The 57,671-nt window shown below is 36.2% G+C and carries 51 protein-coding genes, 4 pseudogenes, 1 riboswitch and 1 other annotated feature (1 of these 57 running past the window's edge); of the genes and pseudogenes, 37 read left to right on the top strand and 18 right to left on the bottom strand.

What is annotated here, in order from left to right; translation table 11 throughout:
* Both ACFCYJ_RS13570 and ACFCYJ_RS13565 read left to right on the top strand, forming a co-directional pair.
* Positions 1-634, top strand: the 3' portion of a protein-coding gene (locus ACFCYJ_RS13570) for a CAP domain-containing protein (RefSeq protein WP_376074460.1). It extends 74 nt beyond the left edge of the window; 634 of the gene's 708 nt are visible here — the last part of the coding sequence; the start codon falls outside the window, past its left edge; its stop codon occupies positions 632-634.
* Positions 635-871: 237 nt separating this feature from the next.
* On the top strand, positions 872-1,054 hold the full coding sequence (locus ACFCYJ_RS13565) for a hypothetical protein (RefSeq protein ID WP_376074459.1): 183 nt from the start codon (positions 872-874) through the stop codon (positions 1,052-1,054).
* Between the two features lie 284 nt (positions 1,055-1,338).
* Here ACFCYJ_RS13565 and ACFCYJ_RS13560 read toward each other — a convergent pair whose 3' ends face one another.
* A complete protein-coding gene (locus ACFCYJ_RS13560) occupies positions 1,339-2,709 on the bottom strand; it encodes an MATE family efflux transporter (protein ID WP_376074458.1) in 1,371 nt (456 codons plus the stop codon).
* A gap of 144 nt (positions 2,710-2,853) precedes the next feature.
* Positions 2,854-2,985: a hypothetical protein gene (locus tag ACFCYJ_RS13555; RefSeq protein ID WP_376074457.1), complete on the bottom strand. Its 132-nt coding sequence runs from the start codon at positions 2,983-2,985 to the stop codon at positions 2,854-2,856.
* A 235-nt stretch (positions 2,986-3,220) separates the two neighbouring features.
* On the opposite strand from ACFCYJ_RS13555, the gene ACFCYJ_RS13550 reads away from it, so the two are divergent.
* Positions 3,221-4,297 carry an undecaprenyldiphospho-muramoylpentapeptide beta-N-acetylglucosaminyltransferase gene (locus ACFCYJ_RS13550; RefSeq protein ID WP_376074456.1) on the top strand — a complete coding sequence of 359 codons (1,077 nt, stop codon included), beginning with the start codon at positions 3,221-3,223 and terminating at the stop codon, positions 4,295-4,297.
* A gap of 121 nt (positions 4,298-4,418) precedes the next feature.
* Here ACFCYJ_RS13550 and ACFCYJ_RS13545 read toward each other — a convergent pair whose 3' ends face one another.
* Positions 4,419-4,967, bottom strand: a complete 549-nt coding sequence (locus ACFCYJ_RS13545; protein ID WP_376074455.1) for a GNAT family N-acetyltransferase — start codon at positions 4,965-4,967, stop codon at positions 4,419-4,421.
* Positions 4,968-5,509: 542 nt separating this feature from the next.
* Here ACFCYJ_RS13545 and ACFCYJ_RS13540 point away from each other — a divergent pair.
* The 10 genes from ACFCYJ_RS13540 (at position 5,510) to ACFCYJ_RS13495 (ending at position 18,450) form a co-directional block, all read left to right on the top strand.
* Positions 5,510-7,537, top strand: a complete 2,028-nt coding sequence (locus tag ACFCYJ_RS13540; protein WP_376074454.1) for a diguanylate cyclase domain-containing protein — start codon at positions 5,510-5,512, stop codon at positions 7,535-7,537.
* A gap of 353 nt (positions 7,538-7,890) precedes the next feature.
* A complete protein-coding gene (locus ACFCYJ_RS13535) occupies positions 7,891-8,565 on the top strand; it encodes a response regulator transcription factor (RefSeq protein ID WP_376074453.1) in 675 nt (224 codons plus the stop codon).
* The gene (locus tag ACFCYJ_RS13530) at positions 8,562-9,947 is read left to right on the top strand and encodes an ATP-binding protein (RefSeq protein WP_376074452.1); all 1,386 of its coding nucleotides are present in this window, start codon (positions 8,562-8,564) and stop codon (positions 9,945-9,947) included. The genes ACFCYJ_RS13535 and ACFCYJ_RS13530 overlap by 4 nt, the downstream gene beginning before the upstream one ends.
* A 232-nt stretch (positions 9,948-10,179) precedes the next feature.
* Complete coding sequence (locus ACFCYJ_RS13525; protein ID WP_376074451.1) at positions 10,180-13,002, top strand: 2-oxoglutarate dehydrogenase E1 component; 2,823 nt, start codon at positions 10,180-10,182, stop codon at positions 13,000-13,002.
* A gap of 91 nt (positions 13,003-13,093) precedes the next feature.
* Positions 13,094-14,314 carry a 2-oxoglutarate dehydrogenase complex dihydrolipoyllysine-residue succinyltransferase gene (gene odhB / locus ACFCYJ_RS13520; protein ID WP_376074450.1) on the top strand — a complete coding sequence of 407 codons (1,221 nt, stop codon included), beginning with the start codon at positions 13,094-13,096 and terminating at the stop codon, positions 14,312-14,314.
* Positions 14,315-14,566: 252 nt separating this feature from the next.
* Entirely contained in the window at positions 14,567-14,719 is a 153-nt protein-coding gene (locus tag ACFCYJ_RS13515; protein ID WP_376074449.1) for a hypothetical protein, read from the top strand.
* A gap of 255 nt (positions 14,720-14,974) precedes the next feature.
* Positions 14,975-15,160: riboswitch (Lysine riboswitch) on the top strand.
* A gap of 115 nt (positions 15,161-15,275) precedes the next feature.
* A complete protein-coding gene (locus tag ACFCYJ_RS13510; RefSeq protein ID WP_376074448.1) occupies positions 15,276-16,142 on the top strand; it encodes a transporter substrate-binding domain-containing protein in 867 nt (288 codons plus the stop codon).
* 185 nt (positions 16,143-16,327) lie between these two features.
* Positions 16,328-17,053 (top strand): amino acid ABC transporter permease, encoded by a 726-nt coding sequence (locus ACFCYJ_RS13505; protein ID WP_376074447.1) that lies wholly within the window; start codon positions 16,328-16,330, stop codon positions 17,051-17,053.
* Positions 17,054-17,065: 12 nt separating this feature from the next.
* Positions 17,066-17,797 (top strand): amino acid ABC transporter ATP-binding protein, encoded by a 732-nt coding sequence (locus tag ACFCYJ_RS13500; protein ID WP_376074446.1) that lies wholly within the window; start codon positions 17,066-17,068, stop codon positions 17,795-17,797.
* A 455-nt stretch (positions 17,798-18,252) separates the two neighbouring features.
* Positions 18,253-18,450 carry a DUF6501 family protein gene (locus ACFCYJ_RS13495; protein WP_376074445.1) on the top strand — a complete coding sequence of 66 codons (198 nt, stop codon included), beginning with the start codon at positions 18,253-18,255 and terminating at the stop codon, positions 18,448-18,450.
* 169 nt (positions 18,451-18,619) lie between these two features.
* On the opposite strand, the gene ACFCYJ_RS13490 is transcribed toward ACFCYJ_RS13495, so the two are convergent.
* The 3 genes from ACFCYJ_RS13490 to ACFCYJ_RS13480 all read right to left on the bottom strand — a co-directional run bounded on the left by ACFCYJ_RS13490 (position 18,620) and on the right by ACFCYJ_RS13480 (position 21,142).
* Complete coding sequence (locus ACFCYJ_RS13490; RefSeq protein ID WP_376074444.1) at positions 18,620-19,684, bottom strand: toxic anion resistance protein; 1,065 nt, start codon at positions 19,682-19,684, stop codon at positions 18,620-18,622.
* Positions 19,681-20,331 carry a 5-bromo-4-chloroindolyl phosphate hydrolysis family protein gene (locus ACFCYJ_RS13485; RefSeq protein ID WP_376074443.1) on the bottom strand — a complete coding sequence of 217 codons (651 nt, stop codon included), beginning with the start codon at positions 20,329-20,331 and terminating at the stop codon, positions 19,681-19,683. The genes ACFCYJ_RS13490 and ACFCYJ_RS13485 overlap by 4 nt, the downstream gene beginning before the upstream one ends.
* Before the next feature lie 463 nt (positions 20,332-20,794).
* The gene (locus tag ACFCYJ_RS13480; RefSeq protein ID WP_376074442.1) at positions 20,795-21,142 is read right to left on the bottom strand and encodes a DUF3139 domain-containing protein; all 348 of its coding nucleotides are present in this window, start codon (positions 21,140-21,142) and stop codon (positions 20,795-20,797) included.
* Positions 21,143-21,364: 222 nt separating this feature from the next.
* Here ACFCYJ_RS13480 and ACFCYJ_RS13475 point away from each other — a divergent pair, with 222 nt between their 5' ends.
* Complete coding sequence (locus ACFCYJ_RS13475; protein WP_376074441.1) at positions 21,365-21,487, top strand: hypothetical protein; 123 nt, start codon at positions 21,365-21,367, stop codon at positions 21,485-21,487.
* 648 nt (positions 21,488-22,135) lie between these two features.
* Entirely contained in the window at positions 22,136-22,387 is a 252-nt protein-coding gene (locus ACFCYJ_RS13470; protein ID WP_376074440.1) for a hypothetical protein, read from the top strand.
* A gap of 594 nt (positions 22,388-22,981) precedes the next feature.
* On the opposite strand, the gene ACFCYJ_RS13465 is transcribed toward ACFCYJ_RS13470, so the two are convergent.
* Positions 22,982-23,518 (bottom strand): methyltransferase family protein, encoded by a 537-nt coding sequence (locus tag ACFCYJ_RS13465; RefSeq protein WP_376074439.1) that lies wholly within the window; start codon positions 23,516-23,518, stop codon positions 22,982-22,984.
* A 535-nt stretch (positions 23,519-24,053) separates the two neighbouring features.
* Entirely contained in the window at positions 24,054-24,170 is a 117-nt protein-coding gene (locus ACFCYJ_RS13460; RefSeq protein ID WP_376074438.1) for a YjcZ family sporulation protein, read from the bottom strand.
* 142 nt (positions 24,171-24,312) lie between these two features.
* On the opposite strand from ACFCYJ_RS13460, the gene ACFCYJ_RS13455 reads away from it, so the two are divergent.
* The 3 genes and pseudogenes from ACFCYJ_RS13455 (at position 24,313) to ACFCYJ_RS13445 (ending at position 26,453) form a co-directional block, all read left to right on the top strand.
* Positions 24,313-24,792, top strand: coding sequence for a hypothetical protein (locus ACFCYJ_RS13455; RefSeq protein ID WP_376074437.1), 480 nt, complete (start codon positions 24,313-24,315; stop codon positions 24,790-24,792).
* A gap of 199 nt (positions 24,793-24,991) precedes the next feature.
* Positions 24,992-25,673, top strand: a pseudogene (locus tag ACFCYJ_RS13450) (MBL fold metallo-hydrolase).
* A gap of 72 nt (positions 25,674-25,745) precedes the next feature.
* Positions 25,746-26,453: a DNA alkylation repair protein gene (locus ACFCYJ_RS13445; RefSeq protein WP_376074436.1), complete on the top strand. Its 708-nt coding sequence runs from the start codon at positions 25,746-25,748 to the stop codon at positions 26,451-26,453.
* 891 nt (positions 26,454-27,344) lie between these two features.
* Here ACFCYJ_RS13445 and ACFCYJ_RS13440 read toward each other — a convergent pair.
* A complete protein-coding gene (locus ACFCYJ_RS13440; RefSeq protein ID WP_376074435.1) occupies positions 27,345-28,058 on the bottom strand; it encodes a hypothetical protein in 714 nt (237 codons plus the stop codon).
* A 231-nt stretch (positions 28,059-28,289) separates the two neighbouring features.
* On the opposite strand from ACFCYJ_RS13440, the gene ACFCYJ_RS13435 reads away from it, so the two are divergent.
* Positions 28,290-28,610, top strand: a complete 321-nt coding sequence (locus ACFCYJ_RS13435; protein ID WP_376074434.1) for a hypothetical protein — start codon at positions 28,290-28,292, stop codon at positions 28,608-28,610.
* A 389-nt stretch (positions 28,611-28,999) separates the two neighbouring features.
* Here the strand turns inward: ACFCYJ_RS13435 and ACFCYJ_RS13430 are convergent, their stop codons facing one another.
* Complete coding sequence (locus ACFCYJ_RS13430) at positions 29,000-29,281, bottom strand: acylphosphatase (RefSeq protein WP_376074433.1); 282 nt, start codon at positions 29,279-29,281, stop codon at positions 29,000-29,002.
* Positions 29,282-29,323: 42 nt separating this feature from the next.
* Positions 29,324-31,051 carry a methyl-accepting chemotaxis protein gene (locus tag ACFCYJ_RS13425; protein WP_376074432.1) on the bottom strand — a complete coding sequence of 576 codons (1,728 nt, stop codon included), beginning with the start codon at positions 31,049-31,051 and terminating at the stop codon, positions 29,324-29,326.
* Between the two features lie 128 nt (positions 31,052-31,179).
* Between ACFCYJ_RS13425 and ACFCYJ_RS13420 the strand changes: the two genes are divergently transcribed.
* Positions 31,180-31,461, top strand: coding sequence for a DUF1033 family protein (locus tag ACFCYJ_RS13420; protein ID WP_376074431.1), 282 nt, complete (start codon positions 31,180-31,182; stop codon positions 31,459-31,461).
* 224 nt (positions 31,462-31,685) lie between these two features.
* Positions 31,686-31,886 (top strand): cold-shock protein, encoded by a 201-nt coding sequence (locus ACFCYJ_RS13415; RefSeq protein WP_049665398.1) that lies wholly within the window; start codon positions 31,686-31,688, stop codon positions 31,884-31,886.
* Positions 31,887-32,329: 443 nt separating this feature from the next.
* On the opposite strand, the gene ACFCYJ_RS13410 is transcribed toward ACFCYJ_RS13415, so the two are convergent.
* Positions 32,330-32,695, bottom strand: a complete 366-nt coding sequence (locus ACFCYJ_RS13410; protein ID WP_376074430.1) for a winged helix-turn-helix transcriptional regulator — start codon at positions 32,693-32,695, stop codon at positions 32,330-32,332.
* Positions 32,696-32,838: 143 nt separating this feature from the next.
* Between ACFCYJ_RS13410 and ACFCYJ_RS13405 the strand changes: the two are divergent.
* Positions 32,839-33,713 (top strand): annotated as a pseudogene (locus ACFCYJ_RS13405) (SDR family oxidoreductase).
* Between the two features lie 120 nt (positions 33,714-33,833).
* On the opposite strand, the gene ACFCYJ_RS13400 reads toward ACFCYJ_RS13405, so the two are convergent.
* Positions 33,834-34,643, bottom strand: coding sequence for a S1C family serine protease (locus ACFCYJ_RS13400; RefSeq protein WP_376074429.1), 810 nt, complete (start codon positions 34,641-34,643; stop codon positions 33,834-33,836).
* 254 nt (positions 34,644-34,897) lie between these two features.
* Positions 34,898-35,894: pseudogene (locus tag ACFCYJ_RS13395) on the bottom strand (S66 family peptidase).
* Between the two features lie 482 nt (positions 35,895-36,376).
* Here ACFCYJ_RS13395 and ACFCYJ_RS13390 point away from each other — a divergent pair.
* Positions 36,377-36,850, top strand: coding sequence for a DinB family protein (locus tag ACFCYJ_RS13390; RefSeq protein WP_376074428.1), 474 nt, complete (start codon positions 36,377-36,379; stop codon positions 36,848-36,850).
* 204 nt (positions 36,851-37,054) lie between these two features.
* On the opposite strand, the gene ACFCYJ_RS13385 is transcribed toward ACFCYJ_RS13390, so the two are convergent.
* A complete protein-coding gene (locus ACFCYJ_RS13385) occupies positions 37,055-37,660 on the bottom strand; it encodes a TetR/AcrR family transcriptional regulator (RefSeq protein ID WP_376074427.1) in 606 nt (201 codons plus the stop codon).
* Positions 37,661-37,828: 168 nt separating this feature from the next.
* Here ACFCYJ_RS13385 and ACFCYJ_RS13380 point away from each other — a divergent pair, with 168 nt between their 5' ends.
* Complete coding sequence (locus ACFCYJ_RS13380) at positions 37,829-39,388, top strand: AMP-binding protein (RefSeq protein WP_376074426.1); 1,560 nt, start codon at positions 37,829-37,831, stop codon at positions 39,386-39,388.
* A 42-nt stretch (positions 39,389-39,430) separates the two neighbouring features.
* Positions 39,431-40,774: an MFS transporter gene (locus tag ACFCYJ_RS13375; protein ID WP_376074425.1), complete on the top strand. Its 1,344-nt coding sequence runs from the start codon at positions 39,431-39,433 to the stop codon at positions 40,772-40,774.
* Between the two features lie 94 nt (positions 40,775-40,868).
* On the opposite strand, the gene ACFCYJ_RS13370 is transcribed toward ACFCYJ_RS13375, so the two are convergent.
* Entirely contained in the window at positions 40,869-42,473 is a 1,605-nt protein-coding gene (locus tag ACFCYJ_RS13370) for an ABC-F family ATP-binding cassette domain-containing protein (RefSeq protein ID WP_376074424.1), read from the bottom strand.
* Positions 42,474-42,734: 261 nt separating this feature from the next.
* Here ACFCYJ_RS13370 and ACFCYJ_RS13365 point away from each other — a divergent pair, with 261 nt between their 5' ends.
* The 12 genes and pseudogenes from ACFCYJ_RS13365 (at position 42,735) to ACFCYJ_RS13310 (ending at position 55,438) form a co-directional block, all read left to right on the top strand.
* Complete coding sequence (locus tag ACFCYJ_RS13365) at positions 42,735-43,148, top strand: phage integrase SAM-like domain-containing protein (protein ID WP_376074423.1); 414 nt, start codon at positions 42,735-42,737, stop codon at positions 43,146-43,148.
* Positions 43,127-43,714 (top strand): tyrosine-type recombinase/integrase, encoded by a 588-nt coding sequence (locus ACFCYJ_RS13360; RefSeq protein ID WP_376074499.1) that lies wholly within the window; start codon positions 43,127-43,129, stop codon positions 43,712-43,714. The genes ACFCYJ_RS13365 and ACFCYJ_RS13360 overlap by 22 nt, the downstream gene beginning before the upstream one ends.
* Positions 43,715-43,793: 79 nt before the next feature.
* On the top strand, positions 43,794-43,988 hold the full coding sequence (locus ACFCYJ_RS13355; RefSeq protein WP_376074422.1) for a hypothetical protein: 195 nt from the start codon (positions 43,794-43,796) through the stop codon (positions 43,986-43,988).
* Positions 43,985-44,334 (top strand): annotated as a pseudogene (gene tnpB, locus ACFCYJ_RS13350) (IS66 family insertion sequence element accessory protein TnpB). Before ACFCYJ_RS13355 ends, tnpB begins: the two are co-directional and overlap by 4 nt.
* A 110-nt stretch (positions 44,335-44,444) precedes the next feature.
* Entirely contained in the window at positions 44,445-45,947 is a 1,503-nt protein-coding gene (tnpC, locus tag ACFCYJ_RS13345; RefSeq protein WP_483869483.1) for an IS66 family transposase, read from the top strand.
* Positions 45,948-46,126: 179 nt separating this feature from the next.
* A complete protein-coding gene (locus ACFCYJ_RS13340) occupies positions 46,127-46,960 on the top strand; it encodes a stalk domain-containing protein (RefSeq protein ID WP_376074420.1) in 834 nt (277 codons plus the stop codon).
* A 1,690-nt stretch (positions 46,961-48,650) separates the two neighbouring features.
* Positions 48,651-50,537: an FAD-dependent oxidoreductase gene (locus ACFCYJ_RS13335; RefSeq protein WP_376074419.1), complete on the top strand. Its 1,887-nt coding sequence runs from the start codon at positions 48,651-48,653 to the stop codon at positions 50,535-50,537.
* 344 nt (positions 50,538-50,881) lie between these two features.
* Positions 50,882-51,102: a binding site (T-box leader), on the top strand.
* 50 nt (positions 51,103-51,152) lie between these two features.
* Positions 51,153-52,826, top strand: coding sequence for an arginine--tRNA ligase (argS, locus tag ACFCYJ_RS13330; RefSeq protein ID WP_376074418.1), 1,674 nt, complete (start codon positions 51,153-51,155; stop codon positions 52,824-52,826).
* A 171-nt stretch (positions 52,827-52,997) separates the two neighbouring features.
* Entirely contained in the window at positions 52,998-54,170 is a 1,173-nt protein-coding gene (locus tag ACFCYJ_RS13325; protein WP_376074417.1) for an MFS transporter, read from the top strand.
* Between the two features lie 117 nt (positions 54,171-54,287).
* A complete protein-coding gene (locus ACFCYJ_RS13320) occupies positions 54,288-54,884 on the top strand; it encodes a DUF6434 domain-containing protein (RefSeq protein ID WP_376074416.1) in 597 nt (198 codons plus the stop codon).
* A gap of 93 nt (positions 54,885-54,977) precedes the next feature.
* On the top strand, positions 54,978-55,112 hold the full coding sequence (locus tag ACFCYJ_RS13315) for a hypothetical protein (protein WP_376074415.1): 135 nt from the start codon (positions 54,978-54,980) through the stop codon (positions 55,110-55,112).
* Complete coding sequence (locus ACFCYJ_RS13310; RefSeq protein WP_376074414.1) at positions 55,109-55,438, top strand: hypothetical protein; 330 nt, start codon at positions 55,109-55,111, stop codon at positions 55,436-55,438. The genes ACFCYJ_RS13315 and ACFCYJ_RS13310 overlap by 4 nt, the downstream gene beginning before the upstream one ends.
* Before the next feature lie 19 nt (positions 55,439-55,457).
* Here ACFCYJ_RS13310 and ACFCYJ_RS13305 read toward each other — a convergent pair whose 3' ends face one another.
* On the bottom strand, positions 55,458-56,387 hold the full coding sequence (locus ACFCYJ_RS13305; RefSeq protein ID WP_376074413.1) for a DMT family transporter: 930 nt from the start codon (positions 56,385-56,387) through the stop codon (positions 55,458-55,460).
* Positions 56,388-56,580: 193 nt separating this feature from the next.
* Entirely contained in the window at positions 56,581-57,315 is a 735-nt protein-coding gene (locus tag ACFCYJ_RS13300) for a helix-turn-helix transcriptional regulator (RefSeq protein WP_376074412.1), read from the bottom strand.
* Positions 57,316-57,671: the final 356 nt, after the last annotated feature.

The following is a 57,671-nucleotide window of genomic DNA, read 5'->3' as shown; positions in this document are numbered from 1 at the left end:
AAATACTACAGAGGGGAACACAACTACAGACTGTAATAAAGTTTATTCTTATAAATGGTCAAACCAGTGGTCAAATCATAAATGGCATGTAAATCTACCACAAACACAAGCACCATCAAAAGAAGTACAAGTACCAGAAAATAATCAAACATCAAATAATACACAAGCAACAACAAATAACAATACACAAACAACTCAAAATGATAATACAGCTACTAAACCAGCTCAATCTACACCATCAACAACTACTTCAGATGTGAATGCTTTCGAACAAGAAGTTGTAAAATTAACGAATGCTGAACGTACAAAAGCTGGTTTAGCACCATTTAAAACAGATGATAAATTGATGGCAGCTGCACGTGAAAAATCACAAGATATGCAATCTAAAAACTATTTTTCACATACTAGCCCAACATTCGGTTCACCATTTGATCGTATGAAAGCTTTAGGTATTACGTATAAGAGTGCGGGTGAAAATATTGCACAAGGTCAACGTACACCTCAAGAAGTAGTACAAGGTTGGATGAATTCACCAGGTCACCGTGCGAATATTTTAAATGAGAAATTTACGCATATTGGTGTTGGCTATGTGAAATCAGGTAACTACTGGACTCAACAATTTATCCAAAAATAATTGTAATAAATTGAATAGCTACATTGAATAATAGGGTGTCCACTAAGTCGTAAAAGGCTCAGTGGACATCTTTTTAAATGCAAAAATTCAAACTAAAAATGTTTATATTTTAAAATTTATGGTGTGAAAAACTATTTTTTTCTGCGAAATTAAGGTGCCATAATAGATAAAGGTTGGCTCTTTGCAAAACTAGTGGTTGATTTCCGTTCCGGCTAGGCGCTTTCCTGGGGGCGTCCGATGAGCCGCTTCGCTTGCGCTGCAGGGTCTCGGGCCAACACGATGTTGGTCACGAAGGCGTTATCACAGGATGTGATGGTTTTAGCCTTCGTTCCTCTATCGCTAATCCCCAAGGAGTCGCCTAGCCTCCACTCCAATCAACTTAATCGCATAACATACGTTTTAACAAAATGTCATCCATAATTTTCAGTGATGGAACAAAATTTATTGGAAATTTCAGCCATCTCCATAACGTGGGGTGATTTCCGTTCCGATTGGGCGCTTTCCTGGGGGAGCTGGGGCAACAAGTGTTTTCTGTGCGAAAGCGTAGTGTTAACGTAGCGGCAGCAACAAGTGTTTTCTGTGCGAAAGCGTAGTGCAATGGATTGAAAGTTAGGAGAAAGAGGATTTTATAATACATAGAATAGGGAATATGGATGGCTCTCATAAGTTTTTTACTTCTATAATAAAAAAAGCAAACTAGAAATCTAGTTTGCTATTGTTGTTTTAGCGATATTTGTAGATTTTTTTTGAACGAGTAATAAACGTATTAATAAAGTAATCGCTCCTGTTGTCAGACCTGCGACTAGTCCAATCCAGTAGCCAAATGGTCCGAAGTCTGTATGAGTTGCCAGTACATATCCTACAGGCAAGCCGATCACCCAATAAGAAATGATGGCCATAATAAAGGTCACTGTAACATCCTTGTACCCTCTTAAAGCTCCTTGTACAGGCGCTTGGATAGCGTCAGATAGCTGGAAAATGGCTGCGAATATTAAAAAATGAACGGCGTATTCTAGCACTTTTCCATCAGTTGTATACATATTTGCAACGGGCTCACGAAGGATAAAAAGGATACAAGCTGAAATAAAGCTAAATAAAATCGCGGTCCCGACACACAAATAGCTATAAAGTCTAGCATCGTGCATACGGCCAGCACCTATTTCAAAACCTACTAATATCGTTACGCCCATCGAAATACTAAGCGGTACCATATATAACAAGCTAGTGAAATTTAAAGCTATTTGATGAGCTGCAATAATTTCTGTACTAAAGCTACTCATCATCATCGTGACAGCAGAAAAAATACTTGTTTCTGCAAATAAGGATATTCCGATTGGCACGCCAATGATTAAAATTTCCTTCCAACGAAGCCATTCAAATGTTGGCCAGTCGTGGAATAGGCGGAAGCGTTCAAAGGGCACACGTTTAGCAATAATCCAAACGGTGATCAAGAAAACAAGCCAGTATGTAATCGCTGTAGCAACACCAGCACCGATTCCGCCAAGCTCAGGTGCACCAAACTTGCCAAAAATAAAAATATAATTCAACACAATATTAATAGGTGTTGTAAGTAATGTAATAATCATTGTAACGCGAGTTTGCCCAAGCGCATCGATAAAACAGCGCATGACAAAAAATAAAAAGAGTGGTATAAGTCCGGCGCACATCGCATGAACATAGGATTTAGCAATAGTATGTACAGACGCTTCTAAATCCATATTGCCAAGAATCCAATCCATACCGACTAATAACGCAATAAAAATAAGTACTGCTAGAACGATGGCTACATAGATGCCTTGCTGAACAGCTTTCTTTGCTGCCATCTCTTTTTTAGCTCCAACAAGTTGTGAGACAATAGGTGTGATCGCAAGGAGAATTCCGGATAACCCTATGTAAATAGGCATCCATATAGAGGAGCCGATTGACACTCCAGCTAGGTCAGCGGTACCGTACCGACTCGACATTAAAATATCGAAGAAAGAAATAAGATAAATAGCTACTTGCGACACTAAAATAGGTACGATAATTTTTAAGATTAATGCATATTTTTCTTTTAACGTAGTTGTTTGATTCATAGTGTATAATCTTCCTTCTTTAACATAATTAATTAGTATAGCATACGAATTAGAGGAAAGTTGAAAAATCAAATATGCCTCGACATAATTAGGTCGGACGATGTTCCTCTATTTCAGCAGATGATTGGACACCTGTACCTGTCGCTACGCTTTCGGTACAAAAGACATCTGTAGCTGACGCTTCGCTTTCGCTACATAAAACACTTGCTGAAAGAAGTTAAAAGCTTCATCTGTATCTTTTTGTTCGCATATAGTAAAATAAAAGACTGTATACAAAAGTAGTGATGGCTACAATGGCTTTTAACTTCTTTCAGCGAAAGTCACCACCTATATAGGTGACGAGATGAATACGAGTTTAAGTTACTTTTTAGTGCGTATCCAAGCATCCGCTGAAATAAGTTAAAGCCTCCGGCGGATGTCACGGAATCGGAAAGGAGTTCTTTGTGTAAACACAAAGCCGGTTCCGGACGCAATTATGCCGGGGCATAATTGATGGAATAGGAGAATTTATGTGAAACAACAAACAATCATTTTAACCGGTGGAGGGACAGCTGGTCATGTATCGCTCAATCAAGCGATACTCCCGTCTTTACAAGAACTAGGTTATGATGTCCATTATATTGGCTCAGACCAAGGCATTGAAAAAGAATTAATAGGTGAGGCATTTCCTAGTGTTCCGTTTTACGGTATTTCAAGCGGGAAATTGCGCCGTTATTTCTCAATGAAAAATTTTACAGACCCATTTAAAGTGCTTGCTGGAATGATGCAGGCTTTTCGTATTATTAAAAAAGTAAAGCCCCAAGTCATTTTTTCAAAGGGTGGCTTTGTTTCTGTACCTGTTGTGATGGCTGCGAAACTTGCTGGTGTTCCAGTAGTCATTCATGAATCAGATGTGACACCTGGCTTGGCCAATAAAATTGCGCTACCATTTGCATCACACATCTTTACGATTTTTGAGGAAACATTACAGCACCTACCGAAAGAAAAGGCAACGTGCACAGGCTCCATTATTCGCCAAGAGTTATTTACGGGAGATCGAGCGAAAGGGTTATCTCTTTGTGGCTTTACCACATTAAAACCGGTTCTTCTTGTGATGGGAGGAAGTCTAGGATCCGTTGTCTTGAATGATGCACTTCGTCAAAATTTACCAGAGCTTGTAAAACAGTTTCAGATCATTCATTTGTGCGGTAAGGGGAATTACGACAAATCATTTGAATCTATGTCTGGGTACAAACAGTTTGAATATGTGACAACAGAATTACCGGATTTGTTACACGCGGCAGACTTTATCGTCTCACGTGCTGGCTCCAATTCGATTTTTGAATTTTTAGCACTTCATAAGCCGATGTTATTAGTGCCGTTATCTGCACAAAAAAGTCGTGGTGACCAAATATTAAATGCTAACTTATTTAAAAGACAAGGCTACGCAGAAGTGTTACAAGAGGAAGAGTTAACAAAGGAATCCTTTAGAAAATCGGTTCATGTGTTAACAGAGCGCAAAACAGAAATGGTTGCAACGATGGAAAAAACGCAAAAACCGAAAACGCCAGAAGAAATGGCGAAATTGATTTTACAATATAAAAAGTAGGCTTTTTATTCGGAATCACTACCTTTTACTAAATCACAATTACAGCAATACTATGTAGCAAAGCTCAAAAAAGCTATGTGTCTGTCATGAAGACAGCGCACATAGCTTTTTTTTATGGAATTTACATCGCTTGTTCTTCGCCTTCTGCCATTTGATTGGCAGTTGTAAGATAGAACAAATCTTTTGGAATTTTATACAAATCAAATTGTGCCTCGCCTCTGTTAACCTGTGCTAATAATGTTGGGTGACTTTCATTTGCGCTCATAACATAGGGTAGCTTTAAGGCTGCACGCTGCGATTTTATATTTTCAACACGAATACGGAGAAATACCGTATGGAAATTATAATCATAAAATAGTTCATTCAAAAAAAGCATTTTAGCTTTTTGGTTATAACCTAACCCTTGATAAGGGAGTCCAATCCACGTTCCTAAAAAGCCTGCACCATCCTCAACATCATGAATGCTAATGGTGCCGATTGGTTGACCCCAATCATCAGTAATTGTCCTTGAAATAGCGAGTCCCTTCGCTTCTTCTTCAATCAGTTGTTTTGTCATAAACCAATATTCATCAGCGGATGTGGCTTTTTGACGGACAAAAGGGAAGACAGAAGGGTGTGATAATAGCTCATAAAGCTCTGTACATTCATGTAGGTCTCGATGTTTAAGCATACGAAACGCCTCCTTTACTAGGGTAGTTAAAACAATTCCTTTAAAACATAAAGAAGAAAACTAAAATTCGTACTGGAATTAAAACCCAAAGAACTAGACGTTAAAACTATGATATCCATAATCTCCCGCAGTCTTACTGATTTTTCGACCATACCGAAAAAAGGCTAGTTTTTTTAATATAATATAACAATCACACTGCTTTATGCAATCATTTTCCTCGCTAAAACAAAAAATAAGTTTCTGCGTCAGTGAATTCTGAAAAGTCGGTCATTACGTACATTGTTATAAATTGTTAATACATAATTTTTAAGAGTATTAAGTCTAAAATATCAATTTTTAAACGAAATAATGTTTCTTTAGGATTATGTTATTTCTTCGAAAGAGGTAAAATATCAAAAAATATCCTAAAAAGGATATAAATTTTCCAATTCGAAAAGAGTGGTTCTTTTAAATTATGTTATAATAGTAGTATTGATTTTTTGGTATGAATAAAAACTATATGAAAATTTTATATTAATATTAACGACTTATGGGGTGACAGCATGGAATATCTTTTAAGTGAAGTCTTATTTAATGAATTATTTATTGGCAAAGACTTTGTCTTTTTAATGAAAAAAGCGGGAGACGATTATCAATATATTCGCTTAAATCAAGCAGCTAGAGCTTTGTTACCACATGAGGCGAATGGGAAAATGCTTTCTACCCTTACCTCGAGTCGCAATTTCACTACAATTCAAGAAAATTACAATCGAGCGATTTCGATGCATAGTCAAGTTGATTATGTGGATTATGCTTATTATAAATCAGAGATTCGTAAATATGAGACATCAGTTCGGCCGTTTAAATACAATAAAGAAGACTATATTTTAGCCATAACAAAAGAGATTCTCAATGATCGTAGCATCGAAGATAAGTTTTTATTTCTGCGTTCAATGTTTGATCATGCCTTCTTTTCGACGGTCATCTTATCAGCTGAAGGGACTATTTTTGAAGTGAATTCCAGCTTCACAGAAGACTTTGAATTAGATACTGAATCGGTTAAACAGCAATTATTCGTTGATCTACCAATTGTTCCTAAAGATGAAGTAGAAAACATACAAAACTATTTACAAAGAGCAGCTACGGGCGAAAACATTGGTGAAAAACTGATTAAACTTCATACACTGGATAAAAAAGAGCGGGTGTATTTAGTTTCACTATCCCCAGCTATGCAGGGGGATAACTCATTTGCTATTTTTCTGATCATGCAGGATTGCACACAATTCACCGAACAAAAGGCAGAGTTACGCTCGAAATCTCATGGTTTAGAGGTTTTTAAGGCTGCTCTCAATTCGGCAGCTTCCATTGCTGTTTTAGATAGAAAGGCAAAAATTTTAGAAGTGAATGATTTGTTTTTAAATGCAACCGGCTTCATAGCAGAAGAGCTAATAGGTCAATCTTCTTTTAAATTAATCGAGCCTCGTAACTATACAGATGAGTTAGTACAATTAATTAGGAAAACACTTGAATCGGGGAGTATTTGGCGAGGGGAGCTATGCTATCGTACAAAATTCCATGCTGATTTTTGGGTAGAGACAACGATAGTTCCATTGAAAAATGAAATTGGCGAGACAGAAAAATATTTATCCATTAACTATGATATTACGGACAAGAAAAGAATGTTAACGGAATTGAAAAATATTGAACGCACATTCCGTCTAATTACAGAAAATACAAATGATTTGATTGTCATTACAAACGAAGATGGCATTATTATTTATGCCTCGCCCTCCTATGAGATTTTTTTAGGCTACGAAAATGTAGAATTACAAGGCCAGTTTTACAATTACATTGTCGATGAGCAAAGCAAGAAGGCTTGGCAAACGTTTCTAAATAATTTTTCGGGTCAAACGGAAACACAATTTGAGCTACTACTAAAGGCAAAGGACGGTACGCCTGTTTGGACTGAAGGAAACGTAACAGTTGTTCATGATCCGAATCGTGAAAAAGTTTCACAAATTATGATGGTGTCGCGTGAGATTACTCATCGTAAGGAACGAGAGAATGATCTATTATATTTAGCTTATCACGATACGTTAACTCAACTACCAAATCGTCGTTTTTTAAACAAGGAGTTCCCGAAATTATTGGCAGAAGCAAAAGAACATAATGATTGTTTAGCTATGCTCTATATCGATGGGGATGACTTTAAGAATGTAAATGATCGGCATGGCCATGACACGGGGGATGATTTTATCCGAAAGTTTGGTCAAGTATTAATTACTGCGGTACGTAATCACGATTTAGTGATTCGTATGGGTGGCGATGAATTTATTGTCGTCTTAACAGGGTTAACTCTGGATGATAAGAAAAGACATACTCAAATGATGGATATTATTGATCGCATCCGTAATGAACTAAAAAAAGGGTGGACGATCGAAAGACATCACTTTGCTCCAACAGCCTCCATTGGTATCGCTTACTATCCAGATCATGGCCAAACATTAAATGAATTGCTAGATTTAGCAGATCAAGCATTATATAAAGCGAAGCAAATCGGAAAAAATAATCTCTATATTACTGACATTTAATCAATTATGCCTCAGTATAATTCCGTGACATCCGCCGGAGGCTATAGGCCAACAGATGTTTTTTTGCGCGAAAGCGTAGTGCTAACGCAGCGCCAGCAAAAGGTTTTGTCTGTGCGAAAGCGAAGCGTCAGCGGCAACAGCATGAAGTTGGTCACTCAGTCGTTGCCACAGTACGTGGCGTTCTTAGACTGAGTTCCTCTATTTCAGCGGATATTTGGACACCTGCTGAATGAAGTTGAAAAAGTCTGTACTACAAGTAGTTGCTTGTGGTACAGACTTTTTGTTTGGTGGTATGCTATAACAGTATTAAGGAGAATAACCCTTATAATTAATTTGGAATAGAAGGTGATGAAATGCCTAAAAAAATACTTTTGGTGGAAGATGAGAAGCATATCGCTCGTTTTGTGGAGCTAGAATTAAAACATGAAGGCTATGATGTATTAGTCGCTTTTGATGGACGTGAAGGACTTGCGCTAGCTGCATCTGAAAATTTTGATGTGCTGTTACTAGATGTCATGCTTCCTGGTATTAATGGAATTGAAATTTGTCGTCGAATACGTACACAGTCAAAGGTACCTATTATATTGTTAACAGCACGAGATGCTGTGATGGATCGCGTAGCTGGCTTAGATGCTGGTGCAGATGACTACATAGTAAAACCATTCGCTATTGAAGAACTATTAGCTAGAATTCGTACTATTTTACGTCGGGTGACACCGGATGAAAAAGTGGGTGGATCATTACATTTTCGTGATATCGAAATGGATGTAGCGGCTTATGAAGTTTTTGTACAAGGGAATAAGCTTGATTTAACGAAAACAGAATATGATTTACTCAAATTATTAATAGAGAATAAAAATAAAGTTTGTACACGAGAGCTAATTTTAACCTCTGTTTGGGGGTATGATACCGATATAGAGACAAATGTCGTAGATGTATATATTCGGCATTTGCGAACAAAACTACCGGGTGATATGAATGCCTATATCGAAACCGTTCGTGGGGTTGGGTACGTGATGCGTGAATGAAAAAATGGAGAGGTTATTTAGTCAATCAGTCATTACAAAGAAAATGGATGCTAACATCTAGTGCTGTTATATTTTTTAGCTACACAATTATTTGTATTGTCGTATATATTTCACTTCATACATGGCTATCAAATGACGAGGCAAGTAAAATCAAACGAACAAGCGATGATTTGGTGTATTTTTTAGAGTCACAGGGACCCAATCTTACCATTCAGGAAATTAAGCAAAATAAAGGTCTTATAGATTCTATTGCTGATCGTGATCAAACGATTAGAATGTTTAATTCAGATAGCGTTCAGATTCTTCGTATTAATAATACCTCTCAGGCTGCACCTCTAACCTCAATGGGGGAAATTGTTGATATGACGATTGATAAAAAAGATGTCTTTGTCATTAATGAACCGATTCAACTTGGTTTCTTTCAAGGATATATTCAGGTGATTCATCCATTATCAAAGTTCCAGTCTTTGATGCACTATTTATTGACGACAATGCTAATAGCAGGCTTAGGAGCATTATTGTTATCAGCATCTATTGGCTATTATCTTGCCAATTATTTAATGAAACCACTACGTGCGTTACGTTCATCCATGAAAACCGTTATGGATAAAGGATTTAATGAACCGATTCAATTAACTTATACCTCTCATGATGAGATAGGTGATTTATTGAAAATGTACAATGCGATGATGAATGAATTGCAAATTTCATTTGCACAGCAGCAACAATTTGTTGCAGATGCCTCTCACGAGTTACGAACACCTATTCAAGCAATTGAAGGGCATCTCTCCCTTTTGAAAAGATGGGGAAAGGATGATCCAGAAATTTTAGAGGAATCTATTGATACCTCATTAACAGAAATTGCACGAATGCGTAAAATGATCGAAGAATTACTAGAACTTGCTCGTCGTGAAGAAAAAGACATCGATAGTGAGGCTGATGCAGTAGCTGTTCTAGAAGCGGTTATTGAGGAGACAAGGCTCCTTCATCCAGAAGCTCGAATAACGCTGTCGAAAGATGAGGAAATAGGGCGGATATTTATAACAGAAAATGCACTTAGCCAAATTGTTCGTAATATAATAGAAAATGCAATTCGCTATTGTGAAATAATTCCTGAAATTCAAATTTCACTAGCTGTTTCTGGGAAGGAAGTATTGTTTAGGATAGAGGATAATGGAATTGGTATAGCAGAGGAAAATATTCCATTTATTTTCGATCGCTTTTATCGAGTTGATGAGGCAAGAAATCGTCAAATCGGTGGTACAGGCTTAGGGCTTAGTATTACAAAAATGTTACTTGAAAAATACAATAGCTCAGTGGAAGTCAAGAGTGATAAAAATGTTGGAACCGTTTTCTTGATGAAATTCCCACTGAAATATTGAGAAAAATACACGCTTTATTTCATTATTCTATTCTTTGAGAAAAAAATTGCTTAATTTGCTAAAAAGAGTTGTATTTTTTGTGAAGAGTAGTAAGATTGAGATGGAAAAAACGTTCTTTAAAATATGGGTATGTTGTGTTAAACATCCTTTTAAAGAGCGGAGAAATATTATATAATTAATTGTAATTTAATTAATGGAACTGCCGAAAGGCAAAATTTGGAGGTCATTTTTCATGTCGAACAACGTTACAACTGTAAGTTCTCCATGGTCAGCTTTCTCTGGTCCTAACCTAGGATATGTGATGGAGCAATACGACTTATTCTTACAGTCTCCTGAAGAAGTAGAACCGGAGTTAGTATTATTATTCCAACAATTTGGTGCACCAGTAGTAGTAGAAGGTGAAGTAGCTGTAGCTAGTAATGCAGCAGCTCCTGCTGGCGATTACAAGAAAGTGGTAGCAGCTGTGAAATTAGCAGATGCAATCCGTACAAACGGTCATTTAGCGGCAGATATTTACCCTTTGAAAAACCGTGAACTACAAACAGCTCAAATTGAAGAAAGCGCGTTCAACTTAAGCGCTGCAGATTTAGCTGAAATTCCTGCAGCTGTCTTCTTCAAAGATGTGCCAGCAAACGTGAAAAATGGTAAAGATGCAATCGATTACTTAAAATCTGTTTATACAGATAAAGTAGCATTTGAATATAATCACGTAATAGCAACAGAAGAACGTGATTGGATTCAAGCACAAATTGAAACAGGTTCATTTAAACAATCATTAGCTTCTAATGAGAAAAAAGCTTTATTAGATCGTTTAACTCGTGTTGAGAACTTCGAGAAGTTTATTCATAAAACTTTTGTAGGTCAAAAGCGTTTCTCTGGTGAAGGTTTAGATACTCAAATCGTCCTATTCGATGAAATTTTGAAAACAGCTGAAACAAATAGCGTTGAAAATGTACGTATTGGTATGGCCCACCGTGGTCGCTTAAATGTGTTAACACACATTTTAAATAAACCATACGATATGATGTTCTCTGACTTTGCACATGTTTCTAATGAATTATTTATCCCAGAAAACGGTCGCCTTGAAATTACTAAAGGCTGGACTGGTGATGTTAAGTATCACATGGGTGCTTCATATATGCGTGAATCTGGTATGAATGTTAAACTTGCTTACAACCCATCTCACTTAGAAGTAGGAAATCCTGTTGTTTTAGGTACTGCACGTGCAGCACAAGATGACACTTCTAAACCAGGGCAAGCTATTCATAACCGCACTAAAGGTTTAGGTATTCTTGTGCATGGTGACGCTGCGTTCCCAGGTCAAGGGATCGTAACAGAAGTATTAAACTTTGCAAAAACTGAAGGGTTCACTACTGGTGGTACAGTTCACATCATTGCTAATAACATGATTGGATTTACAACTGAACTACAAGACTCTCGTTCATCTGTTTACTCTTCTGACCCTGCAAAAGGTTATGAAGTACCAGTTGTGCATGTAAATGCAGATAGCCCTGAGTCTGTAACTTTAGTAGGTCGTTTCGCAGCTAGCTACCGTCAAAAATTCGGTAAAGATATCATCGTTGACCTTATCGGTTACCGTCGTCATGGTCACAACGAAACGGATGATCCAACTGTAACAAACCCTGAAACATATAAATTAGTTTCTAAACATGAGCCAGTTCGTGCTTTATACGGCGCTCAATTAGCAGCTGAGGGTGTAGTTTCTGCTGATGAAGTAGCAGCTTTAGATAAAGCTATTTATGCAGAAATGCAAGCGGCATATGATCATGTAAAAGAAATGGCAGATAAAGATGAACATAAACATTTAGAAATGCCAGAAGAATTAAAAGTAGAATTCCCACAAATTGATACAGCAGTTGGTGCGGAACGTCTAGGAAAAATTAATGAAGAGCTTTTAGTATTTGAAGAAAACTTTGAACCACAGAAAAAACTTGGCAAAATTTTAGAAAAACGCCGTGATGCATTTGCTTCTGCAAAAATCGACTGGGGTCATGCAGAAACTTTAGCTTATGCAACAATTATTCAAGATGGCACACCAGTACGTTTTACAGGTCAAGATGCACAACGTGGTACGTTCTCTCAACGTCACTTAGTGTTACATGACAAAAACAATGGTAATTTATTCACGCCACTTCACCATATTTCAGGTGCAAATGCATCATTTTCAGTACACAACTCTCCACTTACAGAAGCTGGGGTAGTGGGCTTTGAATATGGTTACAATTTAGAAAATGGCCATGTATTATCAGTTTGGGAAGCTCAATTTGGTGACTTTGCTAACATGGCACAAGTTATGTTTGATAACTTTATTTCAGGTGCACGTGCTAAATGGGGTCAAAAATCTGGTCTAGTTATTCTTTTACCACATGGTTATGAAGGTCAAGGTCCAGAACACTCTTCAAGCCGTATGGAACGTTACTTACAAATGTCAGCTGAAAATAACTGGTTCGTAGCAAACTGCTCAAACGCAGGTAACTACTACCACTTATTACGTCGTCAAGCAGCATTATTAGGTACAGAAGGCGTTCGCCCACTTGTAGTTGTATCACCTAAGTACTTACTTCGTCACCCATTAGCTGCAGCAAATGCTGATCAATTAGCAAATGGCTCATTCCAAGAAGTAATGGAACAACCAGGTCTAGGTTCAAAAACTGAAGCTGTAGAACGCATTGTATTAGGTTCAGGTAAAGTAATGATCGACATTGCAGACCGTATTAAAGATGGTGAAGGCTTCGATCACCTACACATTGCTCGTGTAGAACAACTTTACCCATTCCCAAAAGAGCAAGTTGCTGGTATTATTGCAAAGTATCCTAATGTTAAAGAAATCGTTTGGGTACAAGAAGAACCTAAAAACCAAGGTTCTTGGAATTATGCATTAGAAACATTACACGACCTTTCAGAAGGTAAAAAGCTACGTTATGTAGGCCGTCCTGCAATGAGCTCGACTTCTGAAGGTGATGCAGATTCTCATAAAGCAGCTCAAGCCGCACTTGTAGAAGAAGCAGTTTCTGAGCCTGTAAAGGTTAAATAATCACATATTAAATTTTTGAGAGCCGGGCTACTTGCTGAGGCAGTAGCCCTTTTATGTGCATAATGCACGTTAATTAAAGGAGGAAATGAAAGTGGCTGAAATTAAAGTCCCTGAATTAGCAGAATCGATTACAGAAGGTAGTATCGCACAATGGGTAAAAAAAGTGGGCGATCGCGTTGAAAAAGGTGAATTCATCGTTGAACTTGAAACAGACAAAGTAAACGCTGAAATCATTTCTGAAGAAGCGGGAGTTTTAACTCAAATTTTAGCTGAAGAAGGCGATACTGTACTTGTTGGTCAAGTAATCGCAGTAGTAGAAGCTGGCGAAGGTGCAGCACCTGCTCCAGCGGCACCAGTTGCAGCAGCAGCAGCACCACAAGCGGCACCTGCTCCAGTTGCAGCAGCTCCAGTTGTAGAAGAAACTACTGGTGAGCGTGTAATCGCATCTCCAGCAGCTCGTAAACTTGCTCGTGAAAAAGGTATTGACCTTGCTGCTGTATCTCCAGTAGATCCACAAGGCCGTGTACGTGTACAAGACGTAGCAGCTCATGGTACAGCTCCAGTAGCAGCACCAGTAGCAGCAGCACCTAAAGCAGTTGTAGCTGTAGATGATTCACGTGTAACAATTGAAAAAATGAGCCGTCGTCGCCAAACAATTGCAAAACGCTTACTTGAAGTAAAACAATCTACAGCAATGTTAACTACATTCAACGAAGTAGATATGACAAACGTTATGGCTTTACGCTCTCGTAAAAAAGACCAATTCTTCGAGTCAACTGGCTCTAAACTTGGTTTCATGTCATTCTTCACAAAAGCTGTAGTTGCAGCGCTTAAAAAATACCCATATGTGAACGCACAAATCAATGGTGATGAAATTCACTTAAACAACTTCTTTGATATCGGTGTAGCTGTATCAACAGAAGAAGGTTTAGTAGTACCGGTTGTACGTGACGCTGACCGCAAAAACTTTGCTGAAATTGAAGATTCAATTGCAGACCTAGCTAAAAAAGCACGCGACAAAAAATTAGGTTTATCTGATCTTCAAGGTGGCTCATTCACAATTACAAATGGTGGTGTATTCGGTTCATTAATGTCTACACCTATCATGAATGGTACACAAGCTGGTATCCTTGGTATGCATACTATCAAAAAACGTCCAGTTGAAGTGAATGGTGAAGTAGAAATTCGCCCAATGATGTACTTAGCTCTTTCTTATGACCACCGTATTATCGATGGTAAAGATTCTGTAGGCTTCCTTAAAACTGTTAAAGAACTACTTGAAAACCCAGAAGATTTATTATTAAATTCTTAATACCTGAGTTTGTTAAAACCTTGCGAAACATTTTTTCGCAAGGTTTTTTCTTTTTATGGAACATTTGAGGAAGTGAAGGTTAAAGTAATCTGAACAATGGAAACGAAGCGACGGAAAGAAGAGCCGAAGTGACGGAAAGAGAAGCTGAAATGACGGATAAAAGAGCCAAAGAGACGGATAGGACTCGAAGCGACGGAAAGAAGGGCTGAAGCGACGGATAGAGGAGGCGAAACGACGGATAAAAGAGCCAAAGTGACAGAAAGAGGAGATGAAGCGACGGATAAAAGAGCCAAAGTGACGGATAGGAAACGAAGCGACGGAAGAAGAGCCGAAGTGACGGATAAAAGAGCCAAAGTGACGAATAAAGCAGCCGAAACGACGCATAGGAAACGAATCAATGGATAGGTTATCCCAACGTTTGCGAAAGTTTCACAAAGATGCGTATAGTGCAAAGGCTATTATCTTTACTGATCAACAATTTCTTTTGAATTAATAGAAAGTAAGTTAAGTATTAATTATTTGCGGATTTTCTTTAAAAAGGATAAAAAACCCTAATATTGTAATTAGTCAGAAAAGTAATAAAATTATCTTGACGAATAAGTTAGTTTTATAGTAGTATCTTAATAATCAATTAAATATTCAAACCTCACGTTTTTTCTATTGTGAGGTAGAGGCGCGGTATTTATTAGTTCATTGTTGAGTAAAAGCAAGCGAAGACGCAATGAAGAAGGATCTATCGCCGAAGTGTAAAAGGAGCTCGTACTTTTATGCTGGGTCTGCAGTGAATAAGTGCAGGACTGTCCTAGTAGATTTTTTCCAGGTTTACTAGGTTGTGCTATCTCGGAATGATGGAATTATAGTGAGGATTTGGGCAACTGTTGAAAAGTAAGACCTAAGTTCAGAGCTTAGGCTTTTTTAGTACAGTTGTCTTATTTTTTTACAGAAAAAGGGGGAGTTTTACATGAAAAGAAAATGGTTAGTAGTAATGTTGACCGTAGTGACTGCAATTTTGCTAGCTGCATGTGGTACTAGTGACAAGAAGGAGCCATCGTCATCTAGTAATGACGGGGGCAATACGAGTAACGAGGAAGCTGGCGGCGAATTCCGTATTGGGATGGAAGCAAGTTATGCTCCGTTTAACTGGACGCAGCAAGGTGATGCAAATGGCGCAGTAAAAATTGCCGATAATGCAGAATATGCAGGCGGTTATGATGTACAAATGGCGAAAAAAATAGCTGAAGGCTTAGGAAAAGAATTGGTTATCGTAAAATTGGAATGGGATGGCTTAGTACCAGCTCTACAATCAAATAAAATCGATGCTATCATTGCAGGTATGTCACCTACTGAAGAACGTAAGCAAACGATCGACTTCACAGAAAACTACTATACGTCTGATTTTGTAATGGTTATTAAAAAAGGTAGTAAATATGAAAAAGCAACATCTATCCAAGATTTCTCTGGTGCAAAAATCACATCACAGTTAAATACATCTAACTACACTGTTATTGATCAAATCAAAGATGTAAAAAAACAAACAGCAATGGATAGCTTCCCAGCAATGCGAGTAGCATTAGAAGCTGGAAAAATTGATGGCTACGTAGCAGAACGTCCAGAAGGTATTTCCGCTGCTGCTGCAAACGATAAATTCACATATGTAAAATTTGAAGAAGGCTTCGATACAGATATTTCAAATACATCAATCGCAGTTGGTTTACGTAAAGGTGATGCAAATCTTGAAAAGATTAATGAAATCTTAAAAGGTATTTCTGAAGATGATCGCCAAAAAATTATGGAAGAAGCCATTCACCAACAACCAGCAGCACAATAATATGATTGCGCGGGCTAGCTGCTAGTCCGTGCAATATCATTATACTATATTAGAATCTTTCTAAATAATAATAATGTCTTAGCTAATTGTTTCATATGATAAAAGAAACAGGGGCCCAATGAAAATGGTAGATAGCTAAGACGATTGTAAAGAAAAAGCAACATGACGTTGTTAGGAGGTACATCATGAGTCTTGAATGGATTATTTCTATAATTGAGAACAACTGGCAAATGTTTTTACGAGGTGCGTATTATACATTACTTATTTCAATTAGTAGTACAATTATTGGTGCACTTATCGGATTTTTCATCGGAATTATGCATACCATTAAAGTTCGTAAAAAGGGTGTAAAATTTTATAGCTTAAAACTCATTAATTTTATACTAACATGCTATGTCGAATTCTTCCGTGGTACACCAATGATTGTACAAGCAATGGTTGTATTTTACGGCTTAGATATAGCATTTGGTATTGATATGCACTTTATTACGGCAGGTATTTTAGTTGTTTCACTAAATACAGGCGCTTATATGGCAGAAATCGTGCGTGGTGGCATTGTTTCCATTGATCAAGGGCAGTACGAGGCTGCATCGGCAATTGGTATGAATCATGTTCAAATCATGCTACATGTTGTATTACCACAAGTTGCCCGAAATATATTGCCTGCAACAGGTAACCAATTAATTATGAACATTAAAGATACAGCAGTTTTAAACGTTATTGGGGTTACGGAATTATTCTTCCAAACAAAGTCGATTGCAGGTAATAACTTCCGCTATTTCGAATCCTTCTTCGTAGCATGTGTCCTTTATTTCATCATGACATTCACAGCATCAAGAATTTTACTGTATGTAGAAAAACGGCTGGATGGACAAGATGCCTACCAAAAAGAACAGAAAGAAGTAGTATAGGGGGGCTCATAAATGACAGTTATTAAAATAGAGCATTTAAGTAAATCATTTGGGCGTAACGAAGTGTTAAAGGATGTAAATTTCCAAGTAGAAAAGGGCGAAGTTGTCTGCTTAATCGGTTCTTCAGGATCTGGTAAATCAACATTACTACGCTGCATTAATTTACTGGAAACACCAAGTGGCGGTCAAATTATTTACAAAGGTGAAGATATTTTAGATGAAAAACATAATATCCAGGAATACCGTACACATTTAGGCATGGTATTCCAGCAATTTAACCTATTCAACAATCATAATGTGCTGAAAAATTGCACAGTTGGTCAAATGAAAGTATTAAAGCGTTCGAAGGCAGAAGCCGATGAAATAGCGCTAAAATATTTACAAATTGTTGGTATGGATCAATACGTCAATGCCAAGCCACGACAGCTATCTGGCGGTCAAAAACAACGTGTAGCGATTGCACGAGCATTGTCAATGAGCCCAGAAGTAATGCTGTTTGATGAACCGACGTCAGCCCTTGACCCAGAAATGGTGGGGGAAGTTTTAAAGGTAATGCGTCAGCTAGCAGATTCCGGAAATACGATGTTAATCGTTACACATGAAATGGAATTTGCCAAAGAAGTAGCAGATCGCGTTGTCTTTATGGATAAAGGTGTTATTGTAGAGGAAGGCCCTCCAGCACAGGTTTTAGTAAACCCTCAGCATGAACGGACAAAAGAGTTTTTAAAACGGACATTAAAATAAAGTTCGGTTACAATAACAAAAAAAGTGAGTCCAAATTAATGGGCTCACTTATTTTCTAGAATTCCATTCTGCGTATATAATAAAGCAAATTGCAAATGCAACGGCTAGTATAAAAAACCATTGCGGTACACTACCAAAACTCATGTTAACACCTCTAAGTAAAATTTTTATTAGTTATCTTCATTTATTAGGGGACTCCCAACTCTGCATGTAATGGGATGAGACCTACAGTGCATCTACTGAATGAAGATCATGCCTCCTGACGCATTGTTTATCTGTGCGAAAGCAAAGCGACAGCATCAATTACGCCAAGACGAAATTCATATAGTTAAAAAAATGGATAGTTACGGAGAAAATATGGTCTTCTATGGTTTTTTTCTCCACAAGAGTACAAAAATATTATAAAATAAGTTGTAGACATTAGCTTCGTGCTAGTAAAGAGAGGTAGAGAGATTATGTTACATTTAAAATGGAAAGGTGCTGCAACTGTACGTACAGTTACTTGTAAGCATACAAATGCATCAAAATATTTAGTTTCAAACGTATTAACAGTAGGGAATCAATATGATGTAAAAAATGAAACAGAAGAATTCATTTTTATTATCGATAACACTGGTAATATTGGTGGCTACTATAAAGATTATTTCGAATAAGTAAATCAATTTCGCCTTGGTGTCATTGCGTCCGGATTGTGAATTGTGCACGCACAGTTCATTCCTGGGCATCCGCCGAAGGCTTTATTTTCATTCAATAGGTTTGAATGAAAATAAAAGGGTGGTTCAGATGATTTCTGAGCCACCCTTGTTTGTTGGAAAAACAAAATCATTCCCTCTTGAAGGCCTTTATTTCAGTAACATCCTGTAGATGCTCTTTTTCCTGCTCGGTAGCCGTATGAAGGTCAAAGACATCTTGGATAGCTGATTTCAGCTCATGCTGTGTTTCTTTGAATTTTGATACTTGCTGTTCAAAAGAAGGGCTCGTAAAACGATCATGTGTACGAGATAATCTTTCTTCTAGCTGCGCGTAGCGATGATCCATATGCATAGATAACATCATAGCTAACTGATTTTTCCAAAGTGGTATAAGGGTAACGATTGAAAATTCTATTTTTTCCGCTAGTGTTTGATTGGACTGTTGGATCATGCGTATTTGTGGTGCAGTTTGTAAGGCAACCTGCTGAGAAACTTGTAAGTCATAAATACGTTGATCTAGACGTTCGATTTGAGCGGCAAAGTCATTAAGCTGTTGGATAGCTAGAGGCTGTTTCGCGGCCTGTACACTAGTCACCTTTTCAGGAAGTTCCACTTCAATGGCTTGATGCTTCTTCATTTGTCCTGCTGCAATAGCAGTCGCTAACTCTTCAAAGTATCCTCTATTATGTGCATACAGTCCTTCTAGCATTTCTACATCTTTAATCATTTGAAGTTGTGCACGTTCAAGCTGAACACCAATTCGTTCTACTTGGATACTAATACGTTCAAACTCCGTTAATGTTTGCTTAACAGTAGGCTCAATTTTACCAAACATTTTTTTAAAAAAGGACTGTTTTTTTGGTTCTAATGCGTTAGGATCTACTCGGTCTAACGTATGCATTAATGAGTCTAGCATTTGGCCGATTTTTGTGACATCTTTCTGTTTTACTTGTGCAAGCATTCGATCGGCAAATTGAGAAAGTGATCGCTGTGAATCTTGCCCTAAAGACAGGACTGATTCGAAGTTTGTCAGGTCAAGCTGACTAGCAAATAGAAGTGCACGACTTTGTGCAAGAGGCGATAGCGTTTCATACGTCGCCATCGCCTCATTATTTGTAGTCTCTAAATAAGATTGCACAAGTGGGGAAATACCTTGTATTGTATTTAGTTGAAATGCGTGATCATTTGCCGTCACTTGTCATCGCCTCGCCACTCCAATTGTTCTTTTCGTCGTATATTTGAACGATTCGCAAATTCGATTTCCATTTGAAGATGGTCGATGTCGTTGGAAAGCGCATCCTTTAAATCAATTTGAATCGTATCATTCAAATCGGTAAGTGTTTCTCTTGTTTTTGATAATGTAATTTGGATTTCCTTATCCTTCACAGGCTGCCTTGATAACATCGTATATTTATCCGTTAATTCAACAGCGGATGGGAGATGTGCATAAAAAAACTGTTCAACATTATAAAATTTTCGTGGATCTGTTTTAACTATTTTCACGATATTTTTTGAAATACGTGTCATTTCGAGTAATTGTTTAAATGCAGAAACAGAGCGTACACGTAAGTAGTTTTGACTTAATGTTTGAATGTTTTTATTGGCTGCTGTAAGTTGTGTTTCAATATGTTTGTACTCTTCTTTTGTTATACCAGCTATTTGCATGAATTTCTTTTTCTGTCTATGTTTCAACAACGTCGTACTGGACGCATATGTTCCAGCAAACAATAAACTACCAAGTAAGTATCCTGGATTTGCCGCAAATGCTGCGATAGAAACAGTTGTGAGAGAAATTAAGAAGCTAGCGGTATGTCTAGAGAAAAACTGTCCGACACTGAGCATGTTTCTTCCTCCTAGCATTTAAATATGTCTATCTTCTTATACGAAATAATCGACATAAAGTTTCAACGAAAAAATAAACCTTACATAAATTTTACTGCTATTTGTAAAGTTTCTCAATGATATTACATTAGAACAAGAAAATCCTTTGCTTTATTAGGAAGAAAAGGGGAAAGACGAAATAGAAGTCGAACTAACTGTCCGACATTGCTGTTTGATCTAACCCAGTTGAGTGGTATTAGTCTATCAGGACCAATCATTTTCTTTATATCGTATTCAAAATGAATGTGATTCGCGATTATTTGCAGTGCTTTACACGATTTTTTTATTTTTTATCATAATAGGTCAACTATTAGTATTGTTTTTTTATCTGTTGTTAATTCCTCACCATCGGCGTTATATAATAAAATAAATAAGCGTATTCGAGATTTTATTCTCAAAATACGCTTACATTTCGAGTAGAGAATCATGCCTGCTTTAAGTTTATACAAGGCTTAAAATGCTTTAATTGTTCTGTTGAAAGAGTTGTCCTATCTATTGTATGGTACTCAAATTGCCCTAAATGGTCTTTATCATGAGCTAAATAAAGATAGATGACATTTGGTTCATCTGAAAAAATAACGTTTATCCAATAACTTGGAAGACCTGCAAAATGCCATTTACATTCAATAGATTGGATAGCTTTCTTCGGATAAGACAAATCTTCAATCAAATAGTTTTCGATTCTTTTTTCATATAGTTGCTTTTTGATGTGTTCTATACAAAATGGTGCAAGCAACATAATGATTATCCCAACGATCAAAAATTTTTTCATTCGCCATAATAAGTTCTTCCTAATATTCTCCGATAGCTATTTTTTCGACAATTAAGCTTCGAACACCTTGTTACGCTATTATTTCTGTAAGGGGATATAGAAGGTATTTCACTTCGAATAATAAGTCCAGACTTGCGTGCGGGCTTTTCCTATTGGCTCTAAAAGGAATTTACGGATATTATCATTTGTGAAAGAACGAGAAATATTAAAAAGTACCATTATATGTGGGAAGAAATACGAGATCATGCCGTATATACGGAAGGGCATATGAAAATTAAAGATGTGATTATGGGTATGGAAGAAGCCTATAAAAAGTTTGAAGCAGATTCATTACACAGCAATTAAGAATTTTAAATGCAACAAAAGATAACTGACAACCATCCGAACTGCTCCTTATTATTAGACAATTGGGGTGCAGTTTTTATATGGATAATTTACTCCTGATGTGGTGATTTAATTGTCAGTGTTTTTAAATTACAATTGCACAAATATATGCTGTTCTCTTTAACGGTTTTATATAAAAATGATGATCCGTTTCCGCCACGTCCTGTGGCAATTTATCTGTGCGACAGCAACAACAACAACAACAACAACAACACACGACTGAGTGACCAACATCATGCTGCTGACGCTACGCTTTCGCACAATAAACATCTGTTGGCCCAAAGCCTCCGGCGGATGTCACGGAATCGGAAAGGGGTTCACAGAGGATGTTAGCCTAAAATCATCGCATCCATGCGATAACGGCTAACTGACCTGCACCGTGCAGGCCTAAGCCGATTCCGGACGCAATTATGCCGAGGCATAATTGATCTTCATTTGAATGAGATAAATATTGTTAAATAAGTTAAACAACATTATAATAGTGTTAATCAAATCTAATGTTAATTAAATCCAATTCTTAATATGTTATGTCCAAAGTTTTTTTCAATATCTCATATAACAAAGATTGCGCCATAATGATGACTTTATAGAAGAAAGGGAGTCTGCCATATGCTAAAAAACACAAACAAGAAGGTTGAGATATTGGAAACTAAAATTATTTTAGAGAAGTACAAGGAAAATATAGAATTAATTCAAAAATCATTAAACCAACTTGAGTTGGAAGTTAGTAATTTACAAAGTGAAGGATTGATTGAATTAGAAAAGTTGACGAACGAATTAAGTATGTTGCAGATGCTTTCAACGAGTATTGAATTTAAAACTAATCTAATCTGTAATAATAATAAAACCATAAGACATTAATGACTGAATAAAATATTGATATAAAGTTTAAAGTCACATTCAATTTAGTATGGGTTTTTATTATGGTTCACACGTTCGAATGTTACATATTCTGAGGGAGATAGATTCAAGAGTGTGCGTTAAAACGTAAATCAGAAGTTCAAAGTGTTTTCTTATTTTAGGAATACCTATAAAGCTTGATACACCTAAATATTATTAGCCTTCAAAAGTAAAGAAGCCAGACTATACAACGACTTATACTTGTTATACTAGTAACAAATGCTTCTAACAGGAATGAGCATTGGACTGTCTAATCCCATGAGGGGAGATATTCTAAAATCCATAATTAACTCACGATGAGTAACGAGTTCTGTTTTGATGTGCTAAATAAGGGTTTGTGTTATATTTCCATCTCTAAAAGGACTAATGATTGAATATCTATTTAAGTGTCTATAACAGGAGTGAAAATAAGTGAAATTTATTAAACTGAAAAACAGAAACGCGAAAATTGTGGATTGGAAAATTCGTAGAAAACACAGAATATAATCAGATATTATGCAGAATACACCGAATACACAGAAAAAGAACTTGTAGATGAATTTTCTCCTATAATCTCTAGTATAGAAACGGAATAATTCGCCAAGTCTTGGACTGATATTGTTTATATTGTTCACCAAACAGTGTAACAAGAATTCTCTCTTCAATTTTTATACGATACGAATACGCAAGGAAAAATAAAATGATATTTATGATAATGGCAATGAACGAAGATAAAGATATAGCAAATCCTAAAAAGGTCAAAAAAGACCCTAAATAACCAGGATGGCGAATATATTTATATAGACCGTTTTGAATTAACTTATGTTCCCCCTGCATTCCGACATTCCTACTGTAAAATCTCCCTAATATTTTCATTGAATAAAATCTTATCCATACTCCAATTAGCCCGACAATAACACCAAAAAACAGCAATGAATTAATCGTATTTATTGTAAAGAAATACGTAATCTCTGGAATGGTTAACATCAAGGCTAAAACTACACCGATAAAAAAACTAGAACCACGATTTTGTTTTTCTTCTTTAACAGGTGAACTTCTATAAAATTCTAATAATAGGTACAGAAAAATAGGTAAATATGCTATGAAAAACATAATTCTTTTTCCTTTCAATAAAGGTATCTTATGATTAACTCATTTGTTTTTTTCAATTAGGTCACGCAATTTGGAGATCCCTTCAGAAATAACTAATTGCTCTTCCTTGTTCGATGCCTATATTTTTGCAAGTAATGGCACATAATGCTCAATTCTTTCACGGTTAAACCGTTGCAATCCAATAGTGCATCAGGCTCAAAATTAACTGAGGACCAGTTAATTGACCTTTAGCTATTTCTTTATCTATATCTTGTTGTAAAGCTCACGAATTGCTTGCAAATTTTTAATGAAGTTACCCCAATCAATTTCATTTCCCAATATAATTCACCTCTTATTTTGCACGTCAAAACAGAACCCGTTACACGACGAGTAGTGGCTTTTTATTATGCATGTAATTGAATCATTAAAAGGGTCACCGAAGGGTAGTGACCCATAGAAAAGAAATAAAGATGTATTATTTTGAAAAATGCATTAGAGGTTTGAAGTATTAATTGCAATGTTATGGATTAAATATCTATGATTTATGTTAGAAATGTTAATACGAATTAAACAGGAAAGCAGCACCGATAATAATTAGAAGAATGAATAGAACAACAAGTAGCGCAAATGCAGAACCGTAGCCAGTACCACGATTACCACAATATTGAGACATAATAATTCCCTCCCTTCTGTAATTTATAATATGTATAGTTTTCGATAGGGGTTGAGATATCTATCATAGGTTGTCTTAGAAAATGATCTAATCATAAACATATAGTATTAAGACTAAGGTAAGGTGCTTAAAGCGAATACCTGTGGAAGCGAAGCAAATACCCGCGGAAGGAGAGGAAATACCCGCGAAGCAGGAAGAATACCCGGGGAAACAGAGGAAATACCCGCGAAGCAGGAAGAATACCCGGGGAAACAGAGGAAATACCCGCGAAGCAAAGCAATACCCGCGTAAGGAGGACGAATACCCGCGGAAGCGAAGCAAATACCCGCGGAAGCAAGGCAAATACCCGCGAAACAAAGCAATACCCGCGGAAGCGAAGCAAATACCCGCGGAAGCAAGGCAAATACCCGCGGAAGCAAGGCAAATACCCGCGAAACAAAGCAATACCCGCGGAAGCAAAGCGAATACTCGCGAAAGCAAGGCAAATACCCGCAAAAGCAAGACGAATACCCGCGAAGCAAAGCAATACCCGAGAAGCAAAGTGAATACTCGTGAAAGCAAGGCAAATACCCGCATGGATAAAAAAGACAATGGGCGAGGTTGCTTTCCGAATACATTGTAAGTAGATAAATAGCAATTACTAAGCATTTATTATTTGCTGAATATGGCATGTTGCTTATACTATTCTCTTTAAGAGGGATATATTTTTGTTCAGTAATTAGGCCATATTGGCAGGAACTCTCGGGCATGTAGTAGAAGTTAATATTATTCAATGAATTTGTAGGTTTTTGTGATAATGAAAGTATATGTGCAAAATTGTTATGGAAATATCGAAGGGGGTAGAAATGCTCCATCTTGAATTTCATGGCCATATTATTCATCCAACTCTTTTATGGGATCAAGAAATGGCTGTTATAATAGATACTGGGTTCCCTGGACAAATGGAAGATATACGCGAGGCAATGGAAAAGGTAGGAGTGTCGTTCGACAAACTAAAAGTTATCATTTTGACACATCAAGATATAGATCATATAGGGAGTCTTCCTGAAATATTACAGAATTTTGGGAATACTATTAAAGTATATGCTCACGATTTGGATAAGCCTTATATTCAAGGGGATTTAACTCTGTTGAAAGATGGGCACCTAAAGAATCTACCAAAGGGCAAGGTGGATGATATCTTGAAAGATGGTCAAGAATTACCATATTGTGGTGGGATTCGGATTATCCATACTCCAGGGCATACTCCTGGCCATATCAGCTTGTATTTGAAACAAAGTAAAACTCTGATTGCTGGAGATTCGATGTACAGTGTAAACGGAATAATTGGGGGAATTCATGAACCGACAGCACTGGATATAAAATCATCACTCTTTGAAGAAATACCTAGACCTCGACATTGAATCTGTGATTTGTTATCAGGGAGGATTAAGTGTGGAAAATATTAATGAGCAGATTCAAAAAGTAATTTCTGAATTTAAAAAGGCTACTATGTATACTTGAGAAGTATGGAAGACTTGATAAAGAATAGAAACAAGTTGGTACTAATTAAAATAAGAAAGGAAGTACAACACTTTGGATTTTGAAACAGTTATGCAGGAGCTTGAATCCCTCGGTAAGGAACGAACTAAAAAAATGTATATATCCAATGGAGCACATGAGCCTCTTTTTGGTGTTGCTACAGGTGCTATGAAACCTATTGCAAAGAAAATAAAAAAAAATCAACGTTTAGCTGAAGAGCTTTATGCTACGGGTAACTATGATGCAATGTATTTTGCAGGCATTATTGCAGACCCAAAAGCTATGACTGAGTCGGATTTTGATCGTTGGATGGATGAAGCGTATTTTTATATGCTATCTGACTATGTAGTGGCAGTAACATTATCAGAATCAGGTATTGCCCAAGATGTTGCTGATAACTGGATTGCAAGCGGTGACGAGCTAAGAATGTCAGCGGGTTGGAGTTGCTACTGCTGGCTTTTAGGGAGTCGCAAAGACAATGAATTTTCCGAAAGCAAGATTTCCAATATGCTTGATATTGTGAAAAATTCTATTCATGATTCGCCAGAAAGAACAAAATCTGCTATGAATAATTTTCTATCCACAGTGGGGATTTCGTATTTGCCACTACATGAAAAGGCTATCGAGACCGCAAAGGAAACAGGTATAGTAGAACTCAAAAGGGACAAGAAAAAATCAAGTTTTCTAAATGCTTACGAAAGTATTAAAAAAGAAATGGATAGAGGGAGAATCGGTTTCAAGCGCAAGTATGTTAGGTGTTAAATTTAACTTTGCATCGGTGTGTTGATCCAAACGAATAATATCCTAAGTCGCATCTAACAAGGTGTGGCTTTTAATTTTGCCTGCAAAGTCAAATGAATGTATCGAATTAACTTTGCTTATTGAACTAAGAATTATGAAGGACAAAACGCATAGAGAGCAAAGTTGGAATTTATAGTAACGCCTACTTTAATAATATGTGGTCGAAATGATTGTACAGTGTCCAGTAATATATTCTATTGAAATGAATGATAAAATACCAAACTCAAAATTAGTTATTTTGAGAGAAGTAACCATTATCCGTTCTTGGAAGAATCAAAGCAATTTATTGAAGAATATAAATAAAGGGAAAACTTTCTTTATTTAGCTAACTGGGTGCTTTGATTTAATAATATTTAATATGAGCACTTCATGATGGGTGGTCTAATTTTTTTATAAATATGGCACATTACGAAATAATACAGGCTATTAATCAATGCAGAAGTGTCTTACATTCGCCAACAATTGCATACAGTGTTTAGAAGCATTTATTGAAAGGAAGTGGAGGTAAATGAAAGTAACGGTTAAAGAATGGCGTATAATGTCTGATCACAACAAACAATTACTTTTAAATGCGGTAGCAACTAAATAAAACATAGATGCAAGAGTGATTCAACATGAATACGATCATTTATATGACGTGTTCATTTCCCAGATTGGAAAATGTATTGAGCAAAAAATCGTCCAATAAAACGAAGAAAGGTAAAAAGAAAGAGGCAGGGACAAAAGTATTTTAGCTAAAGTAAAACCCGAACAAATTTGCAAGACACTCATACGGTGTTTTGCCATTGTTCGGGTTTTCTAAATATAGTGCTTAATTAATTTGAAAGTAATTCGGCTTTCGCAAAGAGCTAATTAGTTATGTTCCAGCCTCGTTTGTCTATTGCTTATGAAAAGAGGAATTACACATAACGATCCAATGAGAACGAACAGAATTAAGGTGTTGATTGGATTATCTTTTACAATGGTATCTTCTTGGTGTTTTTTTTCAAATTCTTTTACCTCTTCTGTTGAATTTACTTTATTATTTGGAACAAATTCATTTTTATTTACATCATAGTAATAGAATCCGTGTTTGTTAAAGGTGAAAAAGTCATCTTTAATCGTTTTATATGAACTTGAAATCATCGCTAAGTTCACTTTTTCCGTATCAATCACTTTTTTTTCATATTTTTTACTTTCTTCTTTAAACAATTCTTTTTCTTTTTTTAATAAGTTAGCTGCTTCACTTTTTACTTTTTCTACATCTTGCAGCGTTATTGCTTTTTTCAATCCCTCTTCAATAAAGGCTATTTGTTCCATTTTCATTTTTTCTTCAAATTCTTTTGTTTTTTTCTCTAATAATGATTTATCTTCTCTTTCTGCTTTAATTAGCACCGTTTTTGTTTCTTGTGCTAATATTTTAGCGGAGTCGTTTTTGTAAGAATGAACTTCTTTATTGTTTTTATTATTTACTGCATCCAGGTGCTCTTCTGTAACGATTTTTGTTGCCATGCTGGCAGATGAAAAAACGATACTCATTATACATATTGACAGTCCGATCACACTTAGTTTTTGTAAAAATCTCATTTAAATCACTCCATTTTGTCTATTATTATCCATATAATCCGTTTTTGCAGTTTCTCTTTTTTATTCAAATTTTTTCTATTTTATGAGCAATCAAGGAAACATATGAATAATCATAAGAAATATAATAAGGAGGTTAATACGAAAGAATATTTCTTAACAGAAGAATAACTAAAGCGATTAGAAGATGACGATTTCTAATACATTAAGACAAAAAAATTTGGCCTGAGAACAGTGGAATGGCGTATGCATTCACTCCAACTTTTAAATTTTATCGGAACACTTTCAGGAATTATCGCCCAACTTTTAAATTTTATCGACAAACTTTCACGTTTTATCGCCCAACTTTTAAATTTTATCGACAAACTTTCACGTTTTATCGCCCAACTTTTAAATTTTATCAACAAACTTTCACGTTTTATCACCCAACTTTTAATTTTTATCGACATCCACCACCTACCATACAAATGCGTCACTGTTATATCTGTTCAATTATTTCAAGATGCATTACGCTTGATCGTGCATTCTTTCCGTTATCCAAAGATATATTATTGATCAAAACATTCAATTGATTAAATGATTTAGGTAAAAAGAAAGTAAGAGGAATCAACCTTCAGATGAAGCTTTAAAAAATATGCTTAGATTCTTATAAAAAACTAGTGTTCCACGGCTAATAGCTGGAAGAGAAGGAGAACTAAAAGAAATATTAGAAAGAGAACAATAATAAAGCATCTAAATAATTATTTGCACTTGTTACGGCAGGTGTTTATTATGGAAGGGAAAAATAAAAAGGACTGGGGTATTATTCCCAATCCTCATTAATAAAATATTAACTTGCACCCAGCAACGTCATTTTATAAAAAACGTATTCATTCATTATCCATAATAACAAAAGACCTTGAAATACATAGCTATAATGACACTACAAAAAAGGAGGAGCCAGACTAAACAATGTCTGACTCCATGCGTGCATAACCTTTTAAATCATCAAAAAGCTCTAATGCAAATGAATTGGAATCTGCTTGAGGGCTAACACCCTTTTGAACAAATACTAAGAATTCATCTATCGCTTTTTTGGGTCCTTCTACTTCAACCTCAATTTGTTCCTGACCATTAAGTTTACAGTAACCTTTTAATCCTAGCTCAATCGCTTTTTGTTTAATGAAAAAACGGTAGCCAGTCCCATAAACATCTCCGAAAAATTTAATTAGCGCTCGCTTATTCAAGCTTACACCTCCTAGTGAAGGGGGAATGAATCCCCTTTGTGCTTAGTGCATAACACGTTCTTTTTCTAAATAGGCAATTAAATTATTGATATAATAGAGAACCTGCTTAGAAGCTTGATCTACTTCTTGTAAATGAACTTCAGCCTGTTGAATATTCCCAACCTTATAAGCCTCAGCTGCTAACTTCGCCGATTCATGAACACGTAAATGATAGGCGTCTAATTCACGATACTCCTGCAAGTGTCCGAAACGTTCTACTGTGCGAGCAGATGTATACCATTTACCGAGACGACAATCCGTATGCGAAGAAACATCACTTGGTTGGACGCTTTCAAGACCGAGGAACATATTATAAATGCGCCATTTCCATAAAATATGGTCGGCTTTTGATAATTGTAAAAGTGCTATAGACGATAACTGAACATTATTATTCGCAATAATGTCATTTCGGAATCGATTAATTTCTTTCCCTAATGCGTGAATATCTCTAGATGTGTTATGGCTATAATCGCGGATATCATCTTGAAGACTAGAAATTTCAATCATTCTTGCTGATACTTCATCAATAGCAGCTGCCTGCTCCTCTGATATCGCCGCGGTATTTGTAACATCCAGATTAATACCTTCAATGGCACTAACAATTGCATTTAATAATGGTAAAGACTCTTTAGCTTCCACTGTTGCATCTTTTATAATCTCTGTCGTTTCCGTAATTGAGACTGACACATCATTTGAATAGCTCTTTAAATGATGTACATTTGTAGATACTTCACTAAGCGCTGATACTGTGCCCTCAGCAAGCTTTCGAACTTCCTGTGCAACTACGGCGAAACCTTTACCATGTTCACCTGCTCGTGCAGCCTCAATAGAAGCGTTCAAAGCAAGTAAATTCGTCTGATCGGCAATTTGGTTTATTAACGTTACAACATTTTCGATATCATTTACGCGCTTTTGTAATTCTGAAAAGGACTCAACAATCGTTGAAAATGTCTCTTCAGTTTTAAAGATTTCGGAAAGGGCGTGCTCAATGGCATTTTTTCCTTGTACAGCGTGATCAACAGATTCAGTTGTTTTTTCTGAAATACGGGAAGACATTCGAGCAACTTCATTAATAGAAGCGGCAATTTCTTCAGTTGCTGCGGTAGAGGATTGGATTTCTTCATTTTGCTTATCTAAGCTAAATACTAGATCTTTCATATACATGATTTTTGCGTTGACATCCATTAAAGAGGAAATTTCAGCGACTACATTTTCAATCGTACGTTCAGTTAATACTTCAACGAGTAATTCCTGATCAACATTGACTGCAGATTGGAAAGATTTCATATATTCAAAAGCCTTATTAGGTTTTAAACCAAAATTATGTAATATGTATGTTGTAATATAAAATGCGAATTGATTAAAGATGACGATTAACTTACCAGGCTCATATTGATTCTTTCTGAATAAATTGAAAAATTTAACGGTTTCATCCACATATTCATCATCACGAGTAGCTAAGAAAAACTGAGTTAAGTATCGATTAATATAGTCTTCACTAATCGTTAGCTGAGAGGAGAGAGAGATCTCACTTAAATAGCTATTAAAAATAGCGTTCATTGAAGGCGTGATATCTTTTAATTTATAGAAGAGAGTTTTTAAATTCTCTTCATCTTGAGAATTGAAATGGTTAAATGCAAGTGTTTTATGAAAACGTCCTGTTGCATTTAAATTTGTACCACGCTTTAATAGTTCGTCGAGTTCGGCCTTAGGTCGAATACTTGAAAACATAAAAAAAATACCTCCCAAAAATAATGAATAATAAGGTAATAATAGCATATTACAGAGTGTTTTAATAGACATTTCAAATGTGTTTGCTAAAATGAAAATATCTTATTACAGCAGGGAATGTGGCAAATATGTATACAATCATTTACATGAAAGCTGATTATGAGCCTTGGTGGAAGTTTGAAGGCTGGGAGGCTTTTATTCAAACAAATGAAACCTTTGAAACGGAGGAGCAATTTGAGTCAGCGTTGCAAAGAAAACTGCAGCACTTCCGATTAACATATGACAATGAGGTAACGAAAGAAGGGGGATTTTGGGCCTTCTGGTCAGTCGATGAAAGTGTTTTTTGCGAAGCCTGTGATGATGATGTACAAATTTATCACGGTATTATCGCTTTGAAATCTGAGTCATAGAAATAAAATTTTGACATTTTTAAAAAAACATTTTTCTTTATTTGACAAAATTATGAATGATGGTTATACTTAAGTTAACAATTTAATTGCTTCACCGGAAACATGAATTCACATATTACAAAAAGTGATCGCGTTAGTTCGGTACTCTTTGTAATATGTGAATTTTTTCATACGCTGAAGAAATTACATATTGTTCACTTTTATTTTTTTGGAGGTTTTCTTAAATGAAACAAGGTACAGTAAAATGGTTTAACTCAGAAAAAGGTTTTGGATTCATCGAAGTAGAAGGCGAAAACGACGTATTCGTACACTTCTCAGCTATCGGTGGCGAAGGTTTCAAAACTCTTGACGAAGGTCAAAAAGTGGAATTCGAAGTTGTAGATGGCAACCGCGGACCACAAGCTGCTAACGTAACTAAACTTTAATTCTCAGTAATTAAAAATACTTTCGTTAAACTTAAGGCATCCTATTGATATAGGATGTCTTTTTTTGCATTCAAATAGATTTAGGGGATGAAGGACAAACAATATTACGTATAATTTTATTATGTAAACTTAAAAATCGTTCCAAGTCATTGTTGTTTTCGGGCCATTTAATTGAATACGGGGCACAATTGAGAGAAAAGAGGAGGGGCTGAAATATATTTTGGTAAAAAAGACCTAGAGCATGTACTCCTGCGAGAAGCAAGAGCACGAAATATCCAACAGGGAGCGTTGGCGAAACTGTGTTTTGAGACAAAGCGTAAGACGCAGTGTCAGGAGCACAGCGACGTGATTCGTGCCTTGCACACGAAAAGTGAAGTTGATTTTTCAATTACAATTATTCTAAAATTCTTCAGACAAGCCCTTTTTCAATAATTTAGTATAGATTAATTTTGTTCCTTTTGTTTTTTCTCCATAAATTTTTTACCCCATTCTCCCATAGTGTTCAATACGGGTATAAAGCTTTTCCCTTGTGTTGTTAGCGAGTATTCCACTTTAGGAGGAACTTGTTTATACACTTCTCTATGAACCATTCCGTCCTCTTCCAACTCTCTCAGTTGTCTTGTCAATATTCCTTTTGAAATACCTGGTAACAACCTTTGAAGTTCGTTAAATCTTCTTGTTCGACGACTTAGATACCATAAAATAGTGATTTTCCATCTCCCAGCGATTACATTTTGAGCAAGTGTCAAAGAGCATACTTCTTCTTGTTCTTCGCTAGGTGGTTCTCCTTGAAAATTAAATCGAGCCATTGATTGTATGATTCCTCTCTCATAAGGTATCTTTTTTGTGACTATGTCATAAAAAAATGCCTACTTTTATTATTGTGACTGTGGATATAGTATATACCTAGATTTCATTTTTCAAAATGAAAATTTAATTGGAGGTAAAAAATATGAAAATATTAGTTACAGGTGCAACGGGAAAATTAGGGTCAAAGGTTGTAGAAGCATTATAAAAGCTGTACCGGCGAGTGATTTGGCCGTTAGTGTTCGAAATCCGGAGAAAGCAGAAGGATTTAGAGCTCTCGGAGTAGAAGTTCGACACGGAGATTTTGATCAACCAGAAACATTAGATGCAGCCTTTTCAGGAATTGATCGACTTTTAATAATATCTACGTTTGGGGATGATGAAACAATAATGAGACAGCATACGAATGCCGTAGCCGCTGCTCAACGTGCTCAAGTAAAATTTATTACTTATACTAGTGTAACAAATGCAAGTGAAAGTAAATTTTTCCTCGCTCCATCTCATAGAGCCAGAGAAGAAGCAATTTTGAAAACTGGTATTCCTTACTCATTTTTACGAAACAATTGGTATTTTGAAAATGAAATTGGGAGCATCCAGGGCGCGATGGTAGGGGCACCTTGGATTACATCAGCAGGAAAATGAAAAGTTGGCTGGGTACTTCGACAAGATTTAGCGGAGGCGGCAACAAATGTATTGATTGGACAAGGACATGAGAATACAATTTATGAGCTTTCTGGAAAGCTAATGACGCAAGAGGAATTAGTAGCTGCTCTTGGAGATGTAATAGCGAAAGAAGTTCATGTACAACAAGTCGATGATGCTACTTATGCCGACATTATGAAAGGTGCAGGAGTACCGGAAGCACATCTTCCTATGCTAGTAAACATACAAAAAGCTATTCGAGATGGTGGTTTAGAAATTGAAAGTAACGATTTAGAGAAATTACTCGGTCGCCCTGCTACATCGATAAACGAAGCTCTTAGTCATATTATTAGTGAAATCTCTCAAACAGGAAATTAAAATTAATCAAAAAATGACCTTCTTAATGTAATGAAGGTCATTTTTTTATAAAAGGACTAGAAGGCGTTACTTCTGAAGAATTAAACAACTATGTTTTCAACCGTATTGTAGCCGTAGGTATTATTTATTTAATATACGCTGTAACACCTGAACGGGTATAAATAAACCGACACGGCCATATGGATCTTTTTTCGCCGTTGCAAAGACAATTCCGATAACCTCACCATCAACATTTATGACAGGGCTCCCACTATTACCTCGATAAACAGGGGCATCCATCATCATAACAGGTTCCTGCCAATCTTCAAGGGATGTTGACTCCAGTAAAGTTCCTTCATTTGCAATGCCCGTAAAGGCTAGTGGATTACCAATGAAATACACATGCTCATTTTTGCTATAGCTCGGATTTTTAGCAAGTGAAAGGGAAGGTAGATCATCACCGGTTACTTGCAATAATGCTAAATCTACGTCTGGGTAACTTTCCACTAACTTGGCACCCATTAAACCTTCCTCAGGGAAAACAACGAGTAATGATTGAGCACCTTCTACAACGTGTGCATTGGTTACGATAAGTCCATCTGAAGAAATCACAAAACCAGTACCTTTACTAGAACCTGTAGAGATCTCTACAACAGCTTTTTTATAGGTTTTAATATCTTCTTGCGCTGATAGCTGAGCAGACACCTTCAAAAATTCAAGAGCGGGAATGGAGTAAATTTGAAAGATAAGTGCAAATGTATTCAAAAATAACACAAATGCCATACTCCAGACAATCCATTTAACAATCGGTTTTTGTTTTTTAGGCTTTTTATCTTGCCGCTGTTCTTCTTGTTCTTGAGCTAACGCCTTTTGCTGTTCAGCGAGGACAAGCTCGATCAATTCTTCTTCCGTCAATTCTTCATCTGTTGTTGTTCTATGTATTTCACTCATAAAAGCCCTCCTTACTCAAAATGAAAAGCGCCCAAGCAGGACGATTGTAAAGTGTATTTCATGCAAGTTCGGCTCTTTCATTTGTTTGATGTTCAACAAGACTGTTTGTTCTGGTGTTTTGTCCTCTGCCTTAGTATCGCTTACCGTCAACGAGTAGTGTAAGAGAGAGTACAAGTTCAAGGTGACTCATAGGCAGGCAAGCTCTTCCAGCTATTTTCCTTCATTATACTTGAAGTTCCTAGGTTATACGAATGTTAGGAAAACCAGGTTTCTAGAAAGGGAATCTCTTTGCTAGTTGCATTGACGCGTACACGTAAGCCGATGGGCATGGCGTGCAGGGGATGAGTGTGGCAGCAATCAACATCCGCGATGCTAGGCATAGTTCGTCCATCTAGCTGCTCTAGCAATACATCATATGGCTTTCTTCCGGTCCCTAAATCATCATATTGTTCATGTTTACCTAAAATAATCGCTGAAGCTTTGTCGAAAATGCCGTGTAGTTTTAGCATGGCAAAGTTTTTCTCAACGACAGCTATAGTTTTAGATGTGTCTTCAAGAAGTAAAATATCTCCCTCATGAATGTGAGGGAAGTAAGATGTTCCAATGAAGCCATTCAACGTATTTATATTGCCACCTATTAAACGACCTTCAGCAATGCCAGGTTGAACTGTAACCCAAGAGTTGTGATGCTGAGTTTTTTCAGTCGTTTTTTCTAACCAGTTTAGTCGATCATCTGTCCATATAGGTGGAATTGGCATGTTATAGGGAATCGATAATGAATGTAAAAACAAATCTTTAAAATATTGCTCGGTATACTGGACAAAAGGTGGGAATTCACCAAATGTAGAAGCAACAGAAGGTCCATAAAAGACAGGAACACCAGTCTTTGCATACATGGCGAGAAGTATAGCAGTAACGTCGGATAAACCGATAAGTATTTTGGGATTTTGCTTAAATGCTTCGTAGTCTAAATATGGCAGCATACTTTTGGCATTAGTACCTCCCATTGGTTGGTAAGATCATTTTGATGTGGGGATCACGAAGTAGGGCATTAAGCTCTTCTGCTCGTTCTTTCGGTGTACCGGAGCGGTAAAAATCTCCTTTTCCAGTTAAAGAGCCTTCTTTTATCGTAAAGCCGAGTGCTTGTAGACGTTCCTTGCCTCGTTCATAGCGAACCTTTGCAATAGTTGTAGCAGGTTTAGAAGGCGAATAAATGCCAATGGTATCGCCTTTTTTTAATGGGGGAAACATAAAATACCTCTTTCTATTTAACTTCTTCCAGCAATTATTTTCTGTAGCGAAAGCAAAGCGTCAGCTACAAATGTTTTATGTAACGTAAGTGAAACGGCAGTTACAAATGTTTTATGTAACGAAAGCGTGGTGAGATGAATGCTGGTTTAGATAACTTTTCAGCGTGTGTCCAAACACCTGTACCTGTCGCTACGCTTTTGGTACAAAAGACATTTGCTGAAAGGAGATAAAGTCTTTAGCAGAATATGGACGCAATTATGCCGTGGCATTATTTTGATTATAAGACAAAGCTATTATACATTATTACAATTTTTTGAGCATGTACTTGTACTTTACTAGAGAGTTGTAAAAAGTAACTGAAATGGATAGTTGTAACAGAATAAAAAATAATTATATTATGTAAACTGAATGCTAGAAACTTGTAAGTGAGTTTAGAATTTAATATGATAGAAATGAATTTACGAAAAATGGGGGACGTTTATATGTATCGTCATGTAGAAGACTTTTTAAATGAGTGGTCAGCATCAGCACAAGGTACTATTCAAGTATTAAAAGCAGTAACAGATGAAAAGCTAGAGCAAGGCATCGTGGAAGGTCACAGCACACTTGGCTGGTTAGGTTGGCATTTAGTTGGTGCTGCTGGTTATTTCAGTTATTTAGCAGGTTTACAGGTGCCTATGACTCGACAAGAAGACCCAATTCCATCTACTGCAGCTGAGATTGTAGCTGCTTACGAAAAGGTAGCCAATGGTGTGAAAGAGGAAGCGGCAAAGCTATCAAATGAAGACTTGCTGGAGGAAGTAAAAGGCTTCACTGGACCAATAGCTAGAGGTGCATTATTACGTGTACTAATCGATCATCAAACGCATCATCGTGGACAAATGACGGTGCTCCTACGTCAAGCAGGCTTACCAGTACCAGGCGTATTAGGACCAACGAAAGAAATGCAAAAATAAGACGTATTAGGCAGATACTCAGTGTATCTGTCTTTTTTGATTAAATATAAAGAGAAAATAGGCAATTCTTATTTGAAAGTTAATAGGAAGTGCCTATTTTTGTTTAACTTCTTTCATAAAGCCTCCGGCGGATGTCACGCAATTATTCCGAGGCATAATGGATAGTAAATGGAGGTTATAGAATAGGGACTTTTTTATAAGTCTTTAATTCCTTTTATTTAATAATAATCCATCTAAAAATATGGCAATAAAGCCTTTGCTTTCTTCTAATAAATCAAAATCTCTTCCAAAGACTAACCAATCATATAATGAACCACGCATACAACGAGTAATGTAAATCACAGTTTCTTGCACATTTATTTGCACAGATAATTCACCATCCTTAATTGCTTTTTGTATAAATGAATGCAAGATTTTATACAATTTGCGTTCAGAATTTGAAAAGAAATTTCTTTCGTTTTCAATTAATCCACTTTTGTAAACAGACCGCATTAAATCCATTCCTAAATCATCTTTTAAATATTTCATTTGTGCATCAATTAAGGAGACTACCTTTTCCTTGAAGGAAAGATTTACGGGTAGTGTAGTTGTAAATTCTTCATAAAAATGATCAATTTCTTTAAATTTCTCTAGGAAAATATCGTACTTTGAAGTGAAATGACCATAAAAAGCACCTTTTGAGCTTTTACTTTTTGTCACAATTTCATCAACCGTTACTTGATCAAAGCCTTTCGTTTGGAACAATGTAAGTGCTGTTAAATAGATATGTTTTTTCGTTTCTTGAGCCTGTTGTTTTCGTGTCTTTTTCATTTCTACATCACCTAATTTCCACGAGATTTTCTACTTAACTTTAGCATAATACTCGGTCATGTAATTAACCTATTTTCTGAATTATTAGAAAAGATGTTGACAAATAATTGTCACGCCGATTAATATACAGACTATAGTCTATGAAACTATTTCAAAGGGGTGTGGATCATGGATCTAATTGGTAATAGAACGTTGCGTTCTGTTTTAAGGGAGAGAGTTGCACAACAGCCTGAAAAAAGTTTTATTCGTTTTGAGGATAGAAAGGAAATCTATTTTGAAAAAAATTATGGGGATTTTTATCAGGAGGTTATGCGCTTCAGTAATGCACTTCTTAAGCTGGGCATTAAAAAAGGGGATCATGTTGTGTTGCATTTACCAAACAATATGGAGTTTTTTACAGCATGGTTCGCACTTGCTGAAATTGGAGGCATTATGGTGCCAACTAACATTTTATCTCCAGCAGATGAGATGACATATATTATCTCTCATTCTGAAGCTGTTCTTATTATTACGGAAGAGGACTATATCGAAAAGTTTGTCAGTATTCAGTCTAAAACACCAACTATACAAAATATTATTATTACGAGACAACAAGATAACGCTGATGGTGTCTTATATTTCTCTGAGCTCATTAAAAATGAGAGCGATAATAATGTGCATTTCCCAACAGTTTCGTCAGAAGATATTGTGGCATTGCTTTATACATCTGGGACTACATCCAAACCAAAAGGCGTTCAAGTGACACATGCTAATTATATTTACACAGGTGAGTTAATGGCGCGTTCAATCGCTTTAACACCTGAAGATCGAACATTTATTGTTTTACCGCTTTTCCATGGCAATGCGCAATATTACTCCACGATGTCTGCCATCATGGTAGGGGCAGGCATTGCAGTTACGGAGAAATTTAGTGCTTCACGTTATTTTAAACAAGCAAAGGCATTAGGTGGAACAGTTGGTTCTTTATTTGCCGCACCTATTCGTATGATTTTAGCGAAAGATTATGAAGAAGAGGCAAGGAATAATCCATTACGACTTGTTCTTTTTGCACAGTCAGTGGCAGAACACCAATTAGTACAATTTGAAAAACAATTTGATGTGAAGTTATTGCAACTATATGGTTTGACCGAAACAGTTGGAATTCCACTGATAAATCCTCTATTTGGATTACGGGAAAATATGAGTATTGGTAGACCAAGCATTGGTTATGAGGTTCAGCTTGTCGATGAACATGGGGACCCTGTAAATAAAGGGGAGATTGGTCAAATTGCCGTTAAAGGGATACCAGGGAGAACCCTAATGAAAGGTTACTTTAAAAATGAACAAGCGACAAACGACGCTATTAAAGATAACTGGTTACTAACTGGAGATAATGCACGAATTGATGGAGATGGTTATTTCTATTTCGTTGATCGTATAAAGGATATGATCAAACGTTCAGGTGAAAATATAGCAGCGAATGAAGTGGAGCGTGTATTAACAGAGCATCCATTAGTATTTGAAGCAGCAGTCATCGGTGTACCAGATGAGATGCGTGATGAAGCTATTAAAGCGTATGTTATTTTACAGGCTGGCGCTGCTGTAAGTGAAGAGGCATTAATTGCGCATTGTCGAGAACGTCTCGCAAAATTTAAAGTGCCAGATAGCATTGAATTTGTGACAGATTTCCCTCGTACACCAGTCGGGAAAATTCAAAAGCATGTTTTACGTAACGCTATTTTTAGTTGAAACGAATGATATAAAAATTTGACTGTAGAGAGAAGGGGCTATATGAAAAATGTGAAGATATTATTAGCAAGTTTAGCAGGATCAATCATTGAATGGTACGATTTTTATTTGTATGGTACGGCAACGGGATTAGTTTTTACAACCCTATTTTTCCCTTCGACTAATCCAGCAGTGTCGATTTTAATTGCGTTTGCTACGTTTGGAGCTGGCTATGCAGCACGACCAATTGGAAGTATAATTTTTGGACATATGGGTGATCGTGTCGGAAGGAAAGCCTCGCTTATGCTTACGTTAATAGGAATGGGCGGTAGTTCTTTTTTGATTGGTTTATTACCTACGTATGCGCAAGTGGGGTTACTCGCGCCAACGCTATTAGTAATTTTGCGACTTATTCAAGGGATTGCGCTTGGTGGTGAATGGGGAGGTGCCGTGTTACTAGCTACTGAATCGGCTACAAAAGGTGTGCGTGGCTTTTTTGGTTCTATTCCACAGCTAGGTGTACCAATCGGTTTAGTGTTAGGGACATTTAGTTTTACACTGATATCTTCATTAACGACAGAGGCGCAATTTATGGCCTGGGGTTGGCGTTTACCATTTCTTTTTAGTGCAGTGTTAATAGTATTAGCAATATGGATTCGAAGCGGGATCGAAGAAACACCTGAATTTAAACGCAAAAAAGACAATGGTGAATTAGCTAAGTTACCAATTGTCCAAGTATTTAAATATAACAAAAAAGATATTTTCCGCATTATTGGATTAAAAATAGGGGACGGATTCTTTAATGTATTTTTAATGTCATTTATTTTAGTGTATGCGACGACGTATATTGGCTATACAAGGGATGTCGCATTATTTGCTTTAACAGTAAGCTGTGCAACAATGATTGTAACAATTCCACTTGTTGGCTATTTTTCAGATTTTATAGGCCGTAAGAAAATTTATATCGGTGGTCTAATCACAATGCTACTGCTAGCTATTCCATATTTCGTTATGATTCCGATTAATTCAACTTATTTCTTTACGTTGCAAGTTATTTTACTTGGCATCGTATGGGCAGCCATTTTCGCGACGCAAGGTACGTTCTTCTCTGAATTATTCCCAGCAAATGTTCGCTATACGGGGCTATCCTTTGGCTATCAAGTCGCTGCGGCAATCGTCGGCTTTGGGCCAATGCTATGGACATCTTTAGCAACAGAATATGGGGCATCACCGTATTTATTTGGTGGATTGATGATGGCGGGGCTCCTGATATCACTACTACTTGCCGTATTTTCGCCTGATACACGATTGATCACTCAATATGAAGAAACTGTCGAGAAAGTACAAGAAAATGAACACATGTCAGACGCTCAAGTGGAAGTAGCAATGACAACTACGACAAAGTAATAGTGTATATTACTTTTACAAGGAAAGATAATAGCTAGACTCATTTATAAAAAAACAGGGTTCTCCTTTTTGAATAGGAGAACCCTGTTTGTTATTAGTTTAAGCCTTGGCTATCTTTCCACTCTAGGAATTCATCATAAGTTAATAGTTTATCTAAAATTGTGCCGTCTTCACGTATTTCGATGACGCGGTTCGCAATTGTTTGGATGAACTGATGGTCATGAGATGTGAAGAGCATCGCACCTTTGAAGCGCATAAGTCCTTCATTTAGTGCTTGAATAGATTCAAGGTCAAGGTGGTTCGTTGGTTCATCTAGTAAAACAACGTTTGCTGTAGCAAGCATCATTTTAGATAGCATACAACGTACTTTTTCGCCCCCTGATAAAACTGAAGGGGATTTTTTCACTTCTTCACCAGAGAATAACATACGACCTAAGAAGCCGCGTAAGAAGCTTTCTGTTTCATCATCAGGAGAATATTGACGTAACCATTCCACTAATGATTTCTCTGAACCTTCGAAGTATTTATCGTGATCATTTTCAAAGTAGCTTTGAGAAGTTGTTACGCCCCATTTGAATGTACCAGCATCTGCTTTTCTTTCGTCCATTAGAATATCAAGAAGAGCCGTTTTTGCCATTGGATTACCAAGTAAAATGATTTTATCCTCTTTGTTCATCGAAAAGCGAATATCTTTAAATAGTGTTTCGCCTTCATTGCTTGCTGTAAGGCCTTCCACTGTTAATACATCATTACCGATTTCACGTCCAGTTTGGAAGTTGATGAATGGATATTTTCGGCTAGAAGGTTTAATGTCGTCAAGCTCGATTTTATCCAACATTTTCTTACGAGAAGTTGCTTGGCTTGATTTCGAAGCGTTCGCAGAGAAACGAGCAACGAATGCTTGTAGCTCTTTAATCTTTTCTTCTTTCTTCTTGTTTTGGTCTGCCATCATTTTTTGTGCTAATTGGCTAGACTCATACCAGAAGTCATAGTTCCCAACATATAATTGGATTTTAGAGAAGTCTAAATCCGCGATATGCGTACACACTTTATTTAAGAAGTGACGGTCATGGGATACGACAATAACTGTATTTTCAAAGTTAATTAAGAATTCTTCTAACCATTGGATTGCTTTTAAGTCAAGGTGGTTGGTAGGCTCATCTAGTAATAGAACGTCTGGTTTACCAAATAGAGCTTGTGCTAATAATACTTTGACTTTGTCAGAACCTTCAAGGTCAGCCATTAGCATATAGTGAAGCTCGTCGCCAATCCCTAACCCGTTTAATAATGTTGCTGCTTCTGAGTCAGCTTCCCAACCATTTAGGTCAGCGAATTCACCTTCTAATTCAGCAGCACGCATGCCATCCTCATCAGAAAAGTCTTCTTTTGCGTAGATAGCGTCTTTTTCAGCTTTTACTTCCCAAAGACGTTTGTTCCCCATAACAACTGTATCTAATACATTGAATTCATCGTATTCAAAGTGATTTTGTTTAAGGACTGATAAGCGTTCGTCCTTGCCCATTGATACGTTACCTTCCTGTGCTTCAATTTCACCAGAAAGAATTTTTAAAAATGTTGATTTACCAGCACCATTCGCTCCGATTAAACCGTAGCAATTCCCCGGTGTGAATTTTATATTTACGTCTTCAAATAGTTTACGATCGCCATAGCGAAGACCTACATTACTTACTTGAATCATGCAAGTTCCTCCTTTTTTCACAATGGCACTAGTATATCATGAAATATGTACCATAGTCTATAAACATTATTAAATCAACGTTTGCGTTATGGGCTGTCAGGTGTTGTGGAGTAGGTGAGTGGGGATAATGAAGAGTGGATTTGCAAATTCGGAAAAAGTAAGGTTTTTAAACGTTTTTAGGGGAAAGAACAGGTAAGTAAATGAAATTGATTTATCCCTAATTTATTACCTTTTAATATTTCATTGAAAGGAAGATGCGAAATGTCAAGAAAAGTAAAAGAATTGAGAATGGATGATGTTGTATTTAAGCCTAGCTTACAGCCTAAGCAATCGGGAGATAATAACACCAAACGTAAATCCGATACAATTCTAATCGATCAAGCACTTGAAATAGTAAACCGACAAATGCAATTACAAGGACTAAGACATAAGACTTTGTTGACTTATAACCAGACGATGCAAAAATTTGTAGAGTTTTTAAATATTGAGACGGTGGATGATATTAATAAAGAAGGGTTTATGGAGTGGTTAGAATCACTCAGTCATTTAGACAAGACAACTCATGCTAATAGATTTAGATTTGTATCAGCTATATTAACGAGATTTTATGATAACGGTTGGATTCAAGGTAATAAATTTTGGAAGGACGTTAAATTAAAGTTGATAAAAAAGTAAAAAAAGCAGCAGACGAAAGAGAGTTAGAAATATTACTATCGGTGATCGACACTACCACATGGCTTGGTTGGCGTGACGTAACAGTTTTACTTCTACTATATAGGACGGGCATACGTATTCATACTTTAACAAGCCTAAAAGAGGAACATATCGATTTTAATGAAAAAATGTTGGTTTTATCTGGCGATATAATGAAGAATGGGCAAGTTTTGAAGATTCCTTTAGAAGATGAATTATTAATGTTGCTAGAACGCTTAATTAAGCAAAATCATGAGGTTAGGAAACGTTATAAAGAGAAAAATGATTATGTTTTCATTACAAAAAGTGGAAAACCGACTTTGAATGACTATTCCCATAATAATGCTATTTCAAAGCGCATAAACGCTTACTCTAAAAAATATGGACTTTCAATTTCGCCACACAAAATACGTAGGTTATATGCGACTAACTTGGTACGTAAAAAAGTACCTTTGGCAATTATTTCAAAGGCACTTGGTCATTCTTCGTATGAGGTAACTCAGCGATATATTGAAATGGATGCAGATGAAGTGGCTGATACTTTGTAAGCCCGTAATCAAATAACGCATATAAATAACCTGGCACCTCCGGTACGATAAATGTATCAATTAGAGGAGGTGCTTCTTTATGTCAACTACCAAACTAACAATTGTCCCTGTGACACTAGATCCGATCACTGACAACTCTTCATCAACAACTTCACCACAAAACTCTCCTGAGCCGAGCTGCATCATTAAAACAACTAGTGCTGAAATTTCCTTCTTTAATGGCGTAGATGAGCGCATCATCCAAACGATCCTGAAGGAGTTGAAAAATCAATGAAGCAAGATTTTACGAGCGTGCAGAATATCTACATTATTTGCGGTAAGACCGATATGCGTAAAGGTATTGACGGTCTCGCAACACTCATTCAGGATTCTTTTAAACTGGATCCATATAGTGATTCCATCTTCTTATTTTCTGGAACGAGTAAAGACCGTTATAAATGTTTGTATTTTGAGATGGCTTCGCCATACTATATAAACGATTAGATAATGGCAAGCTGCAATGGCCAAAAGATGAAAAGGAAGTACGTAACCTTTCACAAAAGGAACTCCGCTGGCTTTTAGAAGGTTTATCGCTTCAGCAGCCAAAAGCGATTACGAAATCTGCAAAAGGTGTCTTTTAAACCCACCTATTAAGATGGTATAATCTCCATAACTTATACCGAACGGAAATGTGGTGAATGATTTGACGAACGTTCCTAAGCGAGAAAATCAAAATGAACAATTAATTCGAATGCTTGAGCAACAATTAGCTCAGTCAAATCGACAAATTGAAGCATTGACTGAACAAGTTCGCCAATTAACCAAGGCTTTATATGGTTCAAAATCGGAAAAATCAAAGTATCAAGCACCAGACGGACAAGGTTCTTTATTCGATGACGATCCGTCTTTTAACGATTCTGAGCAGACAGAAGAACAAAGCACGCCAACTGTTACTTATACCGTTGTCCGTAAATTACATAAGAAAAAACGGAATGATTCTTTTCGTGATGGGATTGAAATAGAAGAAATTCACCATCATCCCACCAATACACAATGTGACTGTTGCCTTGGCCAAATGACCGAAGCCGGTACAACTATTGCGCGTGAAGAAGCAAAATTCATTCCGGCAAAAATGATGCGCATCCAGCATATTGAACATGCCTACGAGTGTAAGTACTGTAAAATGGATGCTACACAAAAAGCACAAATGAAACGTGGGAAAGCCCCACAAGCTGACATTCAGCGAAGCATTGCGGGACCTACCGTTCTAGCAAAACTCATCTATGATAAGTTTATCCAGTACTTGCCTCTTTACCGTCAGGTAAAGGAGTGGGAACGATATGGCCTGCTTACGAATGATAAGAACTTATCAAACTGGGTGATCCGTGTAGCTGAAGATTGGCTTCTACCGGTTTATGAACAGATGAAGCAGACATTAAAAGCAAAATCTGTTCTACATGTGGATGAAACCTATGCACAAATAATCAAACGTTCAGACGGAAAATCTGGTCAATCGAACGCCTATAATTGGGTGTTCCGAAGCGTGCCAAGCCAAGGACCGATCATCATTCTTTTTCAAAGTGCATTATCGAGAAGTCGTTCTGTACTAGAAGAATTTTCAGAAGGCTTTAAAGGAACCATGATTTGTGATGGTTATTCGGCATACGGTAATCTACCTGATGTCACGTTCGCCAACTGCTGGGCGCATGTGCGACGTTATTGGCTGAAAGCCGATAGCAAAAACGGGCGAATTGGCGTGGTGGATTACTGTGATCAATTGTATCACCTAGAATGTCAATTCAAGCATCTTTCACCAGGTAAACGCCGAAAATCACGGCAAAAACATTCAAAGCCGATTGTAGAGAAATTCTTAAAATGGGTGGATGAATCGCCTTTCTTCGGAAAAAATGCCTTAGCCAAAGCTGCGGAATACACATTAAATCGTGTACATGGATTAAAAGCTTATCTGTTCGACGGTAGGATTGAAATCGATAATAACCCGGCTGAAAATGCGATTCGTCCCAATGTGATCGGTCGTAAGAACTGGCTTTTTTCTGTTAGTGAAGCAGGTGCTAAAGCGAATGCGGTCTGTTTAAGTTTGGCTGAAACGGCAAAAGCAAACGGCATCGATTTCTATCAATACCTAGTGACGTTAATGACAGAATTGCCAAATTTACCGATTCATCAGCAACCAGAGATTTTAAATAATTACATGCCTTGGTCGAAAAAAATCCAAGCCACATGTGCAAACTAGCCATCTATCCGAAAAAAATTAGGATAGATGGCCATTCGTCGTGTGTACCGAAAAGGTGCGCTTTTTTTATATTTCGGGCTTACGATAAATCAATTATTACATGCTTATAAAAATAATTCTCCCCTTTAATGTATTAAATTGGTATAATTGTACTAATAATGTATGAGGGGGAGAATTAATTGAAAAAGTTAAGATTTATAATTCCATTGTTGTTTTGTTTGTTTTTAGGTTTAGGCATTAATAACGTTAGTGCATCACAGGGAGTATCAATTTACATAAACGGTGAGAAACAATCATTTAGTAATCAAGCGATAATAGAAAACGGTAGTACATTAGTTCCTTTAAGAGGTATTTTTGAATCACTTGGTGCTAATGTCCAGTGGAATCAATCTACTCAAACAATTGACGCTTCAAAAGGTAATACAAAAGTATGGCTGAAAATAGGTTCGAAAAATGCTAAAGTAAATGATAAAGCAATAAATTTATCAGTTCCAGCACAAGTTAAGAGTGGAAAAACGCTTGTTCCACTTAGATTTATTGGTGAGTCATTAGGGGCAAATGTTCAATGGGATCAAAAAAATCATAAGGTAATAATTAGTGAAGGTTTAAATAACAATGAATTTAAACATCCAGAATCTGAAAAAAAAGAAGTACCAACTTTAAAGTTAGGAGAAACTTTTTCAAATGATAAGATAGAAGTCACAATTAAAAACGTTGAATATGTGCAGGGGGATAATAATGGATTTAAAGTTTACTTATCTGTAACTAATAAGTCTGAACAACCTTTAACTTCTCCAGGCGGATTGCGATTTAAAATTAATGAGTCTAAATATGAAGTGGGAATAAATGCGATTGGGAATATATATCATTTTGATTCAAAAGGATATATATACAAAGGGGAAACAACGGAAGGATATTATCAGTATCTCTTTGACAAAGATATATCAATTAAAGAAATAGAATATAACACAGGGATTGTTAATTATCCTAAAGCAAAGTGGATTGTTGAATAAATAATTAAGTCACCTTTTGATAGGTGGCTTTTTTATTTGCCTTCCTTTTCGATTAAGCACTTGATGAAAAATTGGTGAGTAGTGTATAGTTTTAGTTAAAGAAGGTAATAGAATTTTATTCTTTCTTTTTCTTATACCTAAAACGTTTTAAATATAGATTTAAACCACGATTTATCTACATTTCTTCGTGAAAAGGTTTAGTAAACAATGATTGTTGAATTTTATATTTACGTCTTCAAATAGTTTACGATCGCCATAGCGAAGACCTACATTACTTACTTGAATCATGCAAGTTCCTCCTTTTTTCACAATGGCACTAGTATATCATGAAATATGTACCATAGTCTATAAACATTATTAAATCAACGTTTGGCGTTATTTTAACAATGAATTACCTCAGATTCCTGCCGTTCCACCTGTAACTAATATTGAATAAAGATCTAGATTCTTTCAAAATATGTCCATGTTAGCGTTGTGACTTTACTTCCAAAATGGCTTTCAATGTTGCTTTTTCTATGTAAAAATCGCTTTTTTCTTCTGTTCGCGTTTTTTTGAAGCGTCCAGAAACATCCATAGTTTTTCTAAAGTAGTATCGGAATAGTAATCCCATCGTTAGATACCTTAAGAAATGAACATAAGAATGTAACTTTATAGAAAATAATAAGTCTATATATATAGGAGGGATAAAGTATGAATAAATTCCCACTTCGCATGTTGACATTTTCAGCTTCATTGCTTTTAAGTGGTTGTTCTGTAACAAAACAAGATAATGCTGTACAACAAAGTAAAGAAAAGCATACGTAATTAGTGATGGTAATATTTATTACTCTTACACACTTTATGATAATGAATATACAAAAGATGAAGTATATGGCGAAGTTAAGAAGGTAGTACCTTCAGATACGATTATAAAAGAAGATTTAACTTCAAATTATTATGATGACGGAACACTTATATACACAGCAAAGGGAAATAAGTGCATTAAAACAAATCTTAACTCTATAAGGGAGAATGATATTATTGAAAAAAATTAGTTTGATCTTGTCTTTTATGTTTTTATCAATTGGTTTAATTGCTTGCCGACAAAATAATGACAAGAAGGTTGATAATGTAACGTTTAATACAGAAAACTTGGAAACGAAAACTGAGGCCCTATTGTAGTTTAATTTTTGATCATCATAAAACAATCATAAAGACCTACGACAATTTTATAGGTTCTAGTTGCTTCATTGCTACAATATCGCTAGAATGATTATGTATCTTTTTGTTTTATGTTATACATACATATTTATTGTTTCTTATGCTTTAAATGCATTTGAAAAGTTCTTAAAGTTGATATTCTGCTATTCCAACTCCAACGTTTCACCTCTACGAATATCAGTATAGGTAACTGTCAGTAGAAGACTATTTTCATTATATTTTCATGTCGCACCGTCCAGAAATGTGCTACCACTTGTTATAGGAAATAATAAACTTTGAATTGTTTTAGAGGGATTCTATTTTCCTATTGCATGAAAAATTATTTTGAAGAGTACCTAGACTGTAACGACCTACTAGGTTTGCTACGAACTCATGTTGAAATGTAAAACCGTTAATAACTATATAAATATGTCATGTCAACTTTTTTAAGAGATGAGCATGATTAAAAACAAGAAATACAGATGGGAATTTTATCAATTGGAGGTATGTTATGGGTAAGGGCTTGGTAAGATCAGCCATTTTAATAGTAGTCATTGTACTAGGAATAGGAAGCTATTATTTTATATCAGATATTAGAAGTGAAATGGCACATAAAAAACTTTTGGAAACCTATGAAAAGCCAATTCCAAATGAAACTATATATGAAGAATATGATGTAATTGTCATTGGTGGAGAACCAGAAGGGGTTGCTGCTGCATTATCAGCAGCTCGTAACGGTGCAAAAACACTGCTAGTCGAAAAGCGTGAGGAATTAGGAGGGCTATTTACGTATGGAATGCTCAATTTCCTTGATATACCTCGAAATGACGCTAAACGACCGGTCAGTATGGGTATTTTTAAAGAATGGCACGACCTTGTTAGAGGGAAAGATGCATTTGGAATTTTAGATGCTAAGGCTGCCTTTAAAAAGCTTGTCGATGAAGAACCAAATTTAACGCTTTCTGCACAAACAGAAGTCGTAAATGCCAATCTTGATAAGAATCAGCTAACATCAGTGAAATTAAAAAATAAATATGGCACGTATGTTGTGAAAGGCAAGGCATTCATTGATGCTACACAGGACGCTGATTTTGCTGCAATGTCAAAAGTTCCTTTTTTCATGGGTGGAGAAGATATTGGCATCAAGGATAAAAGAATGGCTGTTACCTTGATGATTCATTTGAAAAATGTTGATTGGGCTGAGGTGAAGAAAGCAGCAAACTCAAATACTTTTGGTGGTGCTCACCTGAATGATTCAGTTATGTGGGGGTTTACAAAACTTCATGATGACTATAAGCCAGTACAAGAAGGTACGAGATTACGAGGCTTGAATTTAGCAAAAGTAGATGATGAATATTACATTAATGCTTTACAAATTTTTGGAATTGATGGTTTGAATGAAGGTTCAAAACAAGAAGCGATTGAAAAAGGAAAGAAAGAGACAGACTATATTTTACAATATTTGAAAAAGAAGTTTCCTGGCTTTAAACATGCAGAAGTTGTGAGCTATCCGGAGGAACTATACGTCCGCGAAACAAGACATATTTGGGCAGAATACCAATTACCGATGTCCGATGTTTGGAAGAATAGTGATCATTGGGATAGCATTGGCTTAGCTGCGTACCCAGTTGATGTACAAGCGCAAACGCCTCACGATTATGGATACGTTATTTCGGCTCCAAATCAATATGCCATTCCTTTCCGTTCTTTAGTGCCTAAAGAAATCGATGGCTTGCTTGTAGTGGGTCGTTCTGCAGGGTATTCATCGCTTGCAGCGGGAAGTGCACGTGTCGTTCCAACGGGTATGGTGACTGGACAAGCAGCAGGAGCAGCAGCAGCATTAGCGATTAAAGATGACGTAACCTTTAGAGCAATGAGCAAGAACAAAGAGCTTATCAATACCTTAAGGGAAGATTTAAAAAAACAAGGGGCTTCTGTAGATCCTTTTAATATGGATTATCCATATAAAGGTGAATGGTATGATAAATCCATTCAAACATTAATCAATTACGGCCTCGTAGTTGGTGGTTATTCGAATGACTTACATGTTGAAGATTCAGCAACAAAGATTAAGTTTGCGAAAATGCTAAAAGAGGGCATTCAACGTGTTAGTCCAGAGAAGATGAAAGCACTAGGCGATAAGCTAGATACCGTTATCTATAAAGTAGCTAAAAAAGAAAAAAGCCCAATTACAAGAGATGAAGTTGCAGAATTCTTGACGGAAGTATTAGTAGGCAAGTCAAGTGATAACAATTGGGATTTATTGATTGAAAAAGGGGTTATCAGTGAAAAATTAGCAAAAAGATTTACTGAAAACAAGGAACTAAAATTAAAAGAGATGTATGCCATTATGGCTGATGTCATCCATTATGAAGAAAAAGAACATTCCCACTTGTGAGGAATGTTCTTTTTCCTTAAGTTATAGGCATTAATGATGTAGATGAGAATCAAAGCACTGTGAGACCTTGTACCTGAAGTAAGGAAAATTAGTTCAATTAGCAACTGTACCATTATCTTAGATTTTGAATACTGACACTGCATCTTGATTTCCGTTTAGGATGTTAAATTGTCGTCAGTCCTTAGACACACCAACATCCATTGGTACACTTAGAGCTGTACCTGGTGGTGTACTTGTAATGCCCTATCACCGAAAGTGTTCTATTGGAATCGATTCGGTAAATTTAAAATTAAAAGACAGTTGACTTAAAAAAGGAACCGTTATACAATATTTTGAAATTACAGTTAAATTCTAAGATAAAGAGAGTAGTTTATGGAGTTACTGGAAAGCGAATTAGGGATGGTGTGAGCCTAATGCAGATGCCATAAATGAAACGCACTTTGGAGAAGATTCTCGAATTAGTAGTAGAGAATATCGGGGAGTCACCTCGTTAACAATGGAAAGTGGTCATATTTATATGGCAACTAGAGTGGTACCACGGGATAACTATGCTCTCGTCTCTATATTTAGAGACGGGGGCTTTTTTATTTTTTTCGAATTGAGAGGAGAATGAACATGAATACACAAATCGCGAAAAGCATCGCTGTAGCATTAAACAACGAGCTGTCTGTCAATGAAATTCAAAATTTACTAGAAAAACCGAAAAATTTGGACTTAGGGGATGTGGCATTCCCGTGCTTTACGCTAGCAAAAAAATTAAGAAAGCCCCCTCACACGATCGCATCCGACATAAAAAACAATGTAAACTGTGACTTAATACAAGAGGTTCAAGTAGTAGGTGGGTATGTTAATATATTTTACCGTCAGCCAACGATTACACAGCAAGTCCTTAGTCAAATTGTAAAAGAAAAAAATTTATACGGGGCCAAGCAGGAGTCAAAAGGGAATGTAGTGTTGGATTTTTCTTCACCTAATATAGCGAAGCCTTTTTCTATGGGGCATTTACGTTCTACAGTGATCGGCAATGCTTTGGCAAATATCACCGAGAAAAACGGCTATAAAGCGATTCGCATTAATCATTTGGGTGATTGGGGAACACAATTCGGGAAATTAATCGTTGCCTATCGAAAATGGGGAGATCAAAAAACGATTGAAGCTGCCCCAATAGAGGAACTGCTAAAAATTTATGTGAAGTTCCATGAAGAAGCGGAGCAGGATGATTTACTTAATGAACAGGCACGTACCGCATTTAAAGCATTAGAAGATGGGGATGAAGAGGCGTTAGCTCTTTGGCAATGGTTCAGAGATGCATCACTCGAAGAATTCAAGAACATTTACCAACTGCTTGGCATTGACTTTGATTCATTTACTGGGGAAGCGTTCTACAATGACAAAATGGCTGCTGTTGTTAAAGAGTTGGATGAAAAAGAGCTACTTGTGAAATCTAAGGGGGCTCATGTTGTTGAAATAGACAATATGCCTCCATGCTTAATAACAAAAACTGACGGTGCCACACTCTATGCTACACGTGATTTAGCAGCAGCTTTTTATCGACAACAACAATATGACCCTAAAAAATCATTTTATGTTGTAGGGAATGAACAATCACTTCATTTTAACCAATTATTTAAGGTCATTGAGAAGATGGGATATGTTTGGGCAAAAGATTTGCAGCATGTACCTTTTGGGATGATCCTAAAAGAGGGTAAAAAAATGTCGACGCGTAAAGGCAAGATTGTTCTATTAACAGATGTACTAACAGAGGCAATTGCTACAGCGAAGCGAAATATCGAGGAAAAAAATCCAAATCTAATGCATAAAGATAGCATCGCACAACAGGTAGGTGTGGGAGCGGTCATTTTTAATGATTTAAAAAATGATCGTCTTCATGATATTGAGTTTTCCATTGAGCACATGATGAATTTTGAAGGTGAAACAGGGCCATATATTCAATATACGTATGCTCGTATTGCATCTCTTTTGGAAAAAGCAGATGAACATAGTTACGAGGTATCGCTCGAAGCTTTAGGGGAGCAAGCTTGGCCTGTTATTTTATTACTGGAACAGTTTCCGAAAGTAATTGCTACCGCCTTTGAACAAGCAGATCCATCACAAATTGCTAAATATGCCTTACAATTAGCGCGTCAATTTAATAAATATTATGCGCAAAATAAAGTATTGGTCGATGACAGCCAAAGAAAATCAAGATTAGCATTTTGTCTAAGTGTATCCGTTGTATTAAAAGAATCTTTAGCACTGTTAGGCATTGCAGCACCTAACAATATGTAAGTATGAATAGAGTATCTACGACATGATGCTAGCTACCTCCTGCAAATAGTAATGTCCATGAAATTGACCGTTACTAGAAAAAATGGTAAAAGGATATAGTGGGAATTCAAAGGTCTAGCAAATTTCGTTGAATTTTTAACCGAATAAATAGAGAGAAGGTTTTTAGAAAGAATGGAGAAAAAGCAATGGCGTGTTTCCATGGTACTTGTGGTTGTTTGTATTTTCTTGGTTGCGCTCAATATGCGTCCAGCAGTCACAGGAATAGGACCATTATTTAATGTACTTTTAGAATCACTCCATATATCAAATACAAAAATGAGCTTTTTAACATCTATTCCGGTGTTTTGTATGGGTCTCTTTGCACCATTCGCAGTTCCATTACAAAGAAAACTCGGAACAAAAACAGCTATTACGCTCTTAATAATCATCCTAGCATTAGCAAATGGGCTACGCTTTTTAAAAGAAAGTTATGTACTACTTGTAGTCACAAGCTTTGCGGCAGGATTTGCCATTGCCCTTATTGGACCCATATTAAATGCCTATATCAAGAAAAAATTCCCGACCCGTTTTACTACGGTGGTAGGTATTTATTCATTTGGCATAGGAACAGGGGCAACATTGAGTGCTGCACTAACATTACCATTTTATAATCATTTTCATGAGAGCTGGACGATGGCGCTTGGCAGTTGGGCAATGCTTGCTAGCATTGCTCTTTGCATATGGTTCCTGGTCATCCAAAAACAAGAGCTACCAGAGACAGATGGTTGTACGGAAAAAGTTGCACGAAATCCGTGGAGAAATGTCCGTGCTTGGACCATTTTAATTTACTTTGGCTTACAAACATCTTTATTCTTCTCAATGATGTCTTGGCTAGCACCGATGTTACAGGATAAGGGCTTTTCCCTTGGCGCTGCAAGCTCTATGCTAACATTTATGTCTATTGTACAAATGATTGGGAATATTTTGGTCCCCATACTAATGGAAAAATGGTCGAGTCGAATCGGCTGGCTTTTCACTTTAGGGGTCTTTGGCATTATTGGCTTTGTGTTGTTATGGGTAGGTTCGGGGACTTTGTTATGGATTGCGGTATTCATTATAGGTATCGTATTAAGCGGCTTATTTCCAATCGGTTTATTGTTACCATTGGATGAGGCAAGAAATGACGAAGAGGCAAATAGTTGGTCCTCTATGGTGCTTTCAGGCGGCTTCATGATAAGCGCCATTATCCCTATACTCATCGGTTATTGCTATGATGTGACAGGTAACCATACATTTACCTATACAATTTTTATCACATTAATGCTAGGCATTTTAGCTACGATCCTTTTTCTTAAGAAAAAATAATGTGGAGACATGCGCGAATGTACGCGCATGTTTTTTTAAAGGTTGTTTTCGTGATTGTTTTTACTAAATAGGGACAAATGTTCCGTAATGTAGAGTAAGTAAATATGGAGGTAATTGATGAGACCTAATTTAACGAAAGAATTAAGTATAGAAAGTTTTAACGATTTCTATTGGTTAAAGGAAGAATTACAATCTTTTTGTAGAAATAACGGAATAAGTGCTACTGGTTCTAAAATAGAGATTTCTAATAGGATTGAAATATTTCTACAGACGGGAGAGATTAAAAAGCCTGTCAGAAAATCAATAGCGAAGAAGAAAGAACAGCAAGTAGATTTAAGTCTTGATACAGTCATTACAGAAGATCATCGTTGTAGTCAAAATGTAAGGACGTTTTTTAAGACAGTAATCCCTAAATTTCATTTTTCCACCTATATCCAAAACTATATTAAAAACAATGTCGGAAAAACTTATCGCGATGTCGTAGACGCTTGGGATGAGGAGGAAGAACGGAAGAAAGACCCTACATACAAGAAAAGCATTGCACTTCAATTTGAATATAATCAATTCATTCGTGACTTTTTTTCTGACCCGAAAAATCAAGGGAAAAGCCGTGAAGAAGCGATTGAAGCTTGGAATAAAATCAAGAAACTACCTGGAAACAATAAATATACATATTCAACTAACGTTGGCAAGAGCTTAAGATCAAGCTACTGAAGTCAAAGGTAGCTTTTCTTATTGAGCTAACGGTACAGTTTAGTGGAATAAACAGTCAATTATAGAGAACACCTAAATATGAGGTGTTTTCTAATGAAAAAAGTTCTTATATTAATTATTGCCATATCTCTTTTTACCGTTTTATCAAAAACAAAAGCAATGATAAATGAATATGAGGAAATTACAAAATCTGATAAAGTAGATGTTACCCTTTATGCTAAAAGGTGAATGAAGTATTTACAAATTTTAAAATTGTTTTAAAGGTGGTGTCCTTACAAGACCTTTGGATAAATACAACAAGTCCTACTTGGTCACCTCAAATTATCTATGAGGACATCAATAAAGATGGAAAAAATGAGTTAATCATAATTTTGACCAAGGGTATTGGTACTGGAATGTTAGAACGAGAAGTTCACGTTTTCCATATCCAAAATCAAAGAATAAATAAGGAGCTTGTTGAAGTATCAGTTGAAGTGCTTGTTGATAACCCAATTGCAATAGTGTTAAAAAACGTAAAGACTGAGTTATTACCAAACAAAGCTATTATAAAATGAAGAAAGCACTAGCCAAATCTTATTTTATATTTTTACTCCTTGAATCATAACTAACTCTTCGGATTCTGTTTGGGAGTTTTTTGATAGGGAGGATGGCTATATTTCCTGAAAATAATAATCCCATTACCACAAATACTGTTGCTGTAATATCAAACATAGTAATAGATTCATTTAAAAAAACAGCAGCTAATATGTATCCGAAAATTGGAGTCATAAATAACCAATTGTTAGCCTTTACCGTATCCTGTTTCAACAGATAAAACCAAAGCAACATTGTGCCGATTGAAATAATGAACACCAACCAAATTAACGAACCAAGCAAATAATAATCCAATTTTAAAAAAAAATTTTCTTTTTCGAGAATATAAGCTATAGGTATTAAAACAACTCCACCAATAGACACTTGCCAAGTATTAATGACAATACCCGGAAGATTTAAATTGATTTTTTTAAAATAAACACTTCCAATCGCCATTGATACCATTCCTAGTCCCAAAATAATTAATCCATATACACTAGCCTCACTGGTTGTGATAGATGGCCATATGCCAATTAACAAACCAAATGCTGCTATGACCATTCCTATCCATTCTTGTAAATGAACTCTTCGTTTTAACCATATAGAGGACAGGAAAGCAACCACAAAAGGATTTGTTGTAACAAATAAATTAAATAAGCCTGCTGATACATAATTCAATGCCCAAAAGGTTGCACCCAGATAGATTGTTGTATTCAATAACCCTAAAAAAATTAATGGGATCCATTCCTGTGACCGAGGCCAAGGATATTTTTTATTAAACAAATAAACATACAGAAATAGTAAACCTCCAGCGATTAAAAAGCGAGTGGTTGCCAATACCAAAGGCGTGGTAGAGTTTAAGCCAAACTTTGTAGCTATCGCTGCAGATGACCATAAGAGTGTAAAAAATAAACCTAATACTGTTTCCATCTTTTTGCTCCTTTTAAGTTAAGTGACTTCTCAAAAAAAGAACTGTGATTACAGAAAGAACCACAGGTATCAAGAAGTAACTCGGCCTTTAACCAAGTCCATATTAAAATTTTACAAACATCGGATAACAGTTTTTTACTGAAATTCAGAATAATTTTATCCGAATTTCAGTATTTGCTTAGTTTATACAAATTTATAAGGGGTATTTTCCCGAAATTCTATATTTTTTTCGAAATTGGCTTGGTGTTATTTCCTCATATTTTTGGAATAAACGTGTTAAGGAAGATTGATGTTCAAAACCTACTTGAATTGCGATGTGTAAAATGGGTAAATCTGTATTCCGTAGCAATTCTTTAACTTTATTCAAACGAACTTCCTGTATATATACTGAAGGGGATTTCCCAGTTTCTTTTAGAAACCAATCCGAATAATATGTACGATTGTAATGTTCAAGTGAAGCCAGTTTATTTACCGTAATATTCTCATTGTAATGTTCGTGGATATACCTAATAGATTTAGGTTGTTGTTCTTGAAGTAAATAATGTGAAATATAGGGGTATAGGTCTTTAAGAGCAGAGCCCTGTAAAGATTGTTTATCGATTTCATTCAGGATAAGATATCGAATTCCTTTCCATTGATTATCTAATTTAAAGGAAACTCCTTTATTATATAAGTTTCTACTAGATAGCATAAAATGAGGAATATCTAAAACCAAAAACTCATTACGTACAGCTGAATGAAAAGTATGATTACACTCGGGAGGAATGAAAAATAATGTTTGGTGGTCTAGTTGAATATCCTGTGCCCCTGCTTTAATATAAAGTTCTCCTTGGAGAGGCAAAATTAACTGAGCATAACAATGGGAATGAGTGTTTTGGTTAGGTGTATAGGTTCTTCTTTCTGCTACAATTTCTCTAATATTTTCCATTTTCAATTCCTCCTACATGCTTTAGGGTTAGTCAATAAGTTTTTGTTCTATTAAAAGCCCTTTTAATGGAACAATTAATTGTCATTCTATAGTTTTTTTATCCATCTTTTTATTCAAATGATCCCTTTGCACCATTTTACCTCTTTAGATAACCATATCCAAAGGGTAAAATGGTGCAACTTTTTATAAACGGTACGAATTTATTAAAATCCGCATATAGATAGGACTTTTAGTTAATAAAAATGTGGCAGATATTTTAAAATAGAGGTGCTTTTATGACAAATAGAAAGGAATTTACGTCAATAGGAACAAGAAAATAATCCTACAAGTTCTAATCTTCAACTAAAGGGATGCTG

The sequence above is a fragment of the Lysinibacillus sp. NPDC056232 genome, assembly GCF_042267565.1.
In the GTDB taxonomy this organism is placed as follows: Bacteria; Bacillota; Bacilli; order Bacillales_A; family Planococcaceae; genus Lysinibacillus.
Note: the sequence above shows the minus strand (reverse complement) of the source record. Positions and strands in the feature narration are given on the sequence as shown.

Excerpts from the sequence above, each read along its gene's own strand:
- ACFCYJ_RS13565 (WP_376074459.1), top strand. The coding sequence starts at position 872 with ATGAGCCGCTTCGCTTGCGCTGCAGGGTCTCGGGCCAACACGATGTTG.
- ACFCYJ_RS13560 (WP_376074458.1), bottom strand. The coding sequence starts at position 2,709 with ATGAATCAAACAACTACGTTAAAAGAAAAATATGCATTAATCTTAAAA.
- ACFCYJ_RS13545 (WP_376074455.1), bottom strand. The coding sequence starts at position 4,967 with ATGCTTAAACATCGAGACCTACATGAATGTACAGAGCTTTATGAGCTA.
- ACFCYJ_RS13540 (WP_376074454.1), top strand. The coding sequence starts at position 5,510 with ATGGAATATCTTTTAAGTGAAGTCTTATTTAATGAATTATTTATTGGC.
- ACFCYJ_RS13535 (WP_376074453.1), top strand. The coding sequence starts at position 7,891 with ATGCCTAAAAAAATACTTTTGGTGGAAGATGAGAAGCATATCGCTCGT.
- ACFCYJ_RS13530 (WP_376074452.1), top strand. The coding sequence starts at position 8,562 with ATGAAAAAATGGAGAGGTTATTTAGTCAATCAGTCATTACAAAGAAAA.
- ACFCYJ_RS13525 (WP_376074451.1), top strand. The coding sequence starts at position 10,180 with ATGTCGAACAACGTTACAACTGTAAGTTCTCCATGGTCAGCTTTCTCT.
- ACFCYJ_RS13510 (WP_376074448.1), top strand. The coding sequence starts at position 15,276 with ATGAAAAGAAAATGGTTAGTAGTAATGTTGACCGTAGTGACTGCAATT.
- ACFCYJ_RS13505 (WP_376074447.1), top strand. The coding sequence starts at position 16,328 with ATGAGTCTTGAATGGATTATTTCTATAATTGAGAACAACTGGCAAATG.
- ACFCYJ_RS13500 (WP_376074446.1), top strand. The coding sequence starts at position 17,066 with ATGACAGTTATTAAAATAGAGCATTTAAGTAAATCATTTGGGCGTAAC.
- ACFCYJ_RS13495 (WP_376074445.1), top strand. The coding sequence starts at position 18,253 with ATGTTACATTTAAAATGGAAAGGTGCTGCAACTGTACGTACAGTTACT.
- ACFCYJ_RS13485 (WP_376074443.1), bottom strand. The coding sequence starts at position 20,331 with ATGCTCAGTGTCGGACAGTTTTTCTCTAGACATACCGCTAGCTTCTTA.
- ACFCYJ_RS13480 (WP_376074442.1), bottom strand. The coding sequence starts at position 21,142 with ATGAAAAAATTTTTGATCGTTGGGATAATCATTATGTTGCTTGCACCA.
- ACFCYJ_RS13475 (WP_376074441.1), top strand. The coding sequence starts at position 21,365 with ATGTGGGAAGAAATACGAGATCATGCCGTATATACGGAAGGGCATATG.
- ACFCYJ_RS13470 (WP_376074440.1), top strand. The coding sequence starts at position 22,136 with ATGCTAAAAAACACAAACAAGAAGGTTGAGATATTGGAAACTAAAATT.
- ACFCYJ_RS13465 (WP_376074439.1), bottom strand. The coding sequence starts at position 23,518 with ATGTTTTTCATAGCATATTTACCTATTTTTCTGTACCTATTATTAGAA.
- ACFCYJ_RS13460 (WP_376074438.1), bottom strand. The coding sequence starts at position 24,170 with ATGTCTCAATATTGTGGTAATCGTGGTACTGGCTACGGTTCTGCATTT.
- ACFCYJ_RS13440 (WP_376074435.1), bottom strand. The coding sequence starts at position 28,058 with ATGAGATTTTTACAAAAACTAAGTGTGATCGGACTGTCAATATGTATA.
- ACFCYJ_RS13425 (WP_376074432.1), bottom strand. The coding sequence starts at position 31,051 with ATGTTTTCAAGTATTCGACCTAAGGCCGAACTCGACGAACTATTAAAG.
- ACFCYJ_RS13420 (WP_376074431.1), top strand. The coding sequence starts at position 31,180 with ATGTATACAATCATTTACATGAAAGCTGATTATGAGCCTTGGTGGAAG.
- ACFCYJ_RS13415 (WP_049665398.1), top strand. The coding sequence starts at position 31,686 with ATGAAACAAGGTACAGTAAAATGGTTTAACTCAGAAAAAGGTTTTGGA.
- ACFCYJ_RS13410 (WP_376074430.1), bottom strand. The coding sequence starts at position 32,695 with ATGGCTCGATTTAATTTTCAAGGAGAACCACCTAGCGAAGAACAAGAA.
- ACFCYJ_RS13400 (WP_376074429.1), bottom strand. The coding sequence starts at position 34,643 with ATGAGTGAAATACATAGAACAACAACAGATGAAGAATTGACGGAAGAA.
- ACFCYJ_RS13390 (WP_376074428.1), top strand. The coding sequence starts at position 36,377 with ATGTATCGTCATGTAGAAGACTTTTTAAATGAGTGGTCAGCATCAGCA.
- ACFCYJ_RS13385 (WP_376074427.1), bottom strand. The coding sequence starts at position 37,660 with ATGAAAAAGACACGAAAACAACAGGCTCAAGAAACGAAAAAACATATC.
- ACFCYJ_RS13380 (WP_376074426.1), top strand. The coding sequence starts at position 37,829 with ATGGATCTAATTGGTAATAGAACGTTGCGTTCTGTTTTAAGGGAGAGA.
- ACFCYJ_RS13375 (WP_376074425.1), top strand. The coding sequence starts at position 39,431 with ATGAAAAATGTGAAGATATTATTAGCAAGTTTAGCAGGATCAATCATT.
- ACFCYJ_RS13370 (WP_376074424.1), bottom strand. The coding sequence starts at position 42,473 with ATGATTCAAGTAAGTAATGTAGGTCTTCGCTATGGCGATCGTAAACTA.
- ACFCYJ_RS13365 (WP_376074423.1), top strand. The coding sequence starts at position 42,735 with ATGTCAAGAAAAGTAAAAGAATTGAGAATGGATGATGTTGTATTTAAG.
- ACFCYJ_RS13355 (WP_376074422.1), top strand. The coding sequence starts at position 43,794 with ATGTCAACTACCAAACTAACAATTGTCCCTGTGACACTAGATCCGATC.
- tnpC (WP_483869483.1), top strand. The coding sequence starts at position 44,445 with ATGCTTGAGCAACAATTAGCTCAGTCAAATCGACAAATTGAAGCATTG.
- ACFCYJ_RS13335 (WP_376074419.1), top strand. The coding sequence starts at position 48,651 with ATGGGTAAGGGCTTGGTAAGATCAGCCATTTTAATAGTAGTCATTGTA.
- argS (WP_376074418.1), top strand. The coding sequence starts at position 51,153 with ATGAATACACAAATCGCGAAAAGCATCGCTGTAGCATTAAACAACGAG.
- ACFCYJ_RS13325 (WP_376074417.1), top strand. The coding sequence starts at position 52,998 with ATGGAGAAAAAGCAATGGCGTGTTTCCATGGTACTTGTGGTTGTTTGT.
- ACFCYJ_RS13320 (WP_376074416.1), top strand. The coding sequence starts at position 54,288 with ATGAGACCTAATTTAACGAAAGAATTAAGTATAGAAAGTTTTAACGAT.
- ACFCYJ_RS13315 (WP_376074415.1), top strand. The coding sequence starts at position 54,978 with ATGAAAAAAGTTCTTATATTAATTATTGCCATATCTCTTTTTACCGTT.
- ACFCYJ_RS13305 (WP_376074413.1), bottom strand. The coding sequence starts at position 56,387 with ATGGAAACAGTATTAGGTTTATTTTTTACACTCTTATGGTCATCTGCA.
- ACFCYJ_RS13300 (WP_376074412.1), bottom strand. The coding sequence starts at position 57,315 with ATGGAAAATATTAGAGAAATTGTAGCAGAAAGAAGAACCTATACACCT.